This is a genomic window from Caballeronia sp. LZ034LL (assembly GCF_031451215.1).
In the GTDB taxonomy this organism is placed as follows: domain Bacteria; phylum Pseudomonadota; class Gammaproteobacteria; order Burkholderiales; family Burkholderiaceae; genus Caballeronia.
In genome coordinates, this window is the sequence record NZ_JARUXR010000003.1 from 1,101,605 (window position 1) to 1,156,984 (window position 55,380).

General features: G+C 65.1%; 56 protein-coding genes (2 of these 56 only partly in view). 26 read left to right on the top strand and 30 right to left on the bottom strand.

What is annotated here, in order from left to right; genetic code table 11:
* Positions 1 to 645: the final stretch of a ShlB/FhaC/HecB family hemolysin secretion/activation protein gene (locus QCE83_RS26150; protein WP_309818201.1), read on the top strand. The gene continues 1,143 nt to the left of window position 1, outside the view; the window shows 645 of its 1,788 coding nt (coding positions 1,144–1,788); its start codon lies beyond the left edge, outside the window; the stop codon is at positions 643 to 645.
* 20 nt (positions 646 to 665) lie between these two features.
* On the opposite strand, the gene QCE83_RS26155 is transcribed toward QCE83_RS26150, so the two are convergent.
* From QCE83_RS26155 to QCE83_RS26170, 4 genes are all read right to left on the bottom strand, one after another.
* Positions 666 to 3,014, bottom strand: a complete 2,349-nt coding sequence (locus QCE83_RS26155; protein WP_309818202.1) for a filamentous hemagglutinin N-terminal domain-containing protein — start codon at positions 3,012 to 3,014, stop codon at positions 666 to 668.
* A 277-nt stretch (positions 3,015 to 3,291) separates the two neighbouring features.
* Entirely contained in the window at positions 3,292 to 3,660 is a 369-nt protein-coding gene (locus QCE83_RS26160) for a hypothetical protein (RefSeq protein WP_309818203.1), read from the bottom strand.
* 95 nt (positions 3,661 to 3,755) lie between these two features.
* On the bottom strand, positions 3,756 to 4,097 hold the full coding sequence (locus tag QCE83_RS26165) for an STY0301 family protein (RefSeq protein WP_309818204.1): 342 nt from the start codon (positions 4,095 to 4,097) through the stop codon (positions 3,756 to 3,758).
* On the bottom strand, positions 4,084 to 4,515 hold the full coding sequence (locus tag QCE83_RS26170; protein ID WP_309818205.1) for a BPSL0067 family protein: 432 nt from the start codon (positions 4,513 to 4,515) through the stop codon (positions 4,084 to 4,086). Before QCE83_RS26170 ends, QCE83_RS26165 begins: the two co-directional genes overlap by 14 nt.
* Positions 4,516 to 4,715: 200 nt before the next feature.
* Here QCE83_RS26170 and QCE83_RS26175 point away from each other — a divergent pair, with 200 nt between their 5' ends.
* On the top strand, positions 4,716 to 5,471 hold the full coding sequence (locus tag QCE83_RS26175; RefSeq protein WP_309818206.1) for a phosphatase PAP2 family protein: 756 nt from the start codon (positions 4,716 to 4,718) through the stop codon (positions 5,469 to 5,471).
* Between the two features lies 1 nt (position 5,472).
* Here the strand turns inward: QCE83_RS26175 and QCE83_RS26180 are convergent, their stop codons facing one another.
* Positions 5,473 to 6,537, bottom strand: coding sequence for an Mbeg1-like protein (locus QCE83_RS26180; RefSeq protein WP_309818207.1), 1,065 nt, complete (start codon positions 6,535 to 6,537; stop codon positions 5,473 to 5,475).
* 183 nt (positions 6,538 to 6,720) lie between these two features.
* Here QCE83_RS26180 and QCE83_RS26185 point away from each other — a divergent pair, with 183 nt between their 5' ends.
* Genes QCE83_RS26185 through QCE83_RS26210 form a run of 6 tightly spaced genes read left to right on the top strand, consistent with a single transcriptional unit; the run spans position 6,721 to position 13,204 of the window.
* On the top strand, positions 6,721 to 8,031 hold the full coding sequence (locus tag QCE83_RS26185) for an MFS transporter (RefSeq protein WP_309818208.1): 1,311 nt from the start codon (positions 6,721 to 6,723) through the stop codon (positions 8,029 to 8,031).
* Positions 8,028 to 9,266, top strand: a complete 1,239-nt coding sequence (locus QCE83_RS26190; RefSeq protein ID WP_309818209.1) for an FAD-dependent oxidoreductase — start codon at positions 8,028 to 8,030, stop codon at positions 9,264 to 9,266. The genes QCE83_RS26185 and QCE83_RS26190 overlap by 4 nt, the downstream gene beginning before the upstream one ends.
* Before the next feature lie 27 nt (positions 9,267 to 9,293).
* The gene (locus QCE83_RS26195) at positions 9,294 to 10,196 is read left to right on the top strand and encodes a dihydrodipicolinate synthase family protein (protein ID WP_309818210.1); all 903 of its coding nucleotides are present in this window, start codon (positions 9,294 to 9,296) and stop codon (positions 10,194 to 10,196) included.
* The gene (locus QCE83_RS26200; RefSeq protein ID WP_309818211.1) at positions 10,193 to 11,191 is read left to right on the top strand and encodes a 4-hydroxyproline epimerase; all 999 of its coding nucleotides are present in this window, start codon (positions 10,193 to 10,195) and stop codon (positions 11,189 to 11,191) included. The genes QCE83_RS26195 and QCE83_RS26200 overlap by 4 nt, the downstream gene beginning before the upstream one ends.
* A 16-nt stretch (positions 11,192 to 11,207) precedes the next feature.
* Positions 11,208 to 12,443: an amidohydrolase family protein gene (locus tag QCE83_RS26205; RefSeq protein ID WP_309818212.1), complete on the top strand. Its 1,236-nt coding sequence runs from the start codon at positions 11,208 to 11,210 to the stop codon at positions 12,441 to 12,443.
* 50 nt (positions 12,444 to 12,493) lie between these two features.
* A complete protein-coding gene (locus QCE83_RS26210) occupies positions 12,494 to 13,204 on the top strand; it encodes a GntR family transcriptional regulator (protein ID WP_309818213.1) in 711 nt (236 codons plus the stop codon).
* On the opposite strand, the gene QCE83_RS26215 is transcribed toward QCE83_RS26210, so the two are convergent.
* The 5 genes from QCE83_RS26215 to glcC all read right to left on the bottom strand — a co-directional run bounded on the left by QCE83_RS26215 (position 13,191) and on the right by glcC (position 18,990).
* Complete coding sequence (locus QCE83_RS26215) at positions 13,191 to 13,640, bottom strand: aconitase X swivel domain-containing protein (protein WP_309818214.1); 450 nt, start codon at positions 13,638 to 13,640, stop codon at positions 13,191 to 13,193. The genes QCE83_RS26210 and QCE83_RS26215 overlap by 14 nt on opposite strands.
* Entirely contained in the window at positions 13,627 to 14,880 is a 1,254-nt protein-coding gene (locus QCE83_RS26220) for an aconitase X catalytic domain-containing protein (protein WP_309818215.1), read from the bottom strand. Before QCE83_RS26220 ends, QCE83_RS26215 begins: the two co-directional genes overlap by 14 nt.
* Positions 14,881 to 14,956: 76 nt before the next feature.
* The gene (gene dld, locus QCE83_RS26225) at positions 14,957 to 16,687 is read right to left on the bottom strand and encodes a D-lactate dehydrogenase (RefSeq protein WP_309818216.1); all 1,731 of its coding nucleotides are present in this window, start codon (positions 16,685 to 16,687) and stop codon (positions 14,957 to 14,959) included.
* Between the two features lie 7 nt (positions 16,688 to 16,694).
* The gene (locus QCE83_RS26230) at positions 16,695 to 18,008 is read right to left on the bottom strand and encodes an MFS transporter (RefSeq protein ID WP_309818217.1); all 1,314 of its coding nucleotides are present in this window, start codon (positions 18,006 to 18,008) and stop codon (positions 16,695 to 16,697) included.
* Positions 18,009 to 18,222: 214 nt separating this feature from the next.
* Complete coding sequence (gene glcC, locus QCE83_RS26235) at positions 18,223 to 18,990, bottom strand: transcriptional regulator GlcC (protein ID WP_309818218.1); 768 nt, start codon at positions 18,988 to 18,990, stop codon at positions 18,223 to 18,225.
* 237 nt (positions 18,991 to 19,227) lie between these two features.
* Here glcC and fae point away from each other — a divergent pair, with 237 nt between their 5' ends.
* Positions 19,228 to 19,761 (top strand): formaldehyde-activating enzyme, encoded by a 534-nt coding sequence (gene fae / locus QCE83_RS26240; RefSeq protein WP_309818219.1) that lies wholly within the window; start codon positions 19,228 to 19,230, stop codon positions 19,759 to 19,761.
* Positions 19,762 to 19,797: 36 nt separating this feature from the next.
* Here fae and QCE83_RS26245 read toward each other — a convergent pair whose 3' ends face one another.
* Together QCE83_RS26245 and QCE83_RS26250 are read right to left on the bottom strand one after the other, a co-directional pair.
* Entirely contained in the window at positions 19,798 to 20,274 is a 477-nt protein-coding gene (locus QCE83_RS26245) for a transcriptional regulator (RefSeq protein ID WP_309818220.1), read from the bottom strand.
* Entirely contained in the window at positions 20,271 to 20,582 is a 312-nt protein-coding gene (locus QCE83_RS26250; protein ID WP_309818221.1) for a DUF6516 family protein, read from the bottom strand. The genes QCE83_RS26245 and QCE83_RS26250 overlap by 4 nt, the downstream gene beginning before the upstream one ends.
* A 431-nt stretch (positions 20,583 to 21,013) precedes the next feature.
* On the opposite strand from QCE83_RS26250, the gene katG reads away from it, so the two are divergent.
* Entirely contained in the window at positions 21,014 to 23,281 is a 2,268-nt protein-coding gene (gene katG / locus QCE83_RS26255; protein WP_309818222.1) for a catalase/peroxidase HPI, read from the top strand.
* Positions 23,282 to 23,414: 133 nt separating this feature from the next.
* Positions 23,415 to 24,230, top strand: a complete 816-nt coding sequence (locus tag QCE83_RS26260) for an isocitrate lyase/phosphoenolpyruvate mutase family protein (RefSeq protein ID WP_309818223.1) — start codon at positions 23,415 to 23,417, stop codon at positions 24,228 to 24,230.
* Here the strand turns inward: QCE83_RS26260 and QCE83_RS26265 are convergent.
* From QCE83_RS26265 to QCE83_RS26285, 5 genes are all read right to left on the bottom strand, one after another.
* Complete coding sequence (locus QCE83_RS26265) at positions 24,211 to 24,687, bottom strand: NUDIX domain-containing protein (RefSeq protein WP_309818224.1); 477 nt, start codon at positions 24,685 to 24,687, stop codon at positions 24,211 to 24,213. The genes QCE83_RS26260 and QCE83_RS26265 overlap by 20 nt on opposite strands.
* The gene (locus tag QCE83_RS26270) at positions 24,684 to 25,982 is read right to left on the bottom strand and encodes an adenylosuccinate synthase (RefSeq protein WP_309818225.1); all 1,299 of its coding nucleotides are present in this window, start codon (positions 25,980 to 25,982) and stop codon (positions 24,684 to 24,686) included. The genes QCE83_RS26265 and QCE83_RS26270 overlap by 4 nt, the downstream gene beginning before the upstream one ends.
* 10 nt (positions 25,983 to 25,992) lie before the next feature.
* Positions 25,993 to 26,664 carry an HAD hydrolase-like protein gene (locus QCE83_RS26275; protein ID WP_309818226.1) on the bottom strand — a complete coding sequence of 224 codons (672 nt, stop codon included), beginning with the start codon at positions 26,662 to 26,664 and terminating at the stop codon, positions 25,993 to 25,995.
* The gene (locus QCE83_RS26280; protein ID WP_309818227.1) at positions 26,661 to 27,755 is read right to left on the bottom strand and encodes a hypothetical protein; all 1,095 of its coding nucleotides are present in this window, start codon (positions 27,753 to 27,755) and stop codon (positions 26,661 to 26,663) included. Before QCE83_RS26280 ends, QCE83_RS26275 begins: the two co-directional genes overlap by 4 nt.
* A gap of 68 nt (positions 27,756 to 27,823) precedes the next feature.
* A complete protein-coding gene (locus QCE83_RS26285) occupies positions 27,824 to 28,579 on the bottom strand; it encodes a HisA/HisF-related TIM barrel protein (protein ID WP_309818228.1) in 756 nt (251 codons plus the stop codon).
* 247 nt (positions 28,580 to 28,826) lie between these two features.
* On the opposite strand from QCE83_RS26285, the gene QCE83_RS26290 reads away from it, so the two are divergent.
* Positions 28,827 to 30,173 (top strand): pyridoxal-dependent decarboxylase, encoded by a 1,347-nt coding sequence (locus tag QCE83_RS26290; protein WP_309818229.1) that lies wholly within the window; start codon positions 28,827 to 28,829, stop codon positions 30,171 to 30,173.
* A 3-nt stretch (positions 30,174 to 30,176) separates the two neighbouring features.
* On the opposite strand, the gene QCE83_RS26295 is transcribed toward QCE83_RS26290, so the two are convergent.
* The 5 genes from QCE83_RS26295 to QCE83_RS26315 form a co-directional block, all read right to left on the bottom strand.
* The gene (locus QCE83_RS26295; protein ID WP_309818230.1) at positions 30,177 to 31,055 is read right to left on the bottom strand and encodes an isocitrate lyase/PEP mutase family protein; all 879 of its coding nucleotides are present in this window, start codon (positions 31,053 to 31,055) and stop codon (positions 30,177 to 30,179) included.
* A 34-nt stretch (positions 31,056 to 31,089) separates the two neighbouring features.
* A complete protein-coding gene (locus QCE83_RS26300) occupies positions 31,090 to 32,517 on the bottom strand; it encodes an MFS transporter (RefSeq protein ID WP_309818231.1) in 1,428 nt (475 codons plus the stop codon).
* 83 nt (positions 32,518 to 32,600) lie between these two features.
* A complete protein-coding gene (locus QCE83_RS26305) occupies positions 32,601 to 33,287 on the bottom strand; it encodes a GntR family transcriptional regulator (protein ID WP_309818232.1) in 687 nt (228 codons plus the stop codon).
* Positions 33,288 to 33,392: 105 nt separating this feature from the next.
* Complete coding sequence (locus QCE83_RS26310) at positions 33,393 to 34,208, bottom strand: cytochrome c (RefSeq protein ID WP_309818233.1); 816 nt, start codon at positions 34,206 to 34,208, stop codon at positions 33,393 to 33,395.
* A gap of 10 nt (positions 34,209 to 34,218) precedes the next feature.
* Positions 34,219 to 35,001, bottom strand: coding sequence for an IclR family transcriptional regulator (locus QCE83_RS26315; RefSeq protein WP_309818234.1), 783 nt, complete (start codon positions 34,999 to 35,001; stop codon positions 34,219 to 34,221).
* Between the two features lie 148 nt (positions 35,002 to 35,149).
* Between QCE83_RS26315 and QCE83_RS26320 the strand changes: the two genes are divergently transcribed.
* Positions 35,150 to 36,505 (top strand): MFS transporter, encoded by a 1,356-nt coding sequence (locus tag QCE83_RS26320; RefSeq protein ID WP_309818235.1) that lies wholly within the window; start codon positions 35,150 to 35,152, stop codon positions 36,503 to 36,505.
* Between the two features lie 13 nt (positions 36,506 to 36,518).
* The gene (locus tag QCE83_RS26325) at positions 36,519 to 36,965 is read left to right on the top strand and encodes a type II 3-dehydroquinate dehydratase (protein ID WP_309818236.1); all 447 of its coding nucleotides are present in this window, start codon (positions 36,519 to 36,521) and stop codon (positions 36,963 to 36,965) included.
* On the opposite strand, the gene QCE83_RS26330 is transcribed toward QCE83_RS26325, so the two are convergent.
* From QCE83_RS26330 to QCE83_RS26340, 3 genes are all read right to left on the bottom strand, one after another.
* Positions 36,962 to 38,578, bottom strand: coding sequence for an acyl-CoA synthetase (locus tag QCE83_RS26330; RefSeq protein ID WP_309818237.1), 1,617 nt, complete (start codon positions 38,576 to 38,578; stop codon positions 36,962 to 36,964). The genes QCE83_RS26325 and QCE83_RS26330 overlap by 4 nt on opposite strands.
* Before the next feature lie 64 nt (positions 38,579 to 38,642).
* Positions 38,643 to 40,199, bottom strand: coding sequence for an MFS transporter (locus tag QCE83_RS26335; protein WP_309818238.1), 1,557 nt, complete (start codon positions 40,197 to 40,199; stop codon positions 38,643 to 38,645).
* A complete protein-coding gene (locus QCE83_RS26340) occupies positions 40,196 to 40,699 on the bottom strand; it encodes a MerR family transcriptional regulator (RefSeq protein ID WP_309818239.1) in 504 nt (167 codons plus the stop codon). The genes QCE83_RS26335 and QCE83_RS26340 overlap by 4 nt, the downstream gene beginning before the upstream one ends.
* Positions 40,700 to 40,915: 216 nt before the next feature.
* On the opposite strand from QCE83_RS26340, the gene pssA reads away from it, so the two are divergent.
* A complete protein-coding gene (gene pssA, locus QCE83_RS26345) occupies positions 40,916 to 41,524 on the top strand; it encodes a CDP-diacylglycerol--serine O-phosphatidyltransferase (protein WP_309818240.1) in 609 nt (202 codons plus the stop codon).
* Positions 41,525 to 41,541: 17 nt separating this feature from the next.
* Here the strand turns inward: pssA and QCE83_RS26350 are convergent, their stop codons facing one another.
* A complete protein-coding gene (locus QCE83_RS26350) occupies positions 41,542 to 42,753 on the bottom strand; it encodes an MFS transporter (protein WP_309818241.1) in 1,212 nt (403 codons plus the stop codon).
* 161 nt (positions 42,754 to 42,914) lie between these two features.
* On the opposite strand from QCE83_RS26350, the gene QCE83_RS26355 reads away from it, so the two are divergent.
* The 4 genes from QCE83_RS26355 (at position 42,915) to QCE83_RS26370 (ending at position 46,984) form a co-directional block, all read left to right on the top strand.
* A complete protein-coding gene (locus tag QCE83_RS26355; protein ID WP_309818242.1) occupies positions 42,915 to 43,835 on the top strand; it encodes a LysR family transcriptional regulator in 921 nt (306 codons plus the stop codon).
* A gap of 130 nt (positions 43,836 to 43,965) precedes the next feature.
* Positions 43,966 to 44,337: a response regulator gene (locus QCE83_RS26360; protein ID WP_309818243.1), complete on the top strand. Its 372-nt coding sequence runs from the start codon at positions 43,966 to 43,968 to the stop codon at positions 44,335 to 44,337.
* Between the two features lie 135 nt (positions 44,338 to 44,472).
* Complete coding sequence (locus tag QCE83_RS26365) at positions 44,473 to 46,353, top strand: PAS domain-containing protein (RefSeq protein WP_309818244.1); 1,881 nt, start codon at positions 44,473 to 44,475, stop codon at positions 46,351 to 46,353.
* The gene (locus tag QCE83_RS26370; RefSeq protein ID WP_309818245.1) at positions 46,343 to 46,984 is read left to right on the top strand and encodes a response regulator; all 642 of its coding nucleotides are present in this window, start codon (positions 46,343 to 46,345) and stop codon (positions 46,982 to 46,984) included. The genes QCE83_RS26365 and QCE83_RS26370 overlap by 11 nt, the downstream gene beginning before the upstream one ends.
* Before the next feature lie 8 nt (positions 46,985 to 46,992).
* Here QCE83_RS26370 and QCE83_RS26375 read toward each other — a convergent pair whose 3' ends face one another.
* Positions 46,993 to 48,552: a diguanylate cyclase domain-containing protein gene (locus QCE83_RS26375; RefSeq protein ID WP_309818246.1), complete on the bottom strand. Its 1,560-nt coding sequence runs from the start codon at positions 48,550 to 48,552 to the stop codon at positions 46,993 to 46,995.
* A 344-nt stretch (positions 48,553 to 48,896) separates the two neighbouring features.
* Here QCE83_RS26375 and QCE83_RS26380 point away from each other — a divergent pair, with 344 nt between their 5' ends.
* Genes QCE83_RS26380 through aroQ form a run of 3 tightly spaced genes read left to right on the top strand, consistent with a single transcriptional unit; the run spans position 48,897 to position 51,878 of the window.
* Positions 48,897 to 50,315, top strand: a complete 1,419-nt coding sequence (locus QCE83_RS26380; RefSeq protein WP_309818248.1) for an MFS transporter — start codon at positions 48,897 to 48,899, stop codon at positions 50,313 to 50,315.
* Positions 50,316 to 50,346: 31 nt separating this feature from the next.
* Complete coding sequence (locus QCE83_RS26385) at positions 50,347 to 51,405, top strand: Gfo/Idh/MocA family oxidoreductase (protein WP_309818251.1); 1,059 nt, start codon at positions 50,347 to 50,349, stop codon at positions 51,403 to 51,405.
* Between the two features lie 26 nt (positions 51,406 to 51,431).
* Positions 51,432 to 51,878, top strand: a complete 447-nt coding sequence (gene aroQ / locus QCE83_RS26390; protein ID WP_309818253.1) for a type II 3-dehydroquinate dehydratase — start codon at positions 51,432 to 51,434, stop codon at positions 51,876 to 51,878.
* 90 nt (positions 51,879 to 51,968) lie between these two features.
* Here the strand turns inward: aroQ and QCE83_RS26395 are convergent, their stop codons facing one another.
* Positions 51,969 to 52,130 (bottom strand): hypothetical protein, encoded by a 162-nt coding sequence (locus QCE83_RS26395; protein WP_309818255.1) that lies wholly within the window; start codon positions 52,128 to 52,130, stop codon positions 51,969 to 51,971.
* Positions 52,131 to 52,236: 106 nt separating this feature from the next.
* A complete protein-coding gene (locus QCE83_RS26400; RefSeq protein ID WP_309818259.1) occupies positions 52,237 to 52,500 on the bottom strand; it encodes a hypothetical protein in 264 nt (87 codons plus the stop codon).
* Positions 52,501 to 52,514: 14 nt separating this feature from the next.
* Between QCE83_RS26400 and QCE83_RS26405 the strand changes: the two genes are divergently transcribed.
* Together QCE83_RS26405 and QCE83_RS26410 are read left to right on the top strand one after the other, a co-directional pair.
* Positions 52,515 to 52,763, top strand: coding sequence for a hypothetical protein (locus tag QCE83_RS26405; protein ID WP_309818260.1), 249 nt, complete (start codon positions 52,515 to 52,517; stop codon positions 52,761 to 52,763).
* A gap of 208 nt (positions 52,764 to 52,971) precedes the next feature.
* Positions 52,972 to 54,171, top strand: a complete 1,200-nt coding sequence (locus QCE83_RS26410; protein ID WP_309818262.1) for an amino acid aminotransferase — start codon at positions 52,972 to 52,974, stop codon at positions 54,169 to 54,171.
* A gap of 21 nt (positions 54,172 to 54,192) precedes the next feature.
* Here the strand turns inward: QCE83_RS26410 and QCE83_RS26415 are convergent, their stop codons facing one another.
* The gene (locus tag QCE83_RS26415; RefSeq protein WP_309818264.1) at positions 54,193 to 54,573 is read right to left on the bottom strand and encodes a hypothetical protein; all 381 of its coding nucleotides are present in this window, start codon (positions 54,571 to 54,573) and stop codon (positions 54,193 to 54,195) included.
* 174 nt (positions 54,574 to 54,747) lie between these two features.
* On the opposite strand from QCE83_RS26415, the gene QCE83_RS26420 reads away from it, so the two are divergent.
* Positions 54,748 to 54,996: a hypothetical protein gene (locus QCE83_RS26420; protein WP_309818267.1), complete on the top strand. Its 249-nt coding sequence runs from the start codon at positions 54,748 to 54,750 to the stop codon at positions 54,994 to 54,996.
* Between the two features lie 67 nt (positions 54,997 to 55,063).
* Positions 55,064 to 55,380, top strand: the 5' portion of a protein-coding gene (locus QCE83_RS26425) for a hypothetical protein (protein ID WP_309818269.1). It continues 4 nt past the right edge of the window; the window shows 317 of its 321 coding nt (coding positions 1–317); it begins with the start codon at positions 55,064 to 55,066; its stop codon lies off the right edge, out of view.

Here is a 55,380-nt window from a genome sequence, read left to right on the forward strand (position 1 = left end):
GGCGGCTTCCAGGTGTTCAACGCCAACACGCACATTCACCAGTTCGTGCTGGCCTACGATCTTTCGAACAGCGACGCGAGCGGCGACACGCATCTGAACGCCGCGCTATACGCCAGCCCCGGTTACTTCGACGGCAGCAGCAACGACGTGGCCTACGACACCGCGCGCCTCGGCGCGAAGCCGCGCTATCAGTATGTGCAGCTGGCGGCATCGCGGGATCTGACCATTGCTGCAACGGGGTTTTCAGTATCGGCGCGCGGACTGGCGCAGTGGACCGGCAGCACGCTGTTGCCGAGCGAGGAACTCGGCCTTGGAGGCGATGCCACCGTGCGCGGTTACGAACCCTACGCGGCGCAGGGCGACCGCGGCTGGAACGTGCAGACGGAACTGCGCGCGCCGGCGCTCACGGCGGGCATCGCGGCGGTGCAGCCCTTCGTGTTCTTCGATGCCGGGCACGTGTGGAACCGCATCCCGGAGTTCGGCGAGGTCAACAATGCGTCGCTGGCGAGCGTCGGCGCCGGCATTCGCGTGCAGATGGGACGCTTCGTCAGCCTGCGCGGCACCTATGGCTTTCCGCTGCGGGCGGTGGTGCCCAATGGATCGAAGGCGCCCTTGGGCGAGATCTTCCTCGTGATCGGAAGCTAGGGGCGCCTTCGTTCAACGCCTCAATGCGCCTGCTGCCACTGGAGTATCGGATGCGTCGCGCCGGCGGGCATCGCCCATACGCCGCCGGCCGGAATGTTCCAGTCCAGATAGTTCGACGCGTTGCTCATCTGCGCGGTGCTGAGCCCGTTGGCGTCGGGCGGCTCGGTACCCGAGTTGGATACGGCGGCGGTGGTGCGGATGGTGGTGTCGCGATTCCAGTAGACGTTGTTGTGGATGGCGCCCGTGTTGTAGCCCGCGATGCCGCCTTCCGGATCGCCCGGAGGGCCGCCGCCGCCCACCTGGCCGGTGGCGAAGGATTCGTTGATGACGCCGGTCGTGCCGTTGCTGTACACGAGTCCGCCGCCGCCGAAGCCGCCGACGCCGCCCGTCGCATACGACTGCGTGATGAGCCCCGAGTTGAACGCAACGAGTCCGCCGGTGTTGCCGTGCGTGCCGCCGCGTGTGAAGCCGGTCGCGTACGACTGCGCGATGGTGCCGTTGTTCACTCCGACGAGCCCGCCCGCCGCCGTCTGGTAACCGACATCCGCCGTGCTCGACGAGCGTGCGATGGTGCCGTTGTTGACGCCCGCGACGCCGCCCGCGCCGAAGCCGCCGAAGCCGTTCTGCGAGACGCTGCCGGTGGTGTTGACGTAGGTGACGTAGCCGTTGTTCTGTCCGACGAGCAGGCCCAGCCCGCCTGACGTATTTCCGCCCGTGTTGCCGTTCGTGAGATTCAGATCGCGCACGACGCCCTTCGTGCCGATGACGCCGAACATGCCGAAGTAGTCGTTGTCGAGGTCGGCGGTGGTGGCGAGCTGATCGATCGTGTGGCCGAAGCCGTCGAACTGGCCGGTGAACGGCGCGGCAGTGGTCTGGCCGATCGGCGTGAAGTAGTTGGGATAGGCGGTTGCGCTCGCGTCGATGTCCTTGCCGAGCGCGTAGTTGCCCGCCAGGTCCTGCGAGACGTTCTTCAGGTCGGCAAGCGTGTTGACGAGCTTGTAGCCGGTTGCCTGCGTGACGAGCCCGCTATATTGCGCCGCCGTCCAGCCGCTGTTCGTGAGCACGGTGCCCGGCGCGTAGCTGCCGGTCATGTCGTAGAGCGCGCTGACGATGCCGCCGCTCTTCGACCAGTCGATGGTGCCGCCGTTTGTCACGCTGCCGCCGTTGTCGGCGCCGGCCGAGTCGGCGCGCAGCGTGAGATTGCCGTTGCCGCTGTTGGCCAGCGTCGAACCGGCGCCGATCGACACGCTGTGCGTCGCGTTCAGTGTCAGCGAGCCATTGCCGGTCCACTGGACCGAGCCGTTCACCGCGAGATCGCCGCTGCTGCTCTGGGCCACGACCGACGTGCCGTTGGCGAGACTGCGCGCGAGCGCGGTGCCGGTCGGCTGATCGACGGTGAGCGCAGGCGCGCCGAGCGTCCAGTTGCCCGCGTGCACGTCCGCGCCCGCGACATCGAGCGCGTTGGCGTGCGTCTCCACGGAGCCGCCGCTGCCGTCCGCATTGGCTGCCGCGATCGTGCCGTTGGCGTGGACCGCGCCCTGATCGGCGACGAGCCAGACGTGGCCGTCGCGCGTCGCGGTGCCGGTCGCGCGGATCGCCGCGCTGTTGCCGGCGAGCGCGTAGACGTTGCCGTCGGCGGCTTGCAGGCTGACTTGCGCCGCCTGGATCGCGCCGGCGTTCATCACGGAGCCGCCGCTCCCGGCCTGCACGAAGACCTGCTGGCCGCCCGACGCATCCTGCAGCAACACCTGGCTGCCGCTCGCGAGTTCGGCGGTGCCCTGCGGCGCGCTGATGGTCCCGGCGTTGATGACGGCCGTGCGCGACACGAGGAACACATCGCCGCCGCTCGAACCGATCTTGCCCAGGTTGATGACCATGCCGTTGCCGCCGCCCGCGAGCGTCAGCGGGCCGCCTTGCATGAACGCGGCATCGCCGACATCCAGCGCGGAAGCGACGAAGCGCCCGCCCGTCGCGACCACGCCGCCGGGTCCGACAAGCACCCCTTGTGGATTGACGAGATAGACGCTGCCGCTCGCGCTCAACTGGCCGAGCAGCACGGACGCGTCGCCGCCGGTCACGCGATTGAGCGTCGCGCCGCTGCCGTTGTTGAACGTGACCTGCCGGCCGCTGCCGATCGAGAAGCTGTTCCAGTCGATCACGCCGCGCGACGTCGTCTGATTGATGGTGAGCGACTGACCGCCGCCGCCGATCGACCCGCTGCCCGCGACGAACTGGCCGCCGCTCGGAAGAGGCGGTGCGGCTTGGGCAACGGCGGCGTAGGTAAGGCCTGCGATCAACGGCACGAGCGCGGCGAGCGGTCGAAGGCGCGTCGAGGAAGGTGAAACAGGCGAATGAATGCAGCGGGGCATGGCGACCTCCGTTCAGTGTCCATTTGTTTTCGGTTGTTTTCGATCGGGTGGCCGCTGACGGTGGTGCCAATTCGCTTCGGGATCAATGAGGATCGCGAGGCGCGAACATCGACGTGCGAGCAGGCGCGCCGATGGTAGCAATGCGCTGCATGCCGCCAATGTGGGGTGCCGCACATTCTTCAGAGCGAAAAAAAAGCCGCTGCCGCAACCTTCGGCGCATCAAGACGCGCGCCCGACGCGGCATGAAATTTGATCGCTGCGCGCGGTCGCAAACGATTCAATGCGGAGGTTTGCCCTTGCTGGCCAGCGTGGCCCGGCACTCGTGATAGATGCGCTGGACCAGCGCGTTCTCGTAGTCGAGCTCTTCGCTGTCCAGAATGCGTTCGACGTCGCCGCGTGCGGTGTCGTTGTCCAGCAGGTTCGACAGACGCGCCGCGAGCGCCTGCGCCGTGACCGAAAGCCGCGCGGTTTCGATCCAGTCGGCGGCGCGATGATGCCGGTCGAGCCAGCGATGCGCCGCGCGTACCTGGAAGGAGGGATCGGGCCAGTCGCCGTCGAGATAGAACGCGCCGAGGAATCCGCACGTGAGCCAGCACAGCAGATGCACCCGGTCATCGGGTCCGAGAGGATAGCGGACGTGGCTCATGAGGGCGGTGCGCGGCAGGCGATACAGGGTGCAATGACGATAGCACGCTGGCCGTGTATCGGGCGGGCCGGTTCGCGCATGAGTGCGCGGGTGTCTTACTCGCAGTCGAGCTTCGTCAGGCCGGCGCTGTCGGTCCGGTAGCGGCACACGTCGACGCGCCCGGGAATGGCGATGTCGCGCGTGGCCCGGTTCGCGTAGACGCACTGCAGGGTGAGCGCGCGGCCCTGGTCGTACACGTAGCCGACTTTCCAGCTGCCGCGACGGGCGTCGCCCTGATCGGCGATGAGGGAAACCTGTTCGCTCGGCGCGCCGTCGAACAGCTGGACATGGCGTTCCCGGGTGTCGGGCAGCACCGGACAACTCAGTTGTGCCGCGCCGACCGGACTTGCGGCGGCGCAGGCGCACATCGCCCAACGCGCAGCCTTACTCGACGACATGAAACCTGTCCCCGTTGTTCACGTCCGAGGCATGTCCCCAGCGCAATACGCGTGGCCCAATGGGCTTGCGCGGATGAGCGTACTGGTCGTACACGGTGACGCCCGCCGGCCCCTGGCTCGCATACATGGCGGCATGCCCGTGAAAGTGACCGTGATGGTCGAAGGTGGCGATGACCGTTCCTTCGACGATATGTCCGTTCCCCTTCACCGGCGCTCCTTTTCGCCAGACGGACGTCTCAGGAAGCGAAGGGCAGACTTGCTTGACGTACGACACGCATCCGCCGCAGTAATGCGGTGGGCCTTCGAGCGCGGCGGGAAACGGATCCTGATACGGGCCGTTCGTGGAACCCGGCGCGCACACCCACATGCCTGAGGGCGCGTGGGCGGCGTTCTTGTAGTTTCGGCTGACGTAGCTCATGGGTCCGAACGGGATAGCGAAAGTTGAACGAGCCATGCCGTGGCAATGGCCTGCCGATTCGATCCAAGGCTATCAATACCGGGCGCTTTTCAGAACGCGATTTGTCCGATTTAGTTACTCGACGCGCGAGGCCGGATGTGGCGTCGGCTACCATGAACTTCGCTCAGGCAAACCTTCATCGTGCGAGGAACCGATACCCCATGGATTACCCGGCGCTTGCCCAACGCCACGCCCTGACGATCATCGTGGCGCTGCTGCTCGTCGTGCCAGCCGCGGCCTGGCTCGCGTGGACGCATGCCGTGCGCCGGCCGCGGATGTCCGCGCCGGGCGTCGCCATCGCCACGTTCCTGCCGGCGGCATTCGGCGCGGCGGTCTTCATCGCCATCGCGACGCGTATCGCGCACGGCAGCGCGTTCGCATCGGCGGATCAGCGGGTGCTCGATGCCGTGCGGGACGGCGTGCCGGCGGCCGCCGCGCGCTGGTTCGGACGCGTCACGCATCTCGGCGATCCCTGGTTTCTCACGCTGTTGTGCGCGTGCGCCTGTGTCGCGCTTCTGTTGGCGCGCCGCGCCTGGCTCGCGGTCTATCTCGCGGCCGTCACCGGCGTGGGCGCGCTGATCAATCACGCGCTCAAGTCGCTCATGGGCCGTGCCCGCCCGCCCGGCGCGCTCGTGCCTTTGCCCGAGAGCTTCGCGTTTCCGAGCGGGCATACGTTCGGCTCCATCGTTTGTTACGGCATGTGCGCGTACATACTGATGCGCATCGCGCCGACGCGCTGGGATTCGCTCATCGTCGCGCTGGCGTGCCTGTTCGTGCTGGCCATCGGTGCGAGCCGCATCGTGATCGGCGTGCATTTTCCGGGCGATGTGATCGGCGGCTTCGCGGCAGGCGGCGCGTGGCTGGCGTCGTGCATCGGCGTCGCGGAACTGGCGCGGCGCCGCATGCCGATACCGTGATTCAGACGCGCAACGGGTGACGCAACGCGACATCCAGATTCATACGCTCCTGGCCGACCACGCGCGCCAACCCGGACCAGTAATCGTCGATGAAGTGCCGAAGGAACGGACTGGCGCTCGTCGCGGGCAGGTCGAAGCGCGTGCCCACGTCCTTCGGAAGACCGGCGTGCTTGTCCTGCATGCGGATCAGCGCGTCGCCATCGACGCGGTATGAATAGATCTGTCTCGGCTGGGGCGTTCCGCCGTAACGCGTCACTGTAGCCGGGTGAAGGCCCGCGGAGCCGAACGTGAAAGCGGTCGCGCCGCTGGCTGTCGCCGCCGCCGCCGCGAGGCCGCCGCCCAGCGAATGGCCGGCCAGATAGAGATCGCCGGCCGCGCCGTGCTGGCGGATCTGGTTGCCGATCTGCACCGCTCGCTCATATTGGGCCGATTTCACCGGCAGGTTGAATGCCTGCGCGAGGTTGGTGCTCCAGTCCCTGACGCTGGGAAGGTCGGTGCGCTCGAACGCCAGCGTGGGCTTCAGGTCGTGACCGAAGATCGCCGGATCGGGTTCGAAGAGACGGGCGCCGAGTCCCGAGCCCGGCAGCTCGAGATCGTCCGGCGTCAGGCCGAAACGCGCGAGCTTCGTGGGATCGTCGGAAATGTCCTGCCAGCCGATGGGCGGCGTCGAGCGGCGCGTGTGGTCATGCACGGCCTCAACCAGAAACGCCTCTTGCTGCGCAACCGCGTCGCGCGCGAGGTCCGCGGCAGACTGGCGAACTTCCGGCCTTTCGTCCGCTTCACCGCGATGAACCAGGTCCATCGTGTTGCTCCACTGCCGCGCCGCTTCCTGAGCCTGAGGTCCGGTCCAGCTCGGGATTCGCGCGCCTCCGCGGGGCAGCGTGTCCGAACTCGTCAACGCGTCGGGCGGCGTCGAGTAGTCGGTAAAGCTGGTCTGGTCGAGATAGCCGCTGTATTCCCGGGCCATGTCCGGATCGACATTCGAAGGAAGCGCGGCAAGGGGTTCGTCGGCGGGTAAATCGTCCGGCGTCGAAGGCGGGCTGGATGAGGATTCCGGGATCTGCATGACGACTCCATAAAGGCGTACCAAGGCACTGTACGGAGCATCGGAACGGGTCATGCGGTAATCCCGCATTCAATCTTATCCGCTTATTTTGGATCCAAAATCCTTGATTCAGGAAAAAGATCGGCGCACAATCGCCCGGAACCGAATCGCCTGTCCAGATGCCGCATCCTCTCCGGAGCTGTCATGACCGATCGAGCCCAAGCCGTTGCAAGCCCGTACGCCGCAAGCGAAAGTCCACGCATGTCCACGCAGACCAGCCGCGCGGTGACGGCGGCGGTGGTCGGCAATATCCTCGAATGGTTCGACTTCGGAACCTACGCGTTTCTCGCGACCGTGATCGCGAAAGTGATGTTTCCCACCGGCGACGACTTCGCCGCCATGCTCGGCACCTTCGGCGCGTTCGGCCTGGGCTTTGCCGCGCGGCCACTCGGCGCGATCATCTTCGGCTGGCTCGGCGACAAGAAAGGCCGCAAGTGGACGCTGACCTTCGTCATGCCGTTGATGGCCGCCGCCACGCTGTTCATGGCCTTGCTGCCCACCTACGCGTCCATCGGCATCATGGCGCCGGTCCTGCTCGTGGCGGCGCGCATGCTGCAGGGCATTTCCGTCGGCGGCGAACTGGGCAACGCGGTCGCGTTCCTGGTGGAATGGGCGCCGCCGAAGAAGCGCGGCCTCTACGGCAGCTTCCAGCAATGCAGCACGCTCGGCGGCATGCTGCTCGGCTCCGGCGCGGCCGCGCTGGTGACCACGCTGCTCTCGCCGCAGGCCTTGCTCGACTGGGGCTGGCGCGTGCCGTTCATCATCGGGGCGATCGTGATCGGGCCGATCGGCTGGATCATCCGCAAGCGCAGCGAGGAAACGCCCGTCTATCAAAGCGCCAGCGACGACGCGCCCAAAGCCCCGGCCCGCGCCCCCGTGCTGCTCGGCTTGCAGGCGTGCGGCCTCGTGATCGTGTGGACGGTTTCCCTGTACGTGCTGCTCAACTATCTGCCGTCGTTCACGACGAAGTACGTCGGCATGAATGCTTCGACGGCGCTCTGGCTGAACACGGCGGGTCTGATCGTCATGACGGCGTCGATCCCGTTCTGGGGCGCGGCGTCCGACCGCTTCGGACGCAAGCCCATCTACACGATCGGCTGCGTGGCGTTCCTCGTGCTGCCCTATCCGATCTTCCATCTGATGCTCGCCTACAAGTCGGCGGCTGTCGTCGGCGCGGTGCAGGTGGTGGGCGGCGTGATCATCGGCATCTTCTCGGGTGTCGGGCCGGCCGTGCTCTCCGAACTGTTCCCGACGAAGATTCGCACGACCTGGATGTCGATCGGCTATGGCATCGCCAACGCGGTGTTCGGCGGCTTTGCCCCGATGATCTCGATTGCGCTCATCAAGGCCACCGGTTCGCCGCTGTCGCCCGCGTACTTCGTGATGCTGGCCGCGCTCCTTTCCACGCTCACCGTCATGACCATCCGCGAAACGGCGCACGCTCCCTTGCAATGAACGAAGAAACGAATGATGTGGTGGTAGTCGGCGCCGGTGTGATTGGCCTTGCGTGCGCGTGGGCGGCCCTGCGCGACGGCGCCCGCGTAACGCTCGTGGAGCGCGATTTCGAAGGCGACCGCGCGTCGCACGGCAACGCGGGCGGGATTGCGGTGAGCGAGAGCACGCCGATCGCCGTGCATGGCATGGTCTCGAAGGCCCTGAAGTGGCTGATGGATCCGCTCGGGCCGCTGGCCGTGGACTGGAAGCATCTGCCGAAGGCGCTGCCGTGGTTCATGGCGTTCCGGCGCGCCGCCGAGCCGGAGCGGTATCAGGCCGTGTCGCATGCGCTCGCGCTGCTGAACAACCGCGTCTACGACGATATCCTGCCGATGTTCGACGACATCGGCGCCACGGCCATGCACTACCGCCGCGGTGCGCTGACCGTTTATGAAACCGACGAAGCCTTCAATGCTGATCAAAACGAATGGGCCTTCAAACGTGAACTGGGCGTGCGCTGGCATGCGCTGAACGCGCAGCAAGTGCGCGAATGCGAGCCGGCGCTCGCGCCGGTCTTCAGACACGGCGTGTTCCTCGACGACTGGTCGCATATCGGCGACCCGCGCCGCATCGTCACGCTGCTGCGCGAGCGCGTGCGGGCGCTCGGCGCGCGTTTCGTGACCGGCGTGGCGCGTGCAATCGAAGCGCCTGGCAGTGTCGCGCTCGATGACGGCACCCGCGTGAGCGGACGCCGCATCGTCGTGGCGGCGGGCGCGTGGTCGGCGACGCTGGCGCGGTCCATCGGCGACCGGGTGTTGCTGGAAAGCGAGCGCGGCTACAACGCCACGCTGCCCCGGCACGGCATCGCGTTGAATCGCGAGGTGATCTTCGCGGAACGCAAGTTCGTCGCGACGCCGCTCGACGTCGGCATGCGCATCGGCGGCGCGGCCGAGTTCGCGGGCCTCGATGCACCGCCGAACTACCAGCGCAGCGACGCGCTGCTCACGCTCGGCAAGCGTTTCCTGCCGGGCATCGACGACAGCGGCGCGGCGCGATGGATGGGTCATCGTCCGGCCACGCCCGATTCGCTGCCGGTGATCGGCGCGTCGCCGCGCGTGCCGTCGGTCGTCTACGCATTTGGCCACGGCCATCTCGGCCTGACGCAGTCGGCGACCACCGCCGCACTCGTCGCGGACGTCCTGGCGGGCCGCACGCCGCGCGTGCCGCTCGCGCCTTATTCGATTGCCCGCTTCTGAGCATTCACATCCACTGGAGGAGCAAACATGCAAGTGAACTGGAAAGGTGTCTTCCCCGCTGTCACGACCAAGCTGAAGCAGGATGGCTCGCTGGATCAGGAAGCTATCGTCAGCGGGCTGAACCGGCTGATCGAGAGCGGTGTCGGCGGCGTTGTGATGATGGGCATGGTCGGCGAGAACGCCCAGCTCACGCCGGACGAAAAACGCACGGTGCTGAAGATCGCGGTCGAAACGGTGAAAGGGCGCGTGCCGGTCATCTCGGGCCTCGCGGAACTGAACACGGCGAACGCGATGCAGTTCGCGAAGGATGCGGAAGCGATCGGCGTGCAGGGCTTGATGGTGTTTCCGGGCCTGACGTATCGCTCGGACGATCGCGAGACGGTCGAGTATTACCGCTCGATCGCGCGCTCGACGCGCCTCGGCCTGATGATCTACAACAATCCGCGCGGCTATGGCGTCGACATGCGTCCGGACCTGCTCGCTCAACTCGCCGACGAAGCGAACGTCGTCGCGATCAAGGAAGAGACCTACGACACGACCCGCGTGACCGATCTCTATGCGCGCTTCGGTGACCGGTTCGTCGTGTTCTGCGGCGTGGATGACCTGATCGTGGAATCGGTCGCGCTGGGCGTTACCGGCTGGGTGTCGGGCATGGCGAACGCGATGCCGAAGGAATCCGTTGCGCTGCTGAATCACGCGGTCAACGGCGAGTACGACAAGGCGCGCGCCCTGTACCGCGCGCTGATCGACCTGTTCCATCTCGATACGCACGTCAAGCTCGTGCAATACATCAAGCTGGCGGAGAACATCACGGCAGGCTATCCGGAATACGTGAAGGCGCCGCGCCTGATGCTGGAAGGCGAGGAACGGCAGCGGACCATCGAGATCGTGGAGAAGGCGATCGCCAGCGTGCGGGCGCTCGAGCAATGAAGTCCACGTTCTTCTGCATCGACGGACACACCTGCGGCAATCCGGTGCGCGTGGTCGCGGGCGGCGCGCCGCCGCTCGAAGGCGCGAGCATGATCGAACGGCGCGCCCACTTCCTGCGTGAGTTCGACTGGATCCGCACCGCGCTGATGTTCGAGCCGCGCGGCCACGAAGTGATGTCCGGCAGTATTCTCTATCCGCCGACACGCCCCGATTGCGATCTCGCGATTCTCTTCATCGAGGTGAGCGGCTGCCTGCCGATGTGCGGACACGGCACCATCGGCACGGTCACGACGGCAATCGAGAACGGCCTCGTGCGGCCGCGCGAACCGGGCGTGCTGCGGCTCGACACGCCTGCCGGCGTGGTCATCGCGCGTTACCGGATGAACGGCGAGCATGTGGACTCGGTGCAGCTCGTCAATGTGCCGTCCTACCTGCATTCGCAGGATCTCTCGGTGGACGTGGACGGCCTCGGCGAGATTCGCTTCGACGTGGCCTACGGCGGCAACTTCTACGCAATCGTCGAACCGCAGCGTCACTACGAAGGCTTGCACACGCTGAAGCCTTCGGATATCCAGCGTTTGAGCCCGGTGCTGCGGCAACGCGCCAACGAGAAGTACCGCTTCGTGCATCCTGAAAACGAAGCCATCAACGGCCTCAGTCACGTGATGTGGACCGGCGAGCCCACCGTGACCGGCGCCAGCGCGCGCAACGCGGTGTTCTACGGCGACAAGGCCATCGACCGTTCGCCGTGCGGCACGGGCACGTCGGCGCGCATGGCGCAGCGGGTCGCGAAGGGCCAGTTGAAGATCGGCGAACGCTTCGTGCACGAGAGCATCATCGGCACGCTGTTCGAAGGCGTGCCGATGCAAGCGGCGCGCGTCGGCGAATTCGACGCCATCGTGCCGGCCATCGAAGGCTGGGCGCGCGTGACGGGCCACAACACGATTTTCGTCGATGATCGCGATCCGCTCGCGCACGGCTTCCTGCTCAAGTAACCGGAGAGATTCGTTCATGCTGATCCTGAAGAATGCCCGCGTGCTCGACGTCGATCACGAACGCGACGACGGCCGCTACTCCATCGTCATCGAAGGCGGCACGATTCGCGACGTCACGCGCGAGCCGGTGGACGCGGGCGGCGCGGAGGTGATCGATGTCGGCGGCAAGACGGTGATGCCCGGCATGATCGATTGCCATGTGCATGTGATCGCGTCGGTCGCGCATCTCGGCAACAACAGCCGCCTGCCGAACACCTTCGCCGTGCTGCGCGCGGTGCCGATCCTCGCGGGCATGCTGAACCGCGGCTTCACCACCGTGCGCGACGCGGGCGGCGCGGACTATGCGTTGTCGCGCGCCGTCGAGGAAGGCGTGATCGCGGGGCCGCGCCTGTTCGTCGCGGGCAAGGCGCTCTCGCAGACCGGCGGACACGGCGACTTCCGCGAACGCTTCGACAACTCGGACCCCGATCCGTGCGGCTGCAATCGCAACATGGGGGCGATCGGGCGCGTGGTGGACGGCGTCGATGAAATGCGCAAGGCCGTGCGCGAGGAAATGCGCGCCGGCGCGAATCACATCAAGATCATGGCGTCGGGCGGCGTGGCGTCGCCCACCGATCCGATCGGCAACCTGCAATTCTCCGTCGATGAAGTGAAGGCCGCCGTCGAGGAAGCGGAGTCGCATCAGACCTATGTGATGGCGCATGCCTATACGCCGAAGGCGATTGCGCGGGTCGTGCGGCTCGGCGTGCGGACCATCGAGCACGGCAATCTGATCGACGAGGAAGCCGCCGACGCCATGCTCGAACACGGCGCCTATGCCGTGCCCACGCTCGTCACGTACGACGCGATGGCCCGTGTCGGCGCGCAAATGGGCTTGGGCGAGGATACGCTGGCGAAGAACGAGTCGGTGCGCAAGCGCGGTCTCGAAGCCGTTGCGATGCTGCAGAAGCGCGGCGTGAAGATGGGCCTCGGCTCGGACCTGCTCGGCGACATGCATCAGTTCCAGAGCGATGAGCTGTCGATTCGCGCGGAGATCGTCGGCGCGTTCGAGGCGATTCGCCAGGCGACGGCCATCGGCGCGGAGATCGTCAACATGAAGGGCAAGCTGGGCGTCGTGGCGGCGGGTGCGTTCGCGGATCTGCTGGTCGTGGACGGCGATCCGCTGAAGGACATTCGCGTGCTGACGGGGCAGGGCGAGCGCATCGCGGGCGTGATGAAGCAGGGCGTGTGGGTGCGGGAGACCTTGCGCTGAGGCCGCGTGCCAAAATGCCACCTTTAATCGACATCGCATAGCGGAACCACATGTCTTCAGCCGTGACTCCACTCCGCCGCCGCGCCGACGTGCCCGATTCCGGCGACACCACGCGCAGGATCGTGCGCACGACGACGGTCGAACTCGTCACCACGGCGCTGCGGCAGCGCATCCTGTCCGGCGATCTCGCGCCCGGCGAAGTGCTGCGTCAGGAAGCGCTCGCCGACGAACTCGGCGTGAGCCGCGTGCCAGTGCGCGAGGCCATCACGCGGCTGGTCGGCGAAGGCTTGCTGACCAAGGTTCCGCACAAGGGCGCGTATGTCGCGGAGTTGTCGATCGGGGAAGTGCAGGAGACGTTCGAGATCCGGCTGAGGCTGGAGCCGTGGCTGTTTTCCCAGGCCATTCCGCATATCAGCGACGCCGAGATCGCGCGGGCCGAAAAGCTCGTGAACGAGATGGATCAGGCCGAATCGGGCATGTGGGGGCAGCTGAACTGGCGTCTGCACGAGACGCTCTATCTGCCCGCCGGGCGCGACATCACCTTGCAGATGCTGCGCGGGCTGCACGACCGCAGCGATCGCTATTTTCGTTTTCAGGTCGTGCAGGTGCCGATCCGCGAGCAGTCGCACGACGAACACATGAATCTCGTCGAGGCGTGCCGGAAGCGCGATGCCAAGCTCGGCGCGAAGCTGCTCGAACAGCACGTGAAGACGGCCGCGCAGCAGATCATCGCGGTGGTCGAAACCATCATGGCGCGATGAGGCGGACGCGCGCGGGCTGCGTGGCGTCGCGGGCGTCGATGTCGATCTCCATGTGATCGGGCGCCGCCGCGATCTGCTCAAACGCGGCTTCATCGACCATCACGACGGGAACGTGCTTCGCATAGAGTTCGTTCGCGACGATGGCGCCGATCGACAGGATCAGGTCGCGCTCGGTCAGCACGATGCCAACTGGCCCGGTGCCGTTGCGCACGGCTTCCGCCAGCACGCTGCTGCTCGAACTCGACCCGCGCGCCCGCGGCATCACGAGGATGCGTGCCGCGAGACTCGTGCCGTGACCGGCGTGCGTGCCATCGACGATCACGCCGCGCGCCGCGTCATATCCGCCCCAGAAACTCAGCGGCGGCAACGCGATGCCCGCCGCGCGCGCGTGGCCCGGAACCAGGGCGATTGCTTCCAGTGCTTCAAATGCTTTCATCGAACCACACCTGTCCTTCGAAGGCCGAGCGCACGCATTCGCTCATGCTGCCGAACGCCACCGTCACGCCGATGTTCGCGGGCGCGTAGTGCGCCCATTTGCCGGAATTGGTCATCACGAGCCCGGTCACCTGCTTCATGACCGGCGTGATGTACGTGCAGGTATCCACGACGATCTGCACGCCGCGCCCGCCGAGCGTCTGCGCGATGCCTTCCTGTTCGAGTTGCCACAGCACGAAGCGGCTTGTATTGACGTAGAAGTCGCTGCGCGGTTTGCCTTTGTGACGCTCGAACAATGCGGCGAGCGCACGGAATTCTTCGACGGAAAAGTGCGGCGTGCCGAGACTCACGGCGGCAAGCGCATCGCCGGGCCGTGCGCGGCTCCAGCGTGCGCGCACTGCCGCGAGATCCGACGCGCTCACGCGCAACGTGCGTTCGGGCGCGTGGCCTTGCAATGCGGCGTCGAGCGTCGCGGCTTCCGGCGTGATGCCGACCGCATGGAACATCGCCACCGAACCGCTCGATGCCGCCGCCGCGCCGAGCGCCTTCAGTTCGTCTTCGGTGGTGTCGGCGGGAAGGCCGGTGATTGCGGCGACCGTCGCGCCCACTTCGCCGCCGAGCACGAAGCCGAGCGCGGCGAAGTGGGCGTCGCGATGCGGCGATGCACTCACGTCCGGCGCCTCGATCACGACACGCGCCGCGCGATTCTCCGTCACATGCAGTCCCGCATGCGGCACGCGGCCCGTGATGGCGGCGGCGAGATCGAGGAAGTCGCCATAGCGGCTCGTGCGCGCGCCGAGCACCGAATTGGCGAACACGATGGCGTTGGATTCGGCCCAGGCAATCTGGTCGCCCAGTTTCGGCCGATGCCGCAGTTGATACGGCGCGCAGGTGAAGCTCGCCTCGCAGCCGAGTTCGACATGCGCCTGCATCAGCCGCGTGCCCGCGCGGGCGAGTTCGGCTTCGCCGCGAAACAGTTCGGGATGAATGAGATCGAGCGAGCCGACATTGAGCGTGGTCGGCACGGACACTTTCGCGCCGCTCGCGACGAAGCGTTCCACGAAGTCGAGACTGGCCGCGCCGTGATAGAGACAGCCGTCGATGTGCGCCGACGTGATGTCGATCAACGCGCGGGCGTCCATCACGCGAGCCGTCGCGGCGACGATGCGCATTGCGAGCGCGACGCCTGCGCCGAAATCGCCGTTGAGCATCGCGCGGTCGCGCGGACTGAGAGTGAGCATCGAGCGAAACGAGGTGAAGAGGGTCCGCGTCAGGATAGCGGATTTGCGCCCCGTTCTCAAAGCAAGTCCGCGACCTTTACTCCCGATACGCCGCGAACTTCGAAGTCTTGCCGATGCCCGGATTCAGGCAATTGCACGGATCGAGCGTGCGATAGAACGCCGCAAGCTGCGGCTTCGCTTCGTACAGATGCCCGACATTGTGCTCGGCCGGATATTCGGCGCCGCGTTCATCGAGCAAGGCGAGCATCTCGTGTTCGAGTGCCATGCAGTCGTGGTCCTTCGCGACGATATAGTCCTGATGGAACACGTGACACAGGAAATGTCCGTAGTACAGCTTCAGCAGGATCGGCTGCTCGATCGGCTGCGGCAACTGCTCGAACCACGCGCGATCGTCGCGGCGCAGGGCGATGTCCAGCGCAACGATATCCTCCACCTCCCGATGATGCACCGCGCGATAGCGCACCGCCGCACTCGCCGCCGCGAAGCGATGCAGGAAGGCGCGGCGGCCTTCGTCATCGGTACATTCGAAGTACGCGCCGACACGCTCATCGCTCGCGAAGTGCTGCTCCAGATACGCGCGCGCCTCCGCGACGCCGGCTGCCGGAACCTTCAGCATCAGGTGATGCGCATAACGCTCGCGAAAGTCCAGCAGACGCGCGGGCAGATGCTCCGGCAGGCGCTCGCTGAACCATTGGAGCAGACGGTCCGTCAGGTGCTTCGGCATGAAGCCGAAGCGCTCGAACCAGGCATCCGCGCGCGTCTTGAGATTGAAGAACAGCGGCAGACGGCGCGTGCCGAACCGGTCGATGATGACGAACAGATCCTTGCCGTAGCGGCGCGCGACGTCGAACGCATCGCGGTGCAGATATTCGCCTGCCACCGGCAGATGCGTGAAGTTCGCCAGCACGTGCCGCCGCAGACGGGTCAGCACGGCGGTGTCGTCAGTGCCGATGTAGAAGACCTGCGCGCCGCGTTCGGCTGCGAAGGTATCGAGCCGCACCGCGAAGGTCATCACCTTGCCCGCTGAACCCGACGCTTCGAACAGCCGTCGCGGGTCGGCATTGAAGCGCGCGGGCGTCGGTGCATCGACGTCGCGGACGTGCGTCGCGTAGTCGTGATCCGAGGCCGCGGCGCCTGCGTGGACATCGGCGTCGCTGAACGCGCCGCTTTCGATGCGCGCCAGGATCTCCTCCGGCGAGCCGCCGAGTTCGATACCGAGATGATTGACGAGGCACGGCGTGCCGGAGGCATCGACGACGGCGAACAGCGCCATTTCCGTGTAGGCCGGTCCGCGATGCACGAGCGCGCCGCCCGAGTTATTGCTGATGCCGCCTAGCACCGACGCCCCGATGCACGACGAGCCGATCACCGAATGCGGTTCGCGTCCGAGCGGCTTGAGCGTGGTTTCGAGCTGATCGAGCGTCGTGCCGCCGATGCACACCACCTGGCTGCCACCCTTGAGCAGATGCACGCGGCGGATGCGCGTCGTGCTGACGATGACGATGTCGCGGTCATAGCCGTCGCCGTCGGGCGTCGAGCCGCCGGTCAGCCCGGTATTCGACGCCTGCGTGATGACGATGGCGCGCGCCGCGCAGCATGCGGCAAGCGTGCGCCATTGTTCCAGCAGCGTGCCGGGACGCACCACGGCCAGCACGCGACCGGCGCCGAAGCGATAGCCGGTGCGGTAGTGGCGGGTTTGCGCATCGCCGGTGAGCACGTTGCGCGCGCCGACGATCTCGCCGAGCGAAGCCAGCAGGCTGCTGCCGGCGTTCGCGAACGGGACGGAGGTCTGGGCCGTATCGGACATGGCGGTCTCAAGCCTCTCTCGTTCCCGGGGCGGCGGCGGGGGAACCGGCCGTCGCGCGCTGCGTGAGCGTCAGCAGCGCGCCCAGCAACAGCGCCGCGGCAACCACGGCAAGTCCGGCGTTCGTGCTGTGTGTGACGTCCTTCATCCAACCGATGATCGACGGGCTGACGAAGCCGGCCAGATTGCCGATGGAATTGATCATCGCGATGCCGGCTGCGGCAGCGGTGCCCGTGAGCACGCTGCTCGGATAGGTCCAGAAGACCGGCATCATCGAAAGCACGCCGGCCGTGCCGAGCGAGAGCGTGAGCATCGCGAGCATCAGGTTGCCGGTGTGCAGCGTGCTCGCATAGAAGCCCACGGCGGCCGCGAGCGCCGCGACCGCAAGATGCCGGCGCCGTTCGTTGCGACGGTCCGAACTGCGGGCCACGAGCGTCATCGCGACGATCGCGACCGCGTAGGGAATGGCGGTGAGCAGGCCGACGTCGAAGGCATCCTTGACGCCCGCCGCCTTGATGAGCGTCGGCAGGTAGAAGCTCACGCCGTACAGGCCCATCATGCAGCAGAAGTAGATGGCCGCCAGATGCCACACGCGGCCGTTGGTCACGACGCTTTTCAGGGAGTGATCGGCGTTTTCGGGGGTGTCGCGCGAGATGTTCTCTTCCAGAAGCTGCTTCTGACGCTCATCCAGCCACGAAGCCGCGCGGATGCCGTTGGGCAGCAGGAACAGCGTCAGCACGCCGAGCAGCAGCGACGGAACGGCTTCCAGCAAGAAGAGCCATTGCCAGTTGGCGAGCCCATGTACGCCATTGAACGCCGCCATGATCCAGCCGGACAGCGGGCCGCCGAGCACGCCGGCGACCGGGATGCCCATCATGAAGAGCGCGTTCATGCGGCCGCGTCGCGTGGAGGGATACCAGTACGTCAGGTACAGCACGATGCCGGGAAAGAAGCCGGCCTCGGCGACGCCCAGCAGGAAGCGCAGCGTGTAGAACATGGCCGGCGTGCTGACGAACAGCGAGGCCGCCGACACCAGCGCCCAGGTGATCATGATGCGGCTGATCCACACGCGCGCGCCGACGCGATGCAGCAGCACATTGCTCGGCACCTCGAACACGAAATAGCCGATGAAGAAGATGCCCGCGCCGAGTCCGTAGACCGATTCGCTGAACTTCAGGTCGTTGAGCATCTGCAGCTTCGCAAAGCCGACATTGACGCGATCCAGGTAGGCCGCGACATAGCAGATGAAGAGAAACGGCAGCAGGCGCCAGGTGACCCTGGCGTACGTGGCGTTTTCGAAGGCGGGGGTGGACTGGGGCGTCATCGCGTGTCTCCTGGTGCGTGTGCGACGTGTGCGGACTTGCGCCGCAACTGAGTGGCTGACGCGCATTGTTCCGCGACCGCACGAGGCTGTCGAGACACCGGACCAGTGGTCCGACCAGTTATTGTCGGCGTGCCAGAGGGGCTTTGCCGCCGTGTTCAGTCAGGACGCGGCTGAGCGGATTTCCGCACGGCAGTGCGGCGCGCGTGCTGCCGGGCTACTGCCAGCCCTTCAGCCGCAGCGTCGCCCGCACGAGGCGCTGTTCCTCGGCTTCGATCTCGCGCAGGCAGGCCGTGGTGGTATCGATATGCGTGCTCGCGGCCTTGCGCGCGAGTTCGGGCTGCTTGCCGAGCACGGTCTTGTAGAGGCGGGCGTGCTGCTTGTCGATGACACGCTTCTCGGCCGCACGGTGATAGAGGTTGTTGACGGACGCGAAGACCGAGCTCAACAGCAGGTCGGTAAGGGAACTGAGCGTGTGGACCAGCACGGGATTGTGCGACGCCTCGCAAATGGCGAGGTGGAAGTTGTAGTCGAGCTGGGCGCGCTTCGACTCGCCGATCTCGCTCTCATTGGCGGCAAGCATCTCTTCGTAGCGGCGGGTGATGAGCGCGAAATCCGCCTGCGTGCCGCGCAATGCGGCCAGACGCGCCGATTCGGCTTCGAGCATCGCGCGCACTTCGAAAATGTCGTAGAGCGTGCGGGGCTGCGAGCCGAGCAGATGCATCATCGGCGTGAGCGCCGGCTGCGTCGTGAGCGCGGCGACGAACGAACCGCGTCCGTGCGACGTCTCGATGATGCCCCGCGTGCGCAGCACCTTCAGCCCTTCGCGCACCGCCGAGCGCGACGCGCCGAGCTTCACCGTCAGCCGCCGTTCGGACGGCAGCGCCTGACCGGGCTTCAGGACGCCATCGACGATCAGGCTTTCGATACGTTCCGCCACGACGTCCGCGATCTGCGACGCGTCTTCCGGATGGGATGGATGCATGGCACGCCTCACTGGTCCGACCACTTGGAGCACTCTAGCATGGAGGACGCAGGGCGAGCATCGATCAGCACGTTCAGCTGAATCTCAGTCAATCTGTCACGCCGCGCGGACAGTGTGTCCCTGCGGATCGACGGCACACGGCGCTGCGCCTTGTCCGCGCGCAATGGCACCGTACTTGCATGAGGGTGGCCCCTTGATCGATCGAATCCTTGTTTCGTCCTGAAAGGAGAAGTCTTCATGAATCCGGATCTGACCTTCCGCGCCGGCGAGGCCACCGTGCTCGCCGCTCCCGGACAAGCCACCGATGCCATGCCGGAAATACTGATTGGCCGGGTAGACGGCCCCGTGGGTCACGCCTTCGCGAACATGATGGCGCAGTCGAAGGGACACACGGCCATGTTCGCCATTCGCGCATGCAATCAGATGGTCCGACCCGCGACCATGATCGTGCCGAAAGTGACGCTGAAGGACATGGGGAACATCGACCTGTTCGGCGGCGTGGTGCAGTCCGCGACGGCCGATGCCGTGGTCGATTGCCTGATCGAAGGCATCCTGCCCAGGGACCAGGCCAACGACCTGTGCATCATCAGCCTGGTGTGGATCGACCCGCGTTGCGCCACCGACGCGAACCTCGACAAGAAGGACATGTACCGTACGAACTACGAAGCCACCAAACTGGCTATCCGGCGCGCGATGAACAACGAGCCGAGCGTGGACGAACTCATTGCGCACCGCCACAGCATCAAGCACGACATGGACGACTGGAGTTAGTCCGAAGCCATCGCGCGGCGCTCGGCATGCAGCGGCTCAGCGGCTTCCCGCCGCGCGTGCTTCCTTCTTGCGCGGAGCGGCTTCCTTGCGCGGACCGGGCGCCGTCTTCACGGCCTCCGCCGGCAGCGCCGCAGCAAGCGTCTGAGCCGCGGAAGCGGCGGGCTGCGTGAGATCCGCTGTTTTCAAGGTGAAATTGACGTGCACGGTGTCATAGGGAAACACGATGCCGCCGCTCTCGTCATGTTCCAGCAAGCCGGTTTCGAGCAGCGCCTTGACATCGCCGTGAACGCCTTTCACGTCGCGTTCGATACGCCGCGACAGCTCGCGGATGGACATGGCGCCGGCCCCGGTCATGGCGCGGATGATCTGCCAGCGCGACGTGGTGAACGTGCGGAACAGCAGTTCGGGGGTGGCATAGGAGAAGTGCGCGCCCTGAGCCTTGCCGGCGGCGGCGGCCTGTGCGCGTTTCATGACGTCGTCGAGGGACGACACGCTTATCGTGACGGTCTTCATGGTCTTGACCTCCATCTCTGCAAGATTTCCATATCCATCCTGAAATCGGCCAGCAGCTGATTCAGTGAGGAAAATTCATAAGGTGACTCGGTGTTCGTGAAATGACGATGGTCACCCTTGCGACGCTCGTTGTCGTAACGCAGCACGCATACGTTCCGCGCGACGAACGCAAGCCTGTACTTCCACGAATGCGAGCATCCCGGAACCGGCACAGGGACTTGCCAGATCTTCATTTCAACGAGCGAGTCTGGCGAGAGCTCATGGCGCTCGCCAAGAATCAGAATTGCTTTACCTTTACTGTTGGACATTTTGACAACACCTTGTTGTGTTGTCAAATCTTCCAACGTTCGCCGGCTGCGCACCATTTGCCGGACGGCGGACTTGACGAAGCATGAGGATTGAGGCTCGCACAGTTCGTCATGCCGGGGCCGTCATACGCTGCTAGACTGAAAAGCTCGTTGCGGAGGCGCTCATGCATCCCGCAGCGCAGCATCAGCAAGCCGTGAGCGGCAGGCGAGCCTATAGCCGGCCCCTATCGGCCGCATTGCGAAAATCGCATTCTATTGATGGTGGCTGTCACGTATTTTCTGAAATACGGCAGGGCTGGCAAGCCTGCGATTTTCGCGTCGCCGCACGCAGCGACTTCAATCACGGGTTCGGGGCAGGTTCACCGGATCCGACGTCAAGGCAGGAGCACAGCAGAACAATTAGTGGGACCGTCCTCGCAAGGAGATAGCGCATGTCAAACGAATCGAAGTGTCCGTTTACTCATGCCGCCGGTACCGGCACGACGAACCGTGACTGGTGGCCCAGGCAGCTACGCGTAGATCTGTTGAATCAGCACTCCGGCAATTCCAATCCACTCGATACCGGCTTCAACTATGCCGAAGCCTTCAAGAGTCTCGATCTCGCCGCGGTCAAGAAAGACCTTGCCGCATTGATGACCGACTCGCAGGAATGGTGGCCCGCCGACTTCGGCCATTACGGTCCGCTCTTCATTCGCATGGCGTGGCATAGCGCGGGTACCTACCGCATCGGCGATGGCCGGGGAGGCGGTGGCCGCGGCCAGCAACGTTTCGCGCCGCTCAACAGCTGGCCTGACAACGTCAGTCTCGACAAGGCCCGTCGCCTGCTCTGGCCGATCAAGCAGAAATACGGACAGAAGCTATCCTGGGCCGACCTCATCATCCTGACCGGCAATGTCGCGCTGGAAACCATGGGCTTCAAGACCTTCGGCTTCGCCGGCGGGCGCGAGGATACCTGGGAGCCGGATCAGGACGTCTACTGGGGCAACGAAAAGACCTGGCTCGGCGGCGATGTGCGCTACGGCAAGGGCGCAGCCGGCAATGACGACGACCAGGGCGTCATCACCGCCGACGTAGAGAAGCACGGCGAGGAAGCGAGCCGGACCGACGGCGGCCGCAATCTCGAGAATCCGCTCGGCGCGGTGCAGATGGGCCTGATCTACGTCAACCCGGAAGGCCCTGACGGCAATCCGGATCCGCTCGCCGCCGCGCACGACATCCGCGAGACCTTCGCGCGCATGGCGATGAACGACGAGGAAACCGTCGCGCTGATTGCGGGTGGACATACCTTCGGCAAGACGCACGGCGCAGGTCCGGCCGACAACGTCGGTCCCGAGCCGGAGTCCGCCGATCTCGAGAACATGGGTCTCGGCTGGAAGAACAGCTTCGGCAGCGGCAAGGGCGCGGACACCATCACGAGCGGTCTCGAAGTGACCTGGACCACGACCCCGACGAAATGGGGCAGCGGTTTCTGGGAAAACCTGTTCGGCTACGAATGGGAGCTGACCAAGAGCCCGGCGGGCGCGAATCAATGGGTGGCGAAGGACGCGGGCGAAACCGTTCCGCATGCCTACGATGCGTCGAAGAAGCTGAAGCCGACGATGCTCACCACCGACCTGTCACTGCGCTTCGATCCGGAATACGCGAAGATTTCAAAGCGTTTCTGGGAGAACCCCGACCAGTTCGCCGATGCCTTCGCGCGCGCATGGTTCAAGCTGACCCATCGCGACATGGGACCGAAGGCGCGCTATCTCGGACCGGAAGTGCCGCAGGAAGAACTGCTGTGGCAAGACCCGATTCCGGCCGTCGATCATCCGCTCGTGACCGATCAGGAAGTCGCGGCGCTCAAGCAGAAGGTGCTGGCGTCGGGGCTGTCGGTGGCGGAGCTGGTGTCGACGGCATGGGCGTCGGCGTCCACGTTCCGGGGCTCGGACAAGCGCGGCGGCGCGAACGGCGCGCGCATCCGGCTCGCGCCGCAGAAGGACTGGCAGGTCAACGAGCCCGAGCAGCTCGCGAAGGTGTTGAAGTCGCTCGAAGGCATTCAGGGCGAATTCAACGGCGCGCAATCCGATGGCAAGCGCATTTCGATGGCCGACCTGATCGTGCTGGCGGGCGGCGCGGCCATCGAGAAAGCGGCGGAGCAGGCGGGGCACAAGGTGACCGTGCCGTTCACGCCGGGCCGCATGGATGCGTCGCAGGAGCAGACCGACGTCCTCTCGATGTCCGCGATGGAACCGGTCGCCGATGGCTTCCGCAACTACGTCAAGGACGGCATCCGCGTGCCGGTCGAGGCGCTGCTGATCGACAAGGCGCAACTGCTGACGCTGAGCGCGCCGGAAATGACGGCGCTCGTCGGCGGACTGCGGGCGTTGAAGGTGTCGTCGGGGAACGGCGCGCACGGCGTCTTCACCGACAAGCCCGAAGCGCTGACCAACGACTTCTTCGTCAACCTGCTCGACATGAACACGGAGTGGCAACAGATGTCGTCCCGCCGCGATGTGTTCGAAGGCCGCGATCGCAAGTCGGGGCAGCGCAAGTGGACCGGCAGCCGCGTCGATCTGATTTTCGGCGCGCATTCGGTGCTGCGGGCGTTGTCCGAGGTGTATGCCAGCGCGGACGGCCAGCAGAAGTTCGTCAATGACTTCGTCGCCGCGTGGAGCAAGGTGATGGATCTCGACCGCTACGAGCTGAAGAAGAGTTGAGGAAGTAAGCGCAGGCCGGCCTCCGGCGTGACGAACGGCGACCTTCCCGGGTCGCCGTTTTTCCTGGCGGGCGCGTTCATGCCGGAGAGCGTATTGTCTACGCTCACGCTCGATCACCGACAGGAGACACGCCATGACCCGCACCATCGCCGAGAAGCGCGCGGCCTTTCGCGCGCTGCACGAATCGGGCTGCTTCATGCTGCCCAATCCCTGGGATACGGGTTCCGCGCGCTATCTCGAAACGCTCGGCTTCAAGGCGCTCGCGACGACGAGTTCCGGCTTCGCCTGGTCGCGCGGGTACGCGGACAATCACGTCTCGCGCGATGACGTGCTCGCTCACCTGCGCGAGATCGTCGCCGCGACGGACCTGCCCGTGAACGCCGACTTCGAGAGCGGTTTCGGCGCGACGCCGGCCGAGGTCGCGGAAAGCGTCAGGCTGGCGGTGGCGACGGGCGTCGCGGGCTTGTCGATCGAAGATTCGACCGGCGATGAAGCCGCGCCGCTGTTTCCCATTGAAATTGCGGTCGAACGCATGCAGGCGGCGCGCCGCGCGATCGATGAAACGGGCGGCGATACGTTGCTCGTCGGGCGCGCGGAGAATTTCTTCGCCGGCAAGCCCGATATCGACGACGCCATCGCGCGTCTCAAGGCCTATTCCGAAGCCGGCGCCGACTGTCTCTACGCGCCCGGTATCAAGACGCGCGAGCACATCGAGGCCGTGGTCCGGGCCGTCGCGCCGAAGCCGGTGAATCTGCTGATTGGCGGCGTGTCCGACTTCACGCTGGATCAGGTCGCGGCGCTCGGCGTGCGGCGCGTCAGTGTGGGCGGCGGACTGGCGCGCGCCGCGTGGGGCGGTTTCATGCGCGCGGCGCAAGGTCTCGTCGACGGCCGTTTCGACGGATTCAAGGACGCCGCGGCGGGCAACGATCTCAACGCCATCTTTCGCTGAGCGGCGGCGGGACGCGGTGCGCGTGCAAAGGGTGCGCCGTTTCGACGATGTCGAGCGGCGCATCGAAGCGAAGTCCGGGTTCCAGTGCGAGCGGGATCAGCCAGCGCAGGTTGGGAATGACGTTGTCCGGAAGCGCGTCGACCGGAAAGATGCCGATCTCCTCGGCGTCGCCGCGCCGTGCGGAAAACGCCTCGGCGCTGCTCATGAAGAAGAAATCGATCTTGTAAGAACCGGGCCTGACGAGGCGCACGTAGTGGATCCACTCGTCAGGCGTCGAGGCGACCATCGCTTCTTCCATGAATTCGCGCGCCATGGCGTCGGCGGCGGTTTCGCCCGGCTCGACCTTTCCGCCTACGCCATTCACCTTGCCGCGCTGCCATTCGGGCTTCAGCTTGGACACCAGCACCACATGCCGCTTGCACTCGGAAAACATGAATCCGGTGACGTACTCGATCATGCGCTCAGCTCGGCAATCGCAACCGGATGATGGCTGCCGATCCTGATCGTTTCGCTGCGGTCAGGGCCGTAGGAAATGAAGCGAATCTTCGCGGACAGGTGCGACTGGATGAAACCAAGGTAGTGCCTGAGTTCGGCGGGAAAATCATCGACGGAATCATATCGGCCGGTCAATTGCGGCCAGCCGGGCAAGCGCTCATAGACCGGTTCGACGTCCGCGAACTGCATCAGCGCCTCATTGGCCGACACCGCGCGTCCATTCAGACGATAGCCCGTGCAGACTGTGATCTCCTGCATGCCGCCCAGCACGTCCACATTGGTGATGGCGATTTCCGTCACGCCGGCCAGCTTGACCGCATGATCGACCAGCGGCAGATCCAGCCAGCCGCATCGTCTGGGCCGCTTCGACACCGTGCCGTATTCATGGCCTCGCTCGCGAATGTACTCGGCGCGCTCATCGTCGAGTTCGGTGGGAAACGGCCCGTTGCCGACCCGGATCATATAAGCCTTCATGACGCCGAGCACATGCATCTTGTGTGCAGGTATGCCTATCATCCCGAAGCAGTTCTGCGGCAACGTCTGATAGGCCACCGTATAGGGATATGTGCCGAATGCGCAGTCCAGAAAGGCCGCCTGCGATGTTTCGAGCAACACGCCTTCGTTCGCCGCAAGCGCCGCGCTGATTTTCTCGTCGGTGAAACACTCGTAGTGTCTGACGGTCTTGCCCAGTTCAAGAAGTTTTTCGAATTCGCAATCGAATTCAAGGTCCAGTGTGCCCTCGAAGACTTTTTCGATCTGTTTCTTCCGGATGTCCCACAGCAATGACAGTCTTTGCCGCAGCGTGTCGGGATGCTGCGTGTCGATCAGCCGGATGCCGTGCCGGTTCGATTTGTCCTCGAAACACGCGCCCACGCCGACGCCAACCGAACCGATCTTCTTCTCGCCCTTGAAGTTTTCAGACGCCCGGTTCAGCCGGGCGTGAATCGGCAACACGATATGACAGCGGGGGTCGATATGAATCTTGTTGTCGGGGTGGACGGACTGGATATAGGCGATTTCGCGTTCCAGTGTTTCGAGACTGAGCAGCGAACCCTGGCATACATAGAGTTCCTTCGCGCCTTCGAGCGTGGCGGGAATCTGCGAGAACGCGGCCTTGGTTTCACCGACGTTCACCGTGTGTCCGGCATTCGCGCCGCCGTTGAAACGCGCGATATGTTTGTAGCGCCGCGAAAGATAATCGACGAACTTGCCCTTGCCTTCATCGCCGAATTGCAGGCCCATTACAGCATGAAACATGAATGACTTCCTAAAGAGATTGATTCAGCGCGATCGCATCGGCGAACGTCGCGGCTTGCATCAGGGAATGAGCGACAGGCACGCCGACTTGCGCCAGGCGTTCATGGCTATGAGTCCCCGATGAATACAGAACAGCGTGAACCCCGGCTGCGCGTGCGGCCAGCGCGTCATCGATTGAATCGCCGATGACGACAATCGAACCCGCCTCGACGACATGGGTTCGTTTCAGCAGATCGACATGCCTCACCAGGTGATCGAGCTTGCCATTGCGCGTGAGCGGAAAATCGCGCCCGTGAACGCAGCAAAAGTACGCATCGATTTCGAAGCGGCGGAGCATGCCGCCGAGCATCGGCTGCTTCAACAGCGAGCAGATGGATTGACTCGTCCGGCTCGCGATAACCTCGCGTGCATCGTGAGCCAGCGGTGCAAGATGAATCGCGTCGCGATAGTAGTCGTTGAAGATCACGCCGATTGCATCGAGTTCGGCGTCCAGGATCTCTCTTCCGAGAATGCTGCTGTAGAAGTCGTGTACCGGAACGCAGTAAAGCGCGCGATAGTCTTCGAGCGATAACTCGCCGAGCTTGAAGTGCCGCAGCGCGCGATTGGTCGCTTCCAGCGCAATGCTGACGTCGTTCAATAACGTGCCGTTCCAGTCCCAGACAATATGTGCTTGCGGTTTCATTGCAGCGTGCCATGTTCGCAGGAACACGACTGGACGAGCGCGAAGAGTCCGGCCGGCGCCCGCGGGCGGTTTTTCAGTATCGCCATATCGTGTCTCGCCCTTTGAATGGAGACCGGCATGGCACCGATATCGTCGACGAGCGACAACAGCGATGTCGAGAAGTCGGCCCATTGGTCGAGCGTCGTGTGATAGAGATTCGAATCCTCAGCGACAGGAAATTGCCTGAGCAAGCGGTGATGTCTGAAACTCCAGGGAGACAGCGTATCGAGCCGCTGCGCATCGAAAATGGCTTCGTCATGCTGATATCCCGTGACGCGAAGCATCTTTTCCCAGTGCAGTTCCGCAGCCCAGGGCCCGACAATCGCGTCAGGCGCCGCATTCAGGATCTGTTCGGCCCGGTTCAAGGTATTGCCCGTGCCGCAGTTATCGTCGATGAGACGAATTCTTTTGCAAGCGGCAATACTGCTTCCCCAGATCATGTCCGAATTGTTCGCGGCGTCATCGTAGGCGGATAGCTTCAGGAAATTCAGTTGGGCGTCGTGAATGGCCGAAAGCAACGCGGCCGGCGCACCGCCGCCCAGCAGAATGCCGATGCAGCAATCCCATTCCGCTTCCAATGAAAACATGCCGGCCGAAATCGACAGCGCGTGATTGTCGCCTTCGAGAAACACACGAGGCACGGAATCCAGTACTTCACGCGGCATGGCGTCCCTGGAAAAGCGCGCGGCGGCCGGCACCTGGCGCGAACCGAGAAGCAGCGCCACGAGTTGTTCGGCATGGTCCCTGACAGCATCGATGAGCGGAATGATCGCGTCATTGCTGATCTGCTTTGCCAGACACGCGTCGAGCATTCTCAACAGCTTGTTCAGAAGGTGATCGGCGAGAATGTAGCGGGCAGGCCGGGAGCACAGGCTGCCATTGCATTCGAGGTTCTCGTTGATTGCGGAAAGAACAAGGATTTCTTCGAGCAGGTCGCGGCCGCTCGCCGTTCGATAATAATTTTTCGAGCGCGATGCAATGCCGCTTTCATGCGTGCCGATCAGCGCTGGAAAATCTCGTACATCGCGGTGAATCAGATCGAGCTCGTGCAAGCCTCCTCTCATGTCACCGAGGAGGCCGAACGTGGAGAGGCTCGGGAAACGGCTCAGCCATGAATGGGTCATACGGTCGCAATCTGCCCTAGCTGTGCTTCGATCTCGCCGTACGACAGACTGCCGCAATGCAGCGCCTGCCCCAGCACCGTTCCTTCCACGCCAATAGCCTCGAGAGCAAAGATATCCCCAATGCTCGACACGCCTCCGCCGGAAACGATGGGCTTGCAGGTTCTTTTCTTCATGGCTTCGAGCAGGCGAAGATTGGGGTGATTCATGGTTCCGCCCCGGTTCACGTCGGTCACCACATAGCGCGGGCATCCGAGTTCATCCAGCGTCGCCAGTTTCGGCCACAAGTCTCCCGATTCGTCATTCCAGCCACGGCTGGTCAGCGTGTATCCGGAATCCGACTCGCGGACGTCCAATGCAATGGCAATCTTTTCGCCATATCGCCTGAAAAGAGTTTCGCACCAATGCGGATTATCGAGCGCCGCCGTACCGATATTGATCCGGGCGCATCCTGCGTCGATTAATTGGGCAACGTCGGATTCAGTCCTGATTCCGCCGCAGACCTGCACGTTGGCTTTAACCCGCTTCAATAGTTCGATAATCAGATGCCGGTTGTTTCCCTTGCCCGCGGCGGCATCCAGATCGACCACGTGAATCCAGCGCGCGCCCGCGTCCTGAAAGGCGAGCGCCAGATCGACGGGACTGCCCAGCTGCTCCGCCTTCATGTCGTGACCGAGCGTAGCGGCAATCGCGGTTCGGGAAGTCAATGCATTCGAAGCAACGATATCGACCGACGGATATAAAGTGAAACTCATGCTCCTCCTCGAAGTGTGCTTTTTCGGGAGATTCAATGGGATGACTGGCATCAAAAGGAATGAATCGATTCAAGGGTAAATATGAATTGAAAATATAGGCCGGAGTTATTTTGAGAGTAATCCCGAAGTAATCTGTTTAATGACAACCATCAACTATTCGCTGACTTCAGGCTGCAATCTGGCGATGCGCGCACGATCGGCGCGCGCAGGTGACAATGAGCTTCTTCCCGACATAGCCAGGATTCGCATGGACGAACTCACGCTGCTTGCCGACGCCAACGACCGCGCCCGCCGCTATCTCGAATCTGCCGCCACGCGCCGCGTATTTCCCGATGCCGCGGCACTCGCCGGCCTCGAAGCCTTCGACGAGCCCCTGCCCGATCACGGCCACCCGCCGTCCGATGGCCTTCGGCTGCTGGACGAACAAGGCTCTCCCGCCACGGCGGTATCCAACGGCCCGCGTTACTTCGGCTTTGTCGTCGGCGCGACGCTGCCTGCCGCTGCGGCGGCCGAACGGCTGATGCTGGCGTGGGACCAATGCGCGTCGTCGTTCGACAACTCGCCGGTCTCGGCGACCATCGAACGCATTGCCGCGCGCTGGGTCGTGGATGTGCTCAGGCTACCGCAGGGCAGCGCAGTCGGCTTCGGCACCAGTGCGACCGCCTGCACGATGGCGGCCATCGCGGCGGCGCGCCGGGCGCTGCTGGCGCGCAGGGGCTGGGACTTCGACGCGGACGGGTTGATCGGCGCGCCCGAAGTGAAAGTGGTGATCTCGGAAATGGCGCACATCACCGTCAGGAAGGCGCTGCGCATCCTGGGCTTCGGCATGAAGCGCGTGATCGTCGCGCCGGCGGACGAATACGGGCGCATCGATCCGGAACGCGTGCCGCCGCTCGACGACATGACCATCTTCTGCATGCAGGCCGGCGAAGTGAACACCGGCGAGTTCGATTCGTTCGCCGCGCTCCTGCCGCACGCCAAAGCGGCCGGTGCGTGGGTCCACGTCGATGGCGCATTTGGCTTGTGGGCGCGGGCGTCGTCGAAGGCGTTTCTGACGGACGGTATCGACGGCGCGGACAGCTGGACCACGGACGGCCACAAGTGGCTGAACACGCCTTATGACGGCGCGATGGTGATCTGCCGCGACGCCGCCGCGCTCGCTTCCGCGATGAACAGCGATGCCGTCTACCTCACCGGCGCGCCGGACGCGCAGAAGAACCTGACGCTGGAGTTCTCGCGCAGGCCGCGCGGTATTCCGGTCTGGGCGGCGTTGCGCTCGCTCGGGCGCGCGGGTGTCGCGACGATGATCGAGCGGCATTGCGCGCAGGCTTCACGCATTGCCGAGGGCTTGCGCGAGGCGGGCTACGAGGTGCTCAATCGTGTGGTGATCAATCAGGTGCTGGCGCGCGCGTCGACCGACGAGCAGACCGTCGCGATCCGTCAGGCGGCGCAGGCCTCCGGCGATACCTGGTTCGGCGCCACGGTATGGCAGGGGCGGCCCGCGTTCCGGATCAGCGTGTCGTCGTGGCGCACGACCGACGAGCACGCGGACCAGCTGGTCGCGCTGCTCGCCGATCTCAAGCGGCGCGTCTGAACCTCAATCCGCGTGTGCGCGGTCGAAGGCCCAGACGTCCGGGAAGCCCATCAGCTCGCACATCGCGGAGAACGGATACATCGCGTCCGCCGCGCTCTCCGTGTTCTTGCGCGCGAGGATCTGGCCGTACGCGTCCTTGAGCGCCTTCGCGGCGGTCAGGAAGCCCGTCGCCGGATAGATCGCCAGTGTGAAGCCGAGCTTCTGGAACTCGTCGGGCGCAAGCTGCGGCGTGCGTCCGCCTTCCACCACGTTCACCAGCAGCGGCTGGTCGAAGCTGCGGCCAATCTTCTCCAGTTCCTCGACGCTCTCCGGCGATTCGATGAACAGCACGTCCGCGCCCGCCTTCGCAAACGCCTCGGCGCGGCGCAGCGCTTCATCGAGACCGAGCGAGGTGCGCGCATCGGTGCGCGCGATGATCTGGAAGTTGCTGTCGCTGCGGCTTTCCGCGGCAACCTTGATCTTGCGCACCATGTCCTCGAGCGGAATGACTCGACGGCCCGGCGTGTGGCCGCACTTTTTCGGAAACTCCTGGTCTTCCAACTGGATGCCCGCCGCGCCTGCCTGTTCATAGCCGCGCACCGTATGCGCGACGTTGAGCAGGCCGCCGTAGCCGGTGTCGCCGTCGCAGATCATCGGCGTATTCGTGCCGCCGCAGAACGCCGCGACGCGGTTGACCATGTCAGTGTACGTGGCGAGGCCCGCGTCCGGCAGGCCGAGGTACGACGCCACCGTGCCGAAGCCGGTCATGTACAGGCATTCGAAGCCCATGGAGTCGGCCATTTTCGCGGAGATCATGTCGAAGATGCCCGGCGCGGTGACGAGGTCCTTGCGCGCGAAACGCGCTTTCAGCGCCTGGCGCTTGCTTTCGTGTGTGACGCTCATGAGGTCTTCCTTTCGTGACGATGTGAAGTAAGGATCAGCGCTGCGATTCGTGCGAGAGCGGCGAACGGGCAAGCGGGTCGCCGGGTTCGAGCGACGGCGCGATGTCTTCCAGCGAGCGCCGGTTCGTCTCGATGCCGAACACCGCCAGCACGACGGTCATCACGACCAGCGTGCCGATGATCATCGACAGCACGTCCTTGACACCGCCCGCCGTGTACATCACCACGACGAGCTGCGGCGCGAAGATGCCCGTGATGCGTCCGGCGCAGCCCGCGATGCCGTTGGCGCGCATGCGGTTCTCGGTCGCGAACAGTTCGGGAATGTAGGTGGCGATGCCGAGCGCGACGAGCAGATAGGTGAGCGTGAACAGCAGGAAGCCGAGCAGCGTGGCCATTTCGACGCCGGTTGAATGCCCGTACAGCCAGCCGACCACCGCCGCCAGCGCCGAGACCACGATGAGCCCGTTCCTGCGGCCGATGCGGTCGGCGAGGAACACGCCGAGCAGCGCGCCCGCCGGTCCGCCGAGCGCCATCAGCGACGAATAGCCCAGCGACGACGCCATGCCGATGCCCTGTTTCATCAGGAAGGTCGGCACCCAGACGATGAAGCCGTAGATGACCATGTTGACCGCCACCTGCACGACGATGGACACGAAGGTGCGGCGAATCTGCGCCGGCCCGAAGAGTTCGAGCAGCGTGGTCTTGCGCGTGACGGTGCGGGGCACGTCGGCGATGGGCGGCAGCGGCGCGGAGCGCGACGACTCTTCCTCGGCGGCGCGCAGGATCGCTTCGGCTTCCTCATAGCGGCCTTTCGATTCCAGCCAGCGCGGCGATTCCGGCATTTTCTTGCGGATCACCCACACGATCATCGCTCCGATGCCGACCATGGCGAACATCGCGCGCCAGCCAATCGACGGAATGATCAGGTAGCCGAGGAAGGTCGAGAAGAACAGCGCGGAATTCGTCATCAGCGACAGCATCGCCGACCACTTGCCGCGCACGGCGGGCGGCATGAATTCGCCGATCGAGCCGTAGCCGACCACGATCTCCGCGCCCAGCCCGAGCCCCATGAAGAAGCGGCACACGATGAGCCAGGTCATGTTGGGCGCGAAGGCGCCCGCGATCGAGGCCAGCCCGAAGACCGCGAGATTGAACTGATACGTGAACTTGCGGCCCTTCGCGTCGCCGAGCACGCCCGCCGCGAAGGCGCCGAGCAGCATGCCGATGAAGGTCGACGAGAGAAACGCGGCGTTCAGCTGCAGGTTCGACCAGCCCGTCTTGGTGAGCGCGCCGAGCACGCCGCCTGCGAGATAGACGTCGAACGAATCGAGAAACATGCCCGCGCCGATCAGCCATAGCACGCGCTTGTGAAAGCCGGAAATCGGCAGCCGGTCCAGACGCGGACCGGCGTTGACGGTGCTGACGGTGGTGTCAGCGGTGGTGGTGCCTTCGGTGCCCAGCATGTCGTGTCTCCTCTGTCGTCCAAGCGACTTTTTCAACGACGGTTCATCAATGCTGTTGCTGCTCGACGGTCATGCGCGACGCGTCATGCGGATGCCGCATGCTCCCTGTCGTAACGGTCGAGCACCGCCTTTTCGGCGGCAAAAATATGGCAGCGCGTGATGGCTTCCGCCCACGCGACGTTGCGCTGTTCGAGTGCCATGACAATTTCGAAATGCTGGCGCGCGCTGCGTTCGCGGTCCGCGTCGCTATAGGTGTCGAAGGTCCACTTGATGAGCGGCGTTTCTTTCATCGACTTGAGCGAGCGGTCGAGCCGCGCATTGTTGGCGGCGGCCGTGATGATGGCGTGGAACTCGCCGTTGGCGGCGAACCAGGCCTCGCAGGATTCGGGCGTGGATGGATGCTGCGTGATGGCGAACATCGCATCGGCCAGCGTTTTCAGATGCGCGATGTCCGGCGCGCCGATCCCAAGCGCCGCGCGGCCCGTCAGATACGGCTCCACCAGCAGGCGCGCTTCGAAGATTTCGCGCGCGTCCTGCAGCGTCCATGCCTTGACCCGCACGCCGTAGTTCGGGCGGGTTTCGACCCAGCCTTCGGCGTCGAGACGGCGCAGCGCCTCGCGCACCGGCGTGCGGCTCACGCCAAGGCTGCGGGCAAGTTGCTCCTCGCGCAGATACTGGCCCGCGCCGTACTGGCCGCCGGCGAGCGCCTCCTTGATCGCGAGATAGACGTCGTCGGCCGAGCGCGCGGGTTCCGGCGAAGTTGTATGCAAAACCTGCTGAGTTTCGGCCACGAAACAGCCTTTTCACGTGTTCGACGGGATCATTGTATGCAAAGTGAGCCCGTTGAACCGTGGGGGATTTCCCGCAGTGCCTGCTTACTTCCGGTGTTTCGCCATGTAGCCGAGATACGCGATAAGGGCGTCAAGATCGCTGTCGCTGATCGCGTTCTGGTCGAAGGCGGGCATTTTCATGTCCTGCCACGCGCGGATCGACTTCGGATTGCGGACGAACGACTTCAACACCCACGGCTGGAAATACTCGGTTGGGTTGTGCGGCAGATTGAGATCGGGGCCCATCGAGGCATCGCCGGCGCCGTTCATCTTGTGGCACACGATGCATTGCGTCGCGAACACGGCCTGCCCGCGCCGGATGGGCGAATTTGCCGGCACGTTCCGATCGACCGCGAGCTGCGGCCAGCGCGCGGCGAGCGTCGGCGCGACGCGGATCGAGTCGACCTTGTAGGGCCATTGCTCGCTCGACACGCCCGACAACGCCGGATCCAGCCACACGACATAGAAAGGACCGATGTCGCCGCCTTCGGCCAGGCGCGGCCAGGGCGCGTCCGGCGTCTCGATGGCAAGCCACGGTTCAGCGCGCTTGCCGGCCTTGCCAAACAGCAGTTGCGGAGAAAGATGCGTGACGAAGCCGTCGCTGGCAGTGATCTGGAGTTCCTGTTCCGCGGGCAGCGCGTTGATGCCGAGCAGCGCGCGCAACGGCACGGCGCGATAGGTCATCGTGCGATGAAAGACGACGTCGTTCGGAACGTGGATGGTGGCGACGTCGGGGCGCGCGAGCAACTGCTCGGTCGTGAGCGAGCGCTCGCCGCCGACGTTGATCGCCAGGCTCGCCGCCCACGATGCGGCGCTGAAGCTCATCAGGCTCGCAAGAACGAGGACACGGTGCAGGTTCATCGCATGTCCCTCAGCGCGTGTTGCTGAACAGCGGCGAGGCGAGACTGGCCGCTGCCAGTTCGTTCGCTGCGGCGAGCAAGGTGGGGCCGAGCGTGGCCATGCGTTTCTCGGTGAGCCGGAACAGCGGCCCCGCGATGCTGATCACGCCGATCGCCCGATGGCCGCGTCGCTGAACCGGCGCGGCCATCGCCGTCATGCCCGGCGCGAAGACCTCGTTGATGGTCGCGTAGCCGCGCGTGCGGGCCGCATGCACGAATTCGAGCAGGCCGGTCACGGTGGTCGGGGCGCGCGGGCCGTACTGCTTCGGCGTGCCGAAGCCCTGGCGCGACACGAGTTCGAGCGCGCGTTCGTCGCTCATCGTCATCATCCAGGCGTGGCCGGTCGCGCTGCACGAGAGGATGGTGTCCATGCCCATGTCCGGGTCGTAGCGCAGGCCCTTGAGCGCGCCTTGCGCCTTCGCGACCCACGTGAGGCGGTCGCCGTCCACGATCGCCAGCCGCACGAGTTCGCCCGATTGTTCGGCGAGGCGATCGAGCATGCTCTGCGCGATATCGACGATGCCCGACGTGGCCAGATAGCTCAACCCGAGACCGACGAGCCGGGTGGTGAGCACGTAGTCCCCGTGCTCGCGCAGCTGGCGCACATAGCCGCATTGCTTCAGATCCACCAGGAGGCGATGACACGCGCTGCGCGGAATTTCGAGCTGGTCGGAGATCATCGCGAGCGGCGTGCCTTCCATTTGCGTCGCGAGAAATTCGAGGACCGCCATGGTTCTTTCGGTGACGCCGGGCATTGCTTCCTCTTGCTGGATCGGGCGGTGACGAGCCGCATGATTGCATATGGCGGGATGAAATTCCACCCTGGAACGGTGTCCCAGCGCTGCTGATAATCTGTGCGCCATGCCAGTTCCAACGGCGATAAATGGAGAGGAGACAGACACAATGCAGGCACCCACACAAGCGCATCAGTCGATGCGTACACGCGCCGTCACGGCCGCCGCCATCGGCACGGCGCTCGAATGGTTCGACTTCACACTGTACGGCGCGCTGGCCGCGACAGTCTTGCCGAAGCTGTTCTTTCCGTCGATGGACGCGACCTCCGCGTTGCTCGCCTCGCTCGCAACGTTCGGCGTCGGGCTTGCGGCGCGTCCGCTGGGCGCGATCATCTGCGGACACCTGGGCGACAAGCTCGGCCGCCGCAATCTGATGCTCGGCACCGTCACCGTGATGGGCCTCGCGTCGATGCTCATGGGCTTCCTGCCGACCTACGCGAGCATCGGCGTATGGGCGCCGCTGTTGCTGGTGATCCTGCGTATCTTGCAGGGCTTCGCGCTCGGCGGCGAATCGACCGGCGCGCAACTGATGGCGATCGAACACGCCAGTCCGGATGCACGCGGCAAGTACTCGGGCCTGCTCGGCCTGTGCTCGCCGCTCAGTCAGATCATGGCGAACGGCGTGCTGCTCGGCCTGTCATCGACGATGTCGGCGGAGGCCTTCGACAGCTACGGCTGGCGCATTCCGTTCATCCTGAGCTTCGTGCTGGTGGTGGTCGGCGTGTATATCCGGCTGCGCGTGGCGGAAACGCCTGCGTTCGTGGCGCTCTCGAAGACCGAAGTGGCGGATGTCGGCAGCCCGTTGCGCGATGCGCTGCGCCTGCACTGGCGCACCGTGTTGCGCTGGATGCTGTTCTTCTGCGGACCGGCGGCGATCTTCTATCTGATCGTCGTATTCTCGCTGAGCTATGTGACGAAGACGCTCGGCGTGCCGAAGCAGACCGGCTTCCTGCTGCTGATGGGCGCGAATGTCTGCGCGATCGTCGGTGCGCTGGCGGGCGGCATGCTGAGCGACCGGATCGGCAGGCGGCGCGCGCTGGCCATCGGCTCGACGGCCACGCTGCTGATGCTGTTCGTGTACTTCCAGATCCTCGACACGAAGAGCTTCATGCCGATGCTGCTCGCCATGGGCTTCTTCCTCGGCTTCACGCAGTTCCAGAGCGGCATCCAGCCGGTGGCTTTCGCCGAAGCCTTTCCGACCAACGTGCGTTATTCGGGCTCCGCGCTGGCCTATACGGGCGCGAATCTCGTGGCCGGCGGTCCGATGCCCGTGCTCGCGGTGTGGCTCTTCGCGGTCTGCAACGGTTCGCCCTGGGGCGTGGTGGCGGTGTGCGTCGTGTTCAACCTGATTTCGCTCGCGATGATCCTGACCGCGCCGGAAACGCTGGGCATCGACATGAACCGTACCGACTCCGCGGCGGAAGTCGCGGGCGCGTCCTCGCCTTCTTCCCTGCAATCACACTGAACCGACGAAGCTGATGAATCCCACTGTCTATGTCCTGAACGGCTCGAACCTGAACATGCTCGGCAAGCGCGAGCCGCATCTCTACGGCACCACGACGCTCGCGCAGGTGCAGGCGCGCACCGAAGCACTTGCAGGTGAACTCGGTCTGGCCTGCGAGTTTCGCCAGACCAATCACGAAGGCGTCATGGTGGACTGGCTGCAGGAAGCCTTCGAGAAGGACGCTGCCGTGATCATCAATCCGGCCGGCTTCTCCTTCTCGTCGATTCCCGTGCTCGATGCCATCAAGCTGATCCGCAAGCCGGTGATCGAAGTGCACATCACGAATATCCATCAGCGCGACGAGCAGTATCGGCATTCGCTTGTTTCGCTGGCGGCGCGCGGCGTGATCTGCGGGTTGGGGCCGCAGGGGTATTTGCTTGCGTTAAGGGCGGTGGCGGAGATGTTGCGGGAAGCGGCTTAGCTTTCGCCCGCCGTGAACTGCGCCCGCAACGACTTGCGGATGATCTTCCCCGTCGCGGTCATCGGCAGCTCGGCGGCGAAGCGTACTTCACGCGGATATTCATGTGCGGCGAGCCGCGTGCGCACGTGGTCCTGCAATTCGCGCACGAGCGCTTCGCCAGGTTCGAAACCCTCGTTGAGCACGACCACCGCGCACACGATCTCCGTGCGCCGCGCATCCGGCACGCCGATGACCGCCGCAAAGCGCACCGCCGGATGCCGGATCAGACAATCCTCGATCGGCCCCGGCCCGATGCGGTAACCCGCGCTCGTGATGACATCGTCGTCGCGGCCGAGGAAGCGGAAGAAGCCGTCTTCGAGCGTGCCGAGATCGCCGGTCAGCAGGAACTCGCCGCGAAACTTCTGCGCCGTCGCGGCTTCGTCCTGCCAGTAGCCGAGGAACATCACCGGGTCCGGCCTTTCAATGGCGATGTGCCCCGGCGTGCCGTCGGGCACCGGCACGCCGTGGTCATCGACCACGGCCACGCGATGCCCCGGCACCGCCCGGCCAATCGCGCCGCTGCGCGGTTCGAACCAGCGCGCGCACGATGACAGCACCATGTTGCATTCGGTCTGTCCATAGAACTCGTTGATGGTGACGCCGAGCATCGTGCGTCCCCACGACAGCAGTTCCTCGCCGAGCGATTCCCCGCCGCTCGCCACCGAACGCAGCGCCAGACCGTCAGGCTTCGCACCGGGCTTCGTGCCTGGCGTCGCGCGCATCATCTTCAGCGCGGTCGGCGGCAGGAAGGTGTGACTCACCTGATGGCGCGCGAGCAGGTCATACGCGGCGGCGCCGTCGAACTTGTCGAAACGGCGCGCCAGCACCGGCACGCCGTGATGCCATGAAGGCATCAGCACGTCGAACAGACCGCCGATCCACGCCCAGTCGGCGGGCGTCCAGAACAACGTGGCGTCGCGTGGAAAGCATTGCTGCGACATCTCCACGCCCGGCAGATGACCCAACAAGATGCGATGCCCGTGCAGCGCGCCCTTCGGCTTGCCGGTCGTGCCGGAGGTATAGATGATGACGGCGGGATCGTCGGCGGCGGTATCGACTAAAGCGGGTTCATCGGATGCGGCTTCGATCGCGGGCCAGAAGTCCGACTCGGCACAGAACACATGATGCAGATCGGGCAACGCGGCGCGGATCTGCGCGATCTTCGCGGCGCCTTCGGCATCGGTGATGACGGCCTTCGCGCCCGAATGCCCGAGGCGGAATTCAATGGCGTCCATGCCGAACAGCGCGAACAGCGGCACCGCGATGCAGCCCATCCGGTACGCCGCGAGATGCGCAATGGCAGCTTCCACCGACTGCCGCACGAAGATGGCGAGGCGGTCGCCGCGTTCGACGCCTCGCGCCTTCATCGCATTGGCGAAGCGGTTGGAGAGACGCTTGAGGTCATCGAAGCTATAGCGCTGCTGCGAGTGATCCGCGGCTTCGACGATCAGCGCCAGGCGGCCGGAGCCGTCCGCCCATTTGTCGCAGACATCCTGCGCGATGTTGTAGCGCGCGGGAATGCGCCATTCGAACTGCGCTGCGACGGCTTCGTACGAGTCACCAGACGGGAGCATGGGGCGAGGGCGGGAAGGTTGATCGTGCGGACATCATACTTCGGCCCCCTGCGCGGCAACCGGTTCAGTCGATCCGTTTCTGCCGGGCCGCCACCGCCCCGGCGACGAGCGCGACACCGATCAGATAATAGAAGCCATCCAGCGAACTCAGGAAGTTGGCTTGCTGCGCCACGAGGCGGCTGATCTCGCCCAGCGCGAGACTGCTGGCCTCGGACGCACTGTGCCCGCTGTTCAGGAAGCCGCCGAGCAGGCTTCGATAGGCATTCTCGAAGACCGGGTTGTACGGATTGATGGTTTCGACAAGCCGCGTCTGATGCAGCGCGACGCGATGCTGTTCGAGAATGATGATGGTCGCCGTGGAGAACGAGTAGGTCAGCTGCTTGACGATGTTCTTGAAGCGATAGCTGTGGCTGTATTCCTCGATCGCGAAGACGCGGAAGGTGAGGTTCGCGACCGGCAGCGCGATGAAGAGCAGCAGCATGCCGCGCAGGATCATCGGGGCAATGAGCCAGCCCATGCTGACGTCGGGCGGCAGGTTGACCATCCATTCGCCGATGAACGCGGCCATCAGGAAGCCGGTCATGATGAGCCACTTCTTGTGCTTGATGCGCGCGGAATAGCGAAAGTAGATCACGGCCATCCCGAGCGACACCATCGAGGTCAGTCCGACCAGCCGCCCCGCGTTCTCCACCGGATAACGCAAGCCGCCTTCCAGCAGACGCGAGACGAGGAAGCTCATCGCGTTGTTGATGTAGTAGAACCCGATGTATAGCACGATGCCGACTTGAAACGTCTTCTCGCGCAAGGCCTGAAGGCGCAGCAGCGGACGAGGATGATGCCATTGATGCCAGACGAACCAGCCGAGCGCGAGCACGCCGGAAGCCGTCAGCACGATGAGTTCGGGCGAACCGCTGAACAACTCGAAGCGCACTTGCTGCATGACGATCTGCAACGCGCCCTGCGCGAACGCGAAGATGATGTAAGGCCAGAAATGGGTGTCACCGCGTTCTTCGGGCTGTACGCGTCCGGTCGAGGGCACGGCGAGGAAGGCGAGCAGCGCGAGCGCGGCGCCGCCGATTGCCGTGCAGGTGAACAGCGCGCGCCAGCCGAGCCACGCGACGAGATAGCCGCCGCACAATGGCGCGAGCGCGGTGCCGAGCAGGATCATGTTGAGGAAGCGGCGCGTCGCGGGTGGGCGCAGCTGCGGTGTGAAGCGCGTCTGAATCAGGATGCGCGCCGCGCTCATCATTGGCCCGATGAAATAGCCCTGGAAGCCGCGCACGAGCGCCAGTTCGAGCGCGGACTCGGCGAACGTGGCCGCGACCGCGCCCGCCGCGAACAGCAGCAGACAGCCCGCGATGTATCGACGGTTGCCGATCCGTTCGATCCACCATTGCTGCTGCAGGATGCCGAGCACCGACGCGACCGCATACGCGCTGGAGGCCCAGACGAGTTCATCGGACGATGCGTTGATGCCGCCCGCGATGGTGCTCGTGAAGAACGAGAAGACGGCGTTGTCGAAGTAATCGAGCCCGGTTGCCAGCGCAATGGCCCACGCGAAGGAATCCGCGCGCAGGCGCTCCGCAATCCTTCCCGGCAAGCCGAACGATGCCGCACTCATGCGTCATCGTCTCCCGCGCTCGCGGGTTTGCGCGGCTTGCGCGCGGCCAGCCGCTCCTGCAACAGCGCTTCCTTGCTTTCGCCCGCGATGCGCCGCCGCAGGTAGTCGAGGTCGTCGGCGAGATCCTTGCGCACCGCCTGCGCTTCCTTCAGCTCGCGCCGCACGCCCGCGATGCGCGCGTCCACCGCTTCGATCTGCTGCGACAGCGCTTGCTCGATCTCGCGCAGCGACGTGCTCGAATAACCTGTGCGGCCTTCGCCGAGCGTTTCCATCGGCCGCTTGAGCATCTCTACGATGCCCTGCAACGAGAAGCCCAGCGACCGCAACCGCAGGATGCGCGCGAAGCGTTCCAGATCCTGTTCGCTGTAGAGCCGGTAACGGCCTTCGCTGCGGCTCGGCGTGACGAGCCCGCGTTCCTCGTAGTACTTGAGCGTGCGCGGGGTGACTTGCAGGCGTTCGGCGGCGTCGCGGATGGTGAGGAGCGCGGAGGGCGTGGACATGACGAGTGGCAGAAAGCGATGCCTGGCAGTATAACGCAAACCTGTACGTTCACGTGCAGGTTTGCCGGGCATGAGGCATGCTCGCCCTGAACACCGCTCTAGGCTGCGCGTTGAACCGGAACGCAGTGATAGACTCCAACGGCCTTTCACCGGGCCATGCGGCGCCCGCATCGGACGCTGCCCGCACGTCACGAACGCCACGAACAAACGACACGAATGAAACGATTCTCGATGATCCGCGATTTCCACCTGGCAGACTGGTTCACGCTGGGGAACGCGGTATGCGGCACGGGTGCGCTGTTCTCGGCGATGTCCTACCTCGACGATTCCGATGTCCTGCACATCTATCTTGCCTGCGCACTGGTGTTCGCGGCGCTCGTCTTCGACGTGCTCGACGGACGCATCGCGCGGTGGCGTCAGAAAGCGTCGCTGCTCGGCAAGGAACTGGATTCGCTCGCGGACGTGATCTCGTTCGGCGTCGCGCCGGCGATCATCGCGTATGGCTTCGGCATGCGCGGCCTGTATGACCGTGTGATCCTGGCGTATTTCGTGGCGTGCGGCGTGTCACGTCTCGCGCGCTACAACGTGACCACGGAAGAGATGTCGGGCGCCGCCGGCAAGGTCACCCACTTCGAAGGCACGCCCATTCCCACGTCCTTCCTGATCGTGCTGCTGCTGACGGTCGGCGCGGCGCTGGGCGCGATCGGCGAGAACATGTGGTTCGGCTCGGCGCGCATCGGCGGGTTCGTGCTGCATCCGCTCGTGCTGGTCTACGCGATCTCCGGCTCGCTGATGATCAGCCGCATCCGCATCCCCAAGCCGTAAGCGCCCGACGGGCGGCGTCAGTGGTGCGACACGTGATGCCGCCCGACCAGCAGGAAATGCACGAGCGCCAGCAGCGGAAACACCGTTGCGCAGACCGCGACGAGCGGCCAGCCGCCATGCTCGTAGATCTGGCTGGCGAACGCCGAGCCGCATGCCCCGCCCACGAAGATGCTCGTCATGTAGACCGCGTTCAGCCGGTTGCGGCTCGTGGCATGCAGCGCATAGATCTCGCGCTGGCCGAGCACCATGTTCATCTGCACCGCGAAGTCGAGCAGGACGCCCGTCACGACCAGCGCGCCCACGCCCCACGCAGGGTGAATCAGCACCGGCAGGTACGCGAGCGCTGCGAGGATCAACGCGGTGAAGGTGGCGCGCACGGTATGGCCGGCATCGGCGAGACGTCCGGCGATGGGCGCCGAGGTCGCGCCCATCGCGCCGATCAGCGCGAAGATGCCGATGGCCGTCTGCGAAAGCCCGTAATGCCGCGTGAGTTCGATGGGAATCGCGGTCCAGAACAGGCTGAACGAGGCGAACATCAGCGCCTGATACAGCGAGCGATGACGCAGCACCGGCATCGTGCGGACGAGATGGCCGAGTGAGCCGATCAACTGGAAGTAGGTTGCCTGATGATTCGGCTGACGGCGCGGGATCGTGAGCGCGAGGACGGTCGTGATGACGACCATCAGCACGGCGGCTGCGGCGAACATCGCGCGCCAGCCGAAGTGACCCGCGACGATGCTCGACACCGGCCGCGACAGCAGGATGCCGAGCAGCAATCCGCTCATGATGGTGCCGACCACCTTGCCGCGCGATTCGTCCGGCGCGAGGTGTGCCGCGAGCGGAATCAGGATCTGCACCGCGACCGACGAAAAGCCGATCAGCAGCGAAATCACGAGGAACCAGCCGGGCGTGTGGGTGAACGCGGCGGCCGTCAGGCTCGCGATGGAGACGAGCGCGGTCGCGATCATCAGCTTGCGGTTTTCGAGCAGATCGCCGAGCGGCACGATGAAGAAGAGGCCGAGCGCATAGCCGATCTGCGTGAGCGAGACGATCAGGCTCGCCGTGCCGCCCGCCATGTGCAGTTCGGGCGCGATGAGTTCGGTGATGGGCTGCGCGTAATACAGATTCGCGACGATGGCGCCGCAGCAGAACGCGAACAGCGCGATCAGGCCGCGCGTGAGTTCGATGTGCTTGGTGCCGTCGAGCGTGGTCGATGTGGGTGTCGACATGAGAATTCCTTGAATGGCAGAAACGGACTATACGGTGTTGCGGCGCAACCTGCTTGTGGCGCCCATGCTTGAGGTGAAGCGTAGTCGTTGCGTCCGGACGATGGAATCCCTCTAGAATGCAAGCTTGCGTTGCGTGCTGTGCAACGAGAAAAAGGCGCGGAATGGACAAGCTCCAGGCACTCAATACGCTTCTTGAAGTGGCGCAATCGGGCGGCTTTGCGAAGGCCGCGCGGCGTCTGGGTGTCGCCACGTCATCGGTGACGCGGCTGATGGACGCGCTCGAAGCATCCCTCGGCGCGGCCTTGCTCACGCGCACCCCGCGCAAGGTGAGCCTGACCGACGCCGGCGTCGCTTATGTGGAGCAGGTCGGCCGTCTGCTCGACGATCTCGCCGAAGCCGACGAAAGCGTCTTCGACAGCGGCGCTGCGCCAGTCGGCGTGTTGCGCGTCGCGGTGCCGTCCACCTTCGGGCGGCTGCGGCTGGCCGCGCATCTGGCGGCATTCATGGCGGAGCATCCGCGCGTAGTCCTCGATCTCGTCGTCGCGGACCATTACGCCGATCTCGTGACCGAGCGTATCGACGTCGCGGTGCGCATCGGCGTGCCGGACCGCGACGGCACGCTGATCGTGCGCAAGCTCGCGGACAATCCGCGCGTCGTCGTCGCGAGCGGTGACTATCTCCGGCAGCGCGGCACGCCCGCTTCACCCGGGGATCTCGCCGCGCACGAGTGCCTTCGTTTCGCGTATGGCGGCGGCCATCGCACGCGGCAGGAATGGACCTTCCGTGTGAAAGGCGCCGAGACGCGCGTGGAAATTCACGGACATCTGTTGTCGAACAATCTGGACATGCTGCTGCAGGCCGCCCTCGCCGGACGCGGCATCGCGCTGCTGCCCGCCTGGCTCGCGGATGCCGATGTGCGCGCCGGACGGCTCGTGCGGCTGTTCGATGGCCATGAAGCGAGTCCGCACGAGAAGGGCGTCGTGATCCATGCGGCGTATCTGCCGAACCGGCGGCAGTCGAGCAAGGTCCGGGCGCTCGTGCGTTTCCTGGAGGCGCGCCTCGCCGGTCCCGACGCGACCTGAACTTACGTACCGGCATCCTATACACACATATGATTTGCCGGCGTCCGGCCGCTGCGTAAGATGGATTTCATCGAGGCGGCGGCCGGTCCCGTGCCCGCCGCTCTCATTCGCACGGTTCAGGACCACGCCCTTGTCATTCCCTTCCAGAGTCTCCGTGATCGACGACGACGAATCCGTTCGCGTCGCTTCCTCCAGTCTGCTGCGGTCGCTCGGGTGGGAGGTGAGTCTGTATGCGTCGGCGGAAGCGTTCATCGACACCGATCCGCTCGACGGCCTCGCCTGCGTCATCACCGATCTCAACATGCCCGGCATGTCCGGCCTGCAGTTGCAGCAACGCCTGCATGCGCTCGCGCCCGGCGTGCCGGTGATGTTCATCACCGCATTCGCCTCCGACGCCGCGCGCCGCCAGGCGCTCGACGGCGGCGCGGTCTGCTTCCTCAGCAAGCCTGTCGACGGAACCACCGTCGCCGAGTGTCTCGATCGCATCAAGCAAGCTTTTTGAAGGGTTAGAATCGGCCGACGATCCGGCCGCGGCTCGCCCGGATCTCCCTCAACGAACGTTTCCCCGAACGCCCATGACCATGCCAGTCGCTCCGTTCGCCGTTCGCTTGTCCCCGCTGTCGTTCCTCCAGCCGTGATGGAGGCACTTCAGGCCGCGCCGCCCACGGTGCGTCACGACAGCCGCATCGTGTCGATGCTCGCAGCGGCCATCGCGCTCGCCGTCTTCCTGATCGACGCGCTTACGCCGCTCGATATCGCCATCGCGGTGCTGTATGTGGTCGTGGTGCTGCTCGTCAGCTCGACGGGCAAGCGCCGGGCGACCATCGGCACCGCATGGGGCTGCGTGCTGCTGACGCTCATCGGCTTCATGCTCTCGCACGATCAGACGGTTTCCGGCAGCGCGCTCGCGCGTTGCGTCGTGAGCCTGCTCGCGATTTCCACGACCGCCGTGCTCGCCTTGCGCAACCAGACCGCGATCACCCAGCGCCAGCGCATGGAAGCCGAACTGGAGCGTCAGCGCGAAGAACTGCGCAATACCATCGATGCCATTCCCGGCATGGTGTGGAGTGCATCGCCGGAGGGACGGCTGATCTTCGTCAACCGGCGCTGGAACGATCTCGGCGTGTCGCTCGGCGATTCCGGTCCCCAAGGCAACGGCGACATCTGGCGCACCATCGTGCATCCCGCCGACATCGCGTCGATGCAGCGCGACTGGCAAGCCGCCATCGCGACGGGCGCGCCGTTCGAGAACGTTTCGCGGATGCGCGGCGGCGACGGCGTGTACCGGTGGATGCATATCGGCGCGGAGCCGTTGCGCGACGCGTCGGGCGCGATCCGGCGCTGGTACGGCGTCAACACGGACATCGAGGCGCGCAAGCAGGCCGAGCACGCACTGCGCCGCAGCGAAGCGTTCCTGCTGGATGCGCAGCGGCTCTCGCGCACCGGCAGCATTGCGACGAGCCTGCCCGCCGGCACCATGTGGTGGTCCGACGAGGCGTATCGCATCTTCGACTATCCGCGCGAGGTCACGCCGTCCATCGACGCGATCGTGGCGCGTGCACATCCCGACGACGTCGCCACCGTGCGCGGCGCGCACGAGGCCGCGTTGGACGGTGCGCGCGAGATCGATGTCGAGCACCGTCTGCTGCTGCCGGACGGGACGGTCAAGCATGTGCATTTCGTCGCGCATCGCGCGGCGGCGGACGGCGAAGGCGAAGGCGACGAGACTGTCGGCGCCTTGATGGACGTCACGGAAACCAAGCGCGCGCAGGAAGCACTCGCGCGCTCGACGGCGGAACTCGCGCACGTCACGCGCGTGACGATGCTGGGCGAACTGGCGGCGTCCATCGCGCATGAAGTGACGCAGCCGATGGCGGCGATCGTCACGAGCGGCGACGCGGGTTTGCGCTGGCTCGGGCGCGCGACGCCGGACATCGGCGAAGCGCGGCAGGCGATCACGCAGATGATCCGCGACGCCCGGCGCGCGAGCGAAGTCATCGCCCGGATTCGCGCGATGGCCCGCAAGCGCGACAGCCAGCCCGCGACGCTCGACATCAACGAGATTGCCGGCGAGACCCTCGAACTCGTGCAGCGCGAACTGGCGCGCCTTCGCGTGGAAGTGCGCACTGAATTCACGATGCCCGCGCCCGTGGTGCGCTGCGACCGCGTGCAGTTGCAGCAGGTGCTCATCAACCTGCTGATGAACGCCGCGCACGCCATGTCGGGCGTGGACGGTCCGCGGATCCTGCGCATCGCGACGAGCGCCGGCCTGGACGCGCCGGGTCACGTATTGGTCACGGTGCAGGACACGGGCACGGGAATCAGCGAGGAGAGCGCGCGGCGGCTGTTCGACGCCTTCTTCACGACGAAGGCGGAAGGCATGGGCATGGGGCTGTCCATCTGCCGATCGATCATCGAGGCACACGGCGGCAGGATCTGGGCGGAAGCGCCCGAGGAAGGCGGTGCGCGTCTGCGCTTCGAGCTGCCCGGACACGAAGGAGACGACGATGAGCACTAACGGCAACGCGGACGGCGCAATGGTCTATGTGGTCGACGACGACGAGTCGATGCGCGACGCGCTCGGCACGCTGCTGCGCTCGGTCGATCTGAACGTGACGAGCTTTGCGTCGGCGCACGAGTTTCTCGCGTACGACATGCCCGACGTGCCGAGCTGCCTGATTCTCGACGTGCGCCTGAAAGGACAGAGCGGCCTCGCGGTGCAGGAACAGATGGCGGCGAGCCAGCTCGGCCTGCCGATCGTCTTCATGACGGCGCATGGCGACATCGCGATGACCGTGAAGGCGATGAAGGCCGGCGCCAGGGATTTTCTGGCGAAACCGTTCCGCGATCAGGACATGCTGGACGCCGTGGCCCAGGCGCTCGAAAGCGATGCGGCGCGGAGAACCGCGAACCGTTCAGTGGCCGATCTGCGGCGTGCCTATGAACTGCTCACGCCGCGCGAGCGCGAGGTGCTGGCGTTCGTCGTGTCGGGGCTGATGAACAAGCAGATCGCGGCGGAAATGAACCTGAGCGAGATCACCGTGAAGATCCATCGCGGCCAGGCGATGAAGAAAATGGCGGCACGCTCGCTCGCCGATCTCGTGTTGAAGGCCGAAGCGCTTGGCGTGAAGCGTGCGCAACGTCTATAAGCGGCGCGTCACAGCGAGCGGTCGCGTTCCTCGAGCCCCGTAACGGCCTGCTGCACGCGGTCCGGCGATGCGATCCGGTACGTGCCTCGCGCACACGTCTTCGCTTCGAAGAGCGCGGCGTCGGCGCGCTTCAAGGCGCTTTCGAACAGCTCGCCCGGTCCGGCGAGCGCCATGCCGGCGCTCACGCTCACTTGGTCGGTGATCCCGTCCGTCAGGTCATACGGCTCCGAGAGTTCGCGCAGGATCTTCTGCACGAAGGCTTCGCCGGAGCCGCTCGCGATAAAGGTCGCGACGATCGCGAACTCGTCGCCGCCCAGCCGCGCGGCCAGCTCGCCGCGCCGCATTGCGTTGCGCAGACGGTCGGCGACCTGGCGCAGCAGTTCGTCGCCGGCGTTGTGGCCGTAGGCATCGTTGATGCGCTTGAAGCCGTCCAGATCCACGTACATGACGAAGACTTTCTCGCGTCCGGCGCCGCCCGCCATCAGGCGTTCGGCGTGATCGGACAGGTAGCGGCGGTTCGGCAGGCCCGTCAGCGAATCGTGATGCGCCCAATGCAGGATCTTCGCCTCGGTCCGGCGGCGCTCCGTCACGTCCTCGATGATGATCACCGTGCTGCCGTCCGGCACCGGATTGCGGATCAGCTGGAGCTGGCGTCCGTCGCTGAGCGGCAAGTCGAGGGGCGCGTGGCCGTCCTTGAGCCATTGCGCAGAACGCGTGGCGAACTCGCGGCGCAAGGTCTCGCCGAATCTCGCGATGCCCACATGGCCGATGAAATCCGCCAACGACACGTTCAGGCGCAGCGTGTCGTCGCTCACGCCGAACAGGTCGGCCGCCCGGCGATTCGCGATGATCACCTTGCCCGCCTGATCCACCGTGCACAGGCCGTGTGGCATGTGGGCAAGCGCGGCGTCGAAGCGCGCGGCGATCTCCGCGTGGCGATGCTCGGCGGTCATCATCGCGACGAGACCGCGATAGTGGCGTCGCACGACCGCGGACATCGCGGCCAGATAGAGAAAGAGCGGTGGCACCAGGATGCCGTAGCCGGCCGGCGCCAGCAGCGCGCCGATGCCGATCGGCGCGGCGCCCAGGCTGACCTGCGCGAGCGCCAGGTGCGGCGTGCCCGCATTACGGGAGCCGATGCCGCCGAGCGAACCGGCGGTCACCATGATCGCGAGGGCGGTCAAGACGGCGTCGCCGGACGCGACGCACGCCATCGTGCCGAGGCCGGGCGCGAGGCACGCCGCGAGCGCGAACGGCGCATAGCGCCGGGCCCACGGTCCGGGCTGCGCCAGCGCGGCGGCGCGCAAGGCGCGATAGCGGCACACGATTCCCAGGCGAACGGCGAGCAGCAGGACATCGGTCACCAGCCAGACGACGGTCCAGGGCGCATGGAGCCGCACGCAGGCGATGACCGCGACGAACGCGCTCGACAGCCCGGACAGCAGCAGCGGACGGACATCGACGACGAGCGTCGACAGCAGTGCCGCGCGCATGGCGGGCGTGATCGTGCCGTCCTCTGTCGCCGGGGTGGCGAGAATCGAATCGATCAGGGACGGGGTACGTTGCATACAAAGGACCGGCGCGCCGGGAAGAGGAAGAAACAGCACCGGCGGTGAGAGTAACGCCGGTGCGCATATTTACGGCAGTGCCTGCAGAAATCTTGAGCGACGTCGGCCACCCGGGCGTCGCTGCCGCATTGTGCCCGTTCCGCATGATCGTTTGACGACCGCGCGCTGCAAAAGCCGCGCGACGCGGGTTTTGCCTCATCGAAAGCTTTCGGTTCACGGACGATCATGGATGACGGTCCGCGGCGTGCCGGCCGGTGGCACCGCGCGCATTGTGATATCGATGTGAAGACAGCGTCGTGAAGAAGGCCTGAGAGCCGTCAGGCGATCGATAACAAGGAGACGTCATGGACACGAATTCACTCTCATCCGGCACACCGGACGGGTCGCACGCCGAACACCGCAAGCAGACCAGGAAGGCCACGGCGAGCGGCTGGATCGGCTCGGCGCTCGAATACTACGACTTCTTCATCTATGCGCAGGCTGCGGCGCTGATCTTCCCGCAACTGTTCTTTCCGTCCGGCAATCCGAAGGTGGCAATCGTCGCGTCGCTGGCCACTTATGGCGTCGGCTATGTCGCGCGGCCCATCGGCGCCTTCGTGCTCGGCCATTTCGGCGATACCCACGGCCGCAAGACCGTACTCGTGCTGTGCATGTTCATGATGGGCTTCTCGACGATGGCCGTCGGCCTGCTGCCGACGTATCACAGTGTCGGCATGCTCGCGCCCGCGCTGCTCGTGATCCTGCGTCTGGTGCAGGGCTTCGCGGTGGCGGGCGAGATTTCCGGCGCAAGCTCGATGATTCTCGAACACTCGCCGTTCGGCCGGCGCGGCTATTTCGCGAGCTTCACGTTGCAGGGCGTGCAGGCCGGCCAGATTCTCGCCGCCGCCGTGTTCCTGCCGCTCGCGTACTACATGCCGGAGGACGCCTTCAATTCATGGGGCTGGCGCATCCCGTTCCTGCTCTCGGCGGTCGTGCTGATCGCGGGCTATATCATCCGGCGTGAGGTGCACGAAACGCCGGCCTTCGAGAAAGAAGGCGAGCGGGGCGCGGTGCCGCGTTCCCCGATCGTCGACGCCTTCCGCTACAACCTCGCCGACATGATCCGCGTGGTCTGCATGGCGCTGATGAACGTGATTCCGGTGGTCGCGACCATTTTCGGCGCGGCGTATGCGGTGCAGGCGGCGTACGGCGTCGGCTTTCACAAGAGCGTGTACCTGTGGATTCCGGTGGTCGGCAACATCCTCGCCGTGATCGTCATTCCGCTGGTCGGCAACCTCTCCGACAAGATCGGACGCAAGCCGCCGATCATCGTCGGGGCGATTGCATCCGGGCTGCTGTCGTATCTGTATCTGTATGCCATCAGCATTCACAGCGTCGGCATGGCGATCATCGCGTCGCTGCTGATGTGGGGCGTCGTCTATCAGGGATATAACGCCATCTTCCCGAGCTTCTATCCGGAGCTCTTTCCCACCCGCACGCGCGTGTCCGCCATGGCCATTGCGCAGAATGTCGGCACCACGATTACGGCGCTGCTGCCCGCGCTGTTCGCCACCGTCGCGCCGCCGGGATCGACCAACATCCCGCTGACCATCGGCTCGATCACGCTCGCCGTCACGATCATCTCGGCCATCGCCGCATGGAGCGCGCGCGAAACCTACCGCATTCCGCTCAGCCAGCTCGGCGAGGCCGATGCGCGGGAAGTCGAGAAGACCGAATACGAGCGGCTGCGCGCGGAGTCGGTGGCGAATGCGCGTGCTTCGTGAGTTTTCTCTATCACTACACAGGTGAACGCCGGTGAATCCAGCAGCAGGCAAGACACGCATTGCCGTGGCGGGCGCGGGGTATATCGGTCAGGCGCACATGGGCGTGGCGCAGCACAGTGCGACCTGCACGCTCGCGGCGATCGTCGATCCGGCGCCCGCCGCCGAGGCCATCGCGGCGCAGGCAAAAGTGCCGCTCTACGCCACGCTCGATCAACTGCTCGCCGCAGACCGTCCCGACGGCATCGTGCTCGCGACGCCCAATCAGCTTCATGTAGAGCAGGCGCGCACATGCCTGGCGGCGGGCGTGCCGGTCCTGCTGGAAAAGCCCATCGCGCCGACGGTCGCCGAGGCGCAGGCGCTCGTCGATGACGTAGAGCGCTCGGGCGCGAGGATGCTGATCGGGCATCATCGCGCGCACAGTCCGATCATGGCGCGCGCGAAGCAGGTGATCGACGAAGGGCGGCTCGGGCCGCTGGTCGCGGTGATGGGCAGCGCCGTGTTCTTCAAGCCCGACGAGTACTACGCCGGCGCGCCGTGGCGGCGCGAGCCGGGCGGCGGTCCGATCCTGCTCAACATGATCCACGAGATCCACAACTTGCGGATGCTGTGCGGCGATATCGTCGCGGTACAGGCGTTCGCTTCGCACGCGACGCGCGGCTTTGCCGTCGAGGATACCGTCGCGATCAACCTGCGCTTCGCCAGCGGCGCGCTCGGCACCTTTATGCTGTCCGACACGGCGGCGTGCCCGCGCAGCTGGGAGCAGACATCGCAGGAGAACCCGGCCTACTCGACCTATCCCGACGAAGACTGTTACGTGATCGCCGGCACGCTCGGCTCGCTCTCGGTCCCGACGATGCGCCTCAAGTCCTACGCCACCCCCGCCGACCGCTCCTGGTGGAAGCCTTTCGACGAGGAAATCGTGACGATGCAGCGCGCCGATCCGCTTGCCTTGCAGATGGAACATTTCGGGCAGGTGGCGCGCGGCGAAGCCGAGCCTATTGTCAGCGCGCGCGACGGACTGCAGAATCTGCGGATCACCGAGGCCATCGTCGAGGCCGCGCGCAGCGGCAGAATCGTCGAGACCGTCTGAATTTCCCATCCCTTCGAGGACAAGTCATGGCAAAAATCCTGACGCTGCATGGCGTCAATCTCAACATGTTCGGCAAGCGCGACCCGAAGCAGTACGGCACGGCGACGCTCGCGCAGATCGATTCCGAAATGAGCGCGCTCGGCAAGGTGCTGGGTGTGGACGTGGAGGGCTATCAGACGAACATCGAAGGCGAGATGTGTTCGCGGATTCATCGAGCCTTCGAGGAAAAGGTCGATGCCATCGTCATCAACGCGGGCGCGTGGACGCATTACAGCTATGCGATCCGCGATGCGCTCGCCATTCTGACGGTGCCGGTCATCGAGGTGCACATGTCGCATGTGCACGCCCGCGAGGAGTTCCGCCACAAGTCGGTGTTCGCGGAGATCGCGAAGGGGCAGATCTCCGGCTTCGGCGTGGACAGCTATCTGCTGGGATTGCGAGCCGCTGTTTCCGCGATCGGCGCGGGGAAGTGAGGCTCGGGAAGAACGGCTCCTGAAACGTGTCCGGCGTGGCGGTCAAGGAGGCCGCGCCGGTGTAGGGCAAAGGCGCTGCGGTCGGGTGGGTCAGACCGTGTGGCCGAAATCCTTGTGTTTGGCGCCGGATTTGCGCTCCGCCACACGTACGCGCGCCGGTTGTTGGTCGCGCCGGGTGGCGCCCCGGATGAACAGCACCGCGCAGAGTGCGCTGATGGCCCAGACAGCTGCAATGATCGTCAAGTAGTTCATGTCGTTCTTCCTGATGCTTCTTTCTGCTGCCTGTGCGGTTCGTCGACGCGGGCGGCGGTTCTGATGTCCAGCCCGTCCCGCGCGCTTCACCCGTCTTGTCTCAAACTCAAGCCTGCGAGGCCGGCATCGTCAGAAGACGGCCGATCAGCCGTTCCGCGATGGCGTGCTGCTCGGTGATGGTGATGGCGTCGTCGGTTGCGGCGTCCGGCGCGGCGCGCAGCGTGCCCGCCAGGCGCATGATGTTGTCCGACACCGACTGCAGCTCTTTCAACAACTCGGCTTGCGTCGCCGACACGTCCTGCTGACTGTTCCCTGCAAGCACTTCAGCCGTGCGATGCGGCCTCGCGTTACCTTCCATCGTCTGAAACATGTCGACCCCCGTGAGTGGATGATGCGATTCTCCCGCCGCCGCTCGAAAAGCAATCCTCCGAACAACACCTGATTCCGGCCTCAAATCATTTTGTGGCCCGTAACCGATGCCTCGCCGAAGTTGCAGCAGGTCCGCCCAGCAAGGCTTTGCGGCCATCGGGCGGAAACATCGCGAATTTTTCGTGGCTTCTTTTTCAGACTGACAGCACGAGCGTGCTGGACGGAAAGGGTGGGCCGCTCAAAAAAACAACACTTTTTACATGAAATGGCGCGGCGGGAGGCGGGCGAAATGACGCAAATTTTGAGGGTCGCAAGAGTTGCGCGGTAATTCTTGCGGCTTGGCGCGCGTTTTGGGGATTCCGCGAGGCGGAGAACGGGCGGAATCGGCTACTATCTCGAAACCAGAAGGCGGTCACGCACTGCGCGTCAATCGTCCCAACCCTCGCTGATCTCTCGTCCTGACACGCTCACCATGTTCGAACACATCGATGCCTATCCCGGCGACCCCATCCTGTCGCTGAACGAAAACTTCCAGAAGGACCCGCGCACCAGCAAGGTCAACCTGAGCATCGGCATCTACTTCGACGACGAAGGCCGTCTGCCCGTCATGAAGGCGGTGCGCGAGGCGGAACTGTCGATCCTGCAGGATCTCGGTCCCAAGCCCTATCTGCCGATGGCCGGCTTTGCCCATTACCGCGACGCCGTGCAGGCGCTCGTGTTCGGCAACGACAACCCGGCGCGCGCCGCCGGCCGGATCGCCAGCGTGCAGACGCTCGGCGGCTCGGGCGCGTTGAAAGTGGGCGCGGACTTCATCAAGCGCTATTTCCCGCAGTCGAAGGTCTGGGTGAGCGACCCGACGTGGGAAAACCACCGGTTCATCTTTGAGCGCGCGGGCTTCGAAGTGAACACCTATCCGTACTACGACGAGGCCAGCGGCGGCCTGCTGTTCGACGCAATGCTTGCCGCCATCGACAAGCTGCCGGCGAAGAGTGTCGTGCTGCTGCACGCGTGCTGCCACAACCCGACGGGCGTCGATCTCGACGACAGCCAGTGGGTGAAGATCATCGACGTATTGCAGAAGCGCGATCTGCTGCCGTTCGTCGACATGGCTTATCAGGGCTTCGGTTCCGGTCTGGATGAAGACGCCTTCGCCGTGCGCGAACTTGCGCGCCGTGGCGTGCCGGGCTTCGTCGCCAATTCGTTCTCGAAGAATTTCTCGCTGTACGGCGAGCGCTGCGGCGGCCTGCACGTGATCTGCGACGACTCCGCCGCCGCCGACCGCGTGCTCGGCCAGCTGACGAGCGCGGTGCGGTCGAACTACAGCAATCCGCCGACGCACGGCGCGAAGATCGTCACGCAGGTGCTGAACACGCCCGAACTCAGGCAGTCGTGGCAGGACGAGCTTGCGTCGATGTGCCAGCGCATCGCGCGCATGCGCCAGGCCATCCACGACGGCCTCAAGGACCACGTGCGCGGCGAGATGCTGACGCGCTACGTCAAGCAGCGCGGCATGTTCACCTACACCGGACTGGTGGCGGAACAGGCGGACCGTCTGAAAGAGGAATTCGGCGTGTACATCCTGCGTTCGGGACGCATGTGCGTCGCGGGCCTGAACGACAGCAACGTGCAGATCGTCGCCGATGCGATCGGCAAGGTGCTGGCGGCTAAGTAATCCTCCAGCTTAGACCAGCCGCTACATCGCGGGACAGGACAGCACTTTCTGCGGCGGCAGGCTGCCCGGTCCCGTGTCCACTTTTGTACCGCGTGTCGGCGTCAGGATGAGCCGCACGCTGTTCGTGCCTTCGTTCGCGAGTACGTAGACGTCGCCGCTTCCCTCCGGCTGCCAGTACACGCGATACACCTCCCCTTCCTTGTACACATGCAGCGCGCCATGCCGCACCGCGCCGCTGCGCCAGAAGTTCACGCTTTCGCCCTCGCGTAGCGTGATCGGTGCGTCCTGCCCGCCGGTCGCGCTTTCGAGCGTGCCGCAGACGGCGTCGTCGGCGCGGGCGGACAGGCAGACGGCAAGCGCTGCCAGCGCGCCGGCGCAGATCGTCAGGGATGAGCGTTTCATCGTCGTGCGGCTCCTCTTAAGAACAGCGGCGCGCGTGCGCCGTGCCGCGCTGGTTGCAAGATACGCGCCGCCGTTCTTTTTCCCGTGTGCTACTTTGAATGAAGCAGGCCGGCCCGGATGACCGCATGCGCATGCGGCCGGGCCGGCATGCGGCGTTCGATCATGGAGGCCCTCATGTCAGTGATCGCACCGGACGAAAGAGCGGAGTTTCTGGCCATCCTGACGCGCCATCGGCTCGACGAGCAGGATTTCCTCGTGCAGGAGGGCGGTCAGAACGATGTCGTCGATGACGTGTATCCGTTACAAGGGCTCGTCACCATCACGCGGCGCTCCACGCTCAAGGAGCGCGAATACCGCATCGGACACGGCACGAACTGGACCGCCGCGTTCGAGAAGGATCTGAACAAGGGCGTGTTCCGTTGAGCAGCACGCCTGAAGGAAGTGAGCTGAAGCAGTCTTCCATCACGCATCTTTCGACGCGGAGCAGGCGATGAGACCCATCGAATTCAAGTCGTTCAAGGCGCATGTCGCGATGATGCTGCGCGATCTGCCGCGCGGCGTGACGGCCGATCTGACCGACGTCGCCGTCGCGTACTGGAACGGGACCCAGGTGGTGGGCGTCTATCTGCGCGACCACGGCCGCCTCGACGAGGACTTCGACTTCGACGAGAACGCCTGGGGCAACTGGCGCGAAGAATTCCTGATGTGGCTGGATGCGCCGCGCTTCACCGAACGCGCCGACCTGAAGGCGGCCTTTGCCACCGGTGCGGTCGCGGCGCTGCCGCCCGGCGGCCTCTGGCCTGCATC

Excerpts from the sequence above, each read along its gene's own strand:
- QCE83_RS26155 (WP_309818202.1), bottom strand. The coding sequence starts at position 3,014 with ATGCCCCGCTGCATTCATTCGCCTGTTTCACCTTCCTCGACGCGCCTT.
- QCE83_RS26160 (WP_309818203.1), bottom strand. The coding sequence starts at position 3,660 with ATGAGCCACGTCCGCTATCCTCTCGGACCCGATGACCGGGTGCATCTG.
- QCE83_RS26165 (WP_309818204.1), bottom strand. The coding sequence starts at position 4,097 with ATGTCGTCGAGTAAGGCTGCGCGTTGGGCGATGTGCGCCTGCGCCGCC.
- QCE83_RS26170 (WP_309818205.1), bottom strand. The coding sequence starts at position 4,515 with ATGAGCTACGTCAGCCGAAACTACAAGAACGCCGCCCACGCGCCCTCA.
- QCE83_RS26175 (WP_309818206.1), top strand. The coding sequence starts at position 4,716 with ATGGATTACCCGGCGCTTGCCCAACGCCACGCCCTGACGATCATCGTG.
- QCE83_RS26180 (WP_309818207.1), bottom strand. The coding sequence starts at position 6,537 with ATGCAGATCCCGGAATCCTCATCCAGCCCGCCTTCGACGCCGGACGAT.
- QCE83_RS26185 (WP_309818208.1), top strand. The coding sequence starts at position 6,721 with ATGACCGATCGAGCCCAAGCCGTTGCAAGCCCGTACGCCGCAAGCGAA.
- QCE83_RS26190 (WP_309818209.1), top strand. The coding sequence starts at position 8,028 with ATGAACGAAGAAACGAATGATGTGGTGGTAGTCGGCGCCGGTGTGATT.
- QCE83_RS26195 (WP_309818210.1), top strand. The coding sequence starts at position 9,294 with ATGCAAGTGAACTGGAAAGGTGTCTTCCCCGCTGTCACGACCAAGCTG.
- QCE83_RS26200 (WP_309818211.1), top strand. The coding sequence starts at position 10,193 with ATGAAGTCCACGTTCTTCTGCATCGACGGACACACCTGCGGCAATCCG.
- QCE83_RS26205 (WP_309818212.1), top strand. The coding sequence starts at position 11,208 with ATGCTGATCCTGAAGAATGCCCGCGTGCTCGACGTCGATCACGAACGC.
- QCE83_RS26210 (WP_309818213.1), top strand. The coding sequence starts at position 12,494 with ATGTCTTCAGCCGTGACTCCACTCCGCCGCCGCGCCGACGTGCCCGAT.
- QCE83_RS26215 (WP_309818214.1), bottom strand. The coding sequence starts at position 13,640 with ATGAAAGCATTTGAAGCACTGGAAGCAATCGCCCTGGTTCCGGGCCAC.
- QCE83_RS26220 (WP_309818215.1), bottom strand. The coding sequence starts at position 14,880 with ATGCTCACTCTCAGTCCGCGCGACCGCGCGATGCTCAACGGCGATTTC.
- dld (WP_309818216.1), bottom strand. The coding sequence starts at position 16,687 with ATGTCCGATACGGCCCAGACCTCCGTCCCGTTCGCGAACGCCGGCAGC.
- QCE83_RS26230 (WP_309818217.1), bottom strand. The coding sequence starts at position 18,008 with ATGACGCCCCAGTCCACCCCCGCCTTCGAAAACGCCACGTACGCCAGG.
- glcC (WP_309818218.1), bottom strand. The coding sequence starts at position 18,990 with ATGCATCCATCCCATCCGGAAGACGCGTCGCAGATCGCGGACGTCGTG.
- fae (WP_309818219.1), top strand. The coding sequence starts at position 19,228 with ATGAATCCGGATCTGACCTTCCGCGCCGGCGAGGCCACCGTGCTCGCC.
- QCE83_RS26245 (WP_309818220.1), bottom strand. The coding sequence starts at position 20,274 with ATGAAGACCGTCACGATAAGCGTGTCGTCCCTCGACGACGTCATGAAA.
- QCE83_RS26250 (WP_309818221.1), bottom strand. The coding sequence starts at position 20,582 with ATGTCCAACAGTAAAGGTAAAGCAATTCTGATTCTTGGCGAGCGCCAT.
- katG (WP_309818222.1), top strand. The coding sequence starts at position 21,014 with ATGTCAAACGAATCGAAGTGTCCGTTTACTCATGCCGCCGGTACCGGC.
- QCE83_RS26260 (WP_309818223.1), top strand. The coding sequence starts at position 23,415 with ATGACCCGCACCATCGCCGAGAAGCGCGCGGCCTTTCGCGCGCTGCAC.
- QCE83_RS26265 (WP_309818224.1), bottom strand. The coding sequence starts at position 24,687 with ATGATCGAGTACGTCACCGGATTCATGTTTTCCGAGTGCAAGCGGCAT.
- QCE83_RS26270 (WP_309818225.1), bottom strand. The coding sequence starts at position 25,982 with ATGTTTCATGCTGTAATGGGCCTGCAATTCGGCGATGAAGGCAAGGGC.
- QCE83_RS26275 (WP_309818226.1), bottom strand. The coding sequence starts at position 26,664 with ATGAAACCGCAAGCACATATTGTCTGGGACTGGAACGGCACGTTATTG.
- QCE83_RS26285 (WP_309818228.1), bottom strand. The coding sequence starts at position 28,579 with ATGAGTTTCACTTTATATCCGTCGGTCGATATCGTTGCTTCGAATGCA.
- QCE83_RS26290 (WP_309818229.1), top strand. The coding sequence starts at position 28,827 with ATGGACGAACTCACGCTGCTTGCCGACGCCAACGACCGCGCCCGCCGC.
- QCE83_RS26295 (WP_309818230.1), bottom strand. The coding sequence starts at position 31,055 with ATGAGCGTCACACACGAAAGCAAGCGCCAGGCGCTGAAAGCGCGTTTC.
- QCE83_RS26300 (WP_309818231.1), bottom strand. The coding sequence starts at position 32,517 with ATGCTGGGCACCGAAGGCACCACCACCGCTGACACCACCGTCAGCACC.
- QCE83_RS26310 (WP_309818233.1), bottom strand. The coding sequence starts at position 34,208 with ATGAACCTGCACCGTGTCCTCGTTCTTGCGAGCCTGATGAGCTTCAGC.
- QCE83_RS26315 (WP_309818234.1), bottom strand. The coding sequence starts at position 35,001 with ATGCCCGGCGTCACCGAAAGAACCATGGCGGTCCTCGAATTTCTCGCG.
- QCE83_RS26320 (WP_309818235.1), top strand. The coding sequence starts at position 35,150 with ATGCAGGCACCCACACAAGCGCATCAGTCGATGCGTACACGCGCCGTC.
- QCE83_RS26325 (WP_309818236.1), top strand. The coding sequence starts at position 36,519 with ATGAATCCCACTGTCTATGTCCTGAACGGCTCGAACCTGAACATGCTC.
- QCE83_RS26330 (WP_309818237.1), bottom strand. The coding sequence starts at position 38,578 with ATGCTCCCGTCTGGTGACTCGTACGAAGCCGTCGCAGCGCAGTTCGAA.
- QCE83_RS26335 (WP_309818238.1), bottom strand. The coding sequence starts at position 40,199 with ATGAGTGCGGCATCGTTCGGCTTGCCGGGAAGGATTGCGGAGCGCCTG.
- QCE83_RS26340 (WP_309818239.1), bottom strand. The coding sequence starts at position 40,699 with ATGTCCACGCCCTCCGCGCTCCTCACCATCCGCGACGCCGCCGAACGC.
- pssA (WP_309818240.1), top strand. The coding sequence starts at position 40,916 with ATGAAACGATTCTCGATGATCCGCGATTTCCACCTGGCAGACTGGTTC.
- QCE83_RS26350 (WP_309818241.1), bottom strand. The coding sequence starts at position 42,753 with ATGTCGACACCCACATCGACCACGCTCGACGGCACCAAGCACATCGAA.
- QCE83_RS26355 (WP_309818242.1), top strand. The coding sequence starts at position 42,915 with ATGGACAAGCTCCAGGCACTCAATACGCTTCTTGAAGTGGCGCAATCG.
- QCE83_RS26365 (WP_309818244.1), top strand. The coding sequence starts at position 44,473 with ATGGAGGCACTTCAGGCCGCGCCGCCCACGGTGCGTCACGACAGCCGC.
- QCE83_RS26370 (WP_309818245.1), top strand. The coding sequence starts at position 46,343 with ATGAGCACTAACGGCAACGCGGACGGCGCAATGGTCTATGTGGTCGAC.
- QCE83_RS26375 (WP_309818246.1), bottom strand. The coding sequence starts at position 48,552 with ATGCAACGTACCCCGTCCCTGATCGATTCGATTCTCGCCACCCCGGCG.
- QCE83_RS26380 (WP_309818248.1), top strand. The coding sequence starts at position 48,897 with ATGGACACGAATTCACTCTCATCCGGCACACCGGACGGGTCGCACGCC.
- aroQ (WP_309818253.1), top strand. The coding sequence starts at position 51,432 with ATGGCAAAAATCCTGACGCTGCATGGCGTCAATCTCAACATGTTCGGC.
- QCE83_RS26395 (WP_309818255.1), bottom strand. The coding sequence starts at position 52,130 with ATGAACTACTTGACGATCATTGCAGCTGTCTGGGCCATCAGCGCACTC.
- QCE83_RS26400 (WP_309818259.1), bottom strand. The coding sequence starts at position 52,500 with ATGTTTCAGACGATGGAAGGTAACGCGAGGCCGCATCGCACGGCTGAA.
- QCE83_RS26410 (WP_309818262.1), top strand. The coding sequence starts at position 52,972 with ATGTTCGAACACATCGATGCCTATCCCGGCGACCCCATCCTGTCGCTG.
- QCE83_RS26415 (WP_309818264.1), bottom strand. The coding sequence starts at position 54,573 with ATGAAACGCTCATCCCTGACGATCTGCGCCGGCGCGCTGGCAGCGCTT.
- QCE83_RS26420 (WP_309818267.1), top strand. The coding sequence starts at position 54,748 with ATGTCAGTGATCGCACCGGACGAAAGAGCGGAGTTTCTGGCCATCCTG.